Source organism: Mesorhizobium sp. WSM4817 (assembly GCF_055811135.1).
This window is the reverse complement of sequence record NZ_JBVVQQ010000002.1, coordinates 416,955-468,734: the sequence shown is the minus strand read 5'-3', so window position 1 is coordinate 468,734 and position 51,780 is coordinate 416,955. Positions and strand designations below refer to the sequence as shown.

At 62.5% G+C, this 51,780-nt stretch carries 49 protein-coding genes, 1 pseudogene and 1 riboswitch; of the genes and pseudogenes, 30 read left to right on the top strand and 20 right to left on the bottom strand.

All coding sequences use genetic code 11. From position 1 onward, the window contains the following. The first annotated feature begins 117 nt into the window (after window positions 1–117). The 3 genes from AC0L2K_RS04860 to AC0L2K_RS04850 all read left to right on the top strand — a co-directional run bounded on the left by AC0L2K_RS04860 (window position 118) and on the right by AC0L2K_RS04850 (window position 3,785). Window positions 118–810 carry a BBE domain-containing protein gene (locus tag AC0L2K_RS04860; RefSeq protein WP_473530759.1) on the top strand — a complete coding sequence of 231 codons (693 nt, stop codon included), beginning with the start codon at window positions 118–120 and terminating at the stop codon, window positions 808–810. 417 nt (window positions 811–1,227) lie between these two features. Further along, window positions 1,228–1,746: a class I SAM-dependent methyltransferase gene (locus AC0L2K_RS04855; protein WP_473530758.1), complete on the top strand. Its 519-nt coding sequence runs from the start codon at window positions 1,228–1,230 to the stop codon at window positions 1,744–1,746. Window positions 1,747–2,636: 890 nt separating this feature from the next. After that, window positions 2,637–3,785, top strand: coding sequence for an aminopeptidase (locus tag AC0L2K_RS04850; RefSeq protein WP_473530757.1), 1,149 nt, complete (start codon window positions 2,637–2,639; stop codon window positions 3,783–3,785). A gap of 165 nt (window positions 3,786–3,950) precedes the next feature. On the opposite strand, the gene AC0L2K_RS04845 is transcribed toward AC0L2K_RS04850, so the two are convergent. Together AC0L2K_RS04845 and AC0L2K_RS04840 are read right to left on the bottom strand one after the other, a co-directional pair. Next, on the bottom strand, window positions 3,951–4,184 hold the full coding sequence (locus tag AC0L2K_RS04845; protein WP_023801385.1) for a hypothetical protein: 234 nt from the start codon (window positions 4,182–4,184) through the stop codon (window positions 3,951–3,953). A 135-nt stretch (window positions 4,185–4,319) separates the two neighbouring features. Beyond that, window positions 4,320–5,156, bottom strand: coding sequence for a universal stress protein (locus AC0L2K_RS04840; RefSeq protein WP_473530756.1), 837 nt, complete (start codon window positions 5,154–5,156; stop codon window positions 4,320–4,322). Between the two features lie 328 nt (window positions 5,157–5,484). Between AC0L2K_RS04840 and AC0L2K_RS04835 the strand changes: the two genes are divergently transcribed. The 14 genes from AC0L2K_RS04835 (at window position 5,485) to AC0L2K_RS04770 (ending at window position 20,051) form a co-directional block, all read left to right on the top strand. Further along, on the top strand, window positions 5,485–7,047 hold the full coding sequence (locus AC0L2K_RS04835; protein ID WP_473530755.1) for a bifunctional aminoglycoside phosphotransferase/ATP-binding protein: 1,563 nt from the start codon (window positions 5,485–5,487) through the stop codon (window positions 7,045–7,047). A gap of 38 nt (window positions 7,048–7,085) precedes the next feature. Further along, on the top strand, window positions 7,086–7,532 hold the full coding sequence (gene trxC, locus AC0L2K_RS04830) for a thioredoxin TrxC (RefSeq protein WP_473530754.1): 447 nt from the start codon (window positions 7,086–7,088) through the stop codon (window positions 7,530–7,532). Window positions 7,533–7,727: 195 nt separating this feature from the next. After that, a complete protein-coding gene (locus AC0L2K_RS04825) occupies window positions 7,728–8,480 on the top strand; it encodes a FadR/GntR family transcriptional regulator (protein WP_128247489.1) in 753 nt (250 codons plus the stop codon). A 63-nt stretch (window positions 8,481–8,543) separates the two neighbouring features. Further along, window positions 8,544–9,449 carry a 5-dehydro-4-deoxyglucarate dehydratase gene (kdgD, locus tag AC0L2K_RS04820; RefSeq protein ID WP_473530753.1) on the top strand — a complete coding sequence of 302 codons (906 nt, stop codon included), beginning with the start codon at window positions 8,544–8,546 and terminating at the stop codon, window positions 9,447–9,449. Between the two features lie 104 nt (window positions 9,450–9,553). Then, complete coding sequence (locus AC0L2K_RS04815; RefSeq protein WP_128247490.1) at window positions 9,554–11,062, top strand: ABC transporter substrate-binding protein; 1,509 nt, start codon at window positions 9,554–9,556, stop codon at window positions 11,060–11,062. Window positions 11,063–11,144: 82 nt separating this feature from the next. After that, window positions 11,145–12,059, top strand: a complete 915-nt coding sequence (locus tag AC0L2K_RS04810; RefSeq protein ID WP_473530752.1) for an ABC transporter permease — start codon at window positions 11,145–11,147, stop codon at window positions 12,057–12,059. 3 nt (window positions 12,060–12,062) lie between these two features. Then, window positions 12,063–12,986 (top strand): ABC transporter permease, encoded by a 924-nt coding sequence (locus AC0L2K_RS04805; RefSeq protein WP_128168007.1) that lies wholly within the window; start codon window positions 12,063–12,065, stop codon window positions 12,984–12,986. Further along, on the top strand, window positions 12,983–14,623 hold the full coding sequence (locus tag AC0L2K_RS04800; RefSeq protein ID WP_473530751.1) for an ABC transporter ATP-binding protein: 1,641 nt from the start codon (window positions 12,983–12,985) through the stop codon (window positions 14,621–14,623). The genes AC0L2K_RS04805 and AC0L2K_RS04800 overlap by 4 nt, the downstream gene beginning before the upstream one ends. An 82-nt stretch (window positions 14,624–14,705) precedes the next feature. Then, a riboswitch (TPP riboswitch) is annotated at window positions 14,706–14,822 on the top strand. Window positions 14,823–14,922: 100 nt separating this feature from the next. Continuing rightward, a complete protein-coding gene (gene thiC / locus AC0L2K_RS04795) occupies window positions 14,923–16,752 on the top strand; it encodes a phosphomethylpyrimidine synthase ThiC (RefSeq protein ID WP_473530750.1) in 1,830 nt (609 codons plus the stop codon). Beyond that, on the top strand, window positions 16,749–17,750 hold the full coding sequence (thiO, locus tag AC0L2K_RS04790) for a glycine oxidase ThiO (RefSeq protein ID WP_473530749.1): 1,002 nt from the start codon (window positions 16,749–16,751) through the stop codon (window positions 17,748–17,750). Before thiC ends, thiO begins: the two co-directional genes overlap by 4 nt. After that, window positions 17,719–17,916, top strand: coding sequence for a sulfur carrier protein ThiS (gene thiS / locus AC0L2K_RS04785; RefSeq protein WP_128168003.1), 198 nt, complete (start codon window positions 17,719–17,721; stop codon window positions 17,914–17,916). The genes thiO and thiS overlap by 32 nt, the downstream gene beginning before the upstream one ends. A 4-nt stretch (window positions 17,917–17,920) precedes the next feature. After that, window positions 17,921–18,694 carry a thiazole synthase gene (locus AC0L2K_RS04780; protein ID WP_128172631.1) on the top strand — a complete coding sequence of 258 codons (774 nt, stop codon included), beginning with the start codon at window positions 17,921–17,923 and terminating at the stop codon, window positions 18,692–18,694. After that, entirely contained in the window at window positions 18,691–19,296 is a 606-nt protein-coding gene (locus tag AC0L2K_RS04775; protein WP_128247493.1) for a thiamine phosphate synthase, read from the top strand. The genes AC0L2K_RS04780 and AC0L2K_RS04775 overlap by 4 nt, the downstream gene beginning before the upstream one ends. Continuing rightward, window positions 19,287–20,051: a hydroxymethylpyrimidine/phosphomethylpyrimidine kinase gene (locus AC0L2K_RS04770; protein WP_128172630.1), complete on the top strand. Its 765-nt coding sequence runs from the start codon at window positions 19,287–19,289 to the stop codon at window positions 20,049–20,051. The genes AC0L2K_RS04775 and AC0L2K_RS04770 overlap by 10 nt, the downstream gene beginning before the upstream one ends. A gap of 116 nt (window positions 20,052–20,167) precedes the next feature. Here the strand turns inward: AC0L2K_RS04770 and AC0L2K_RS04765 are convergent, their stop codons facing one another. From AC0L2K_RS04765 to AC0L2K_RS04735, 7 genes are all read right to left on the bottom strand, one after another. Then, a complete protein-coding gene (locus AC0L2K_RS04765) occupies window positions 20,168–21,136 on the bottom strand; it encodes an ABC transporter ATP-binding protein (RefSeq protein WP_473530748.1) in 969 nt (322 codons plus the stop codon). A gap of 2 nt (window positions 21,137–21,138) precedes the next feature. Next, complete coding sequence (locus tag AC0L2K_RS04760) at window positions 21,139–22,146, bottom strand: ABC transporter ATP-binding protein (protein WP_473530747.1); 1,008 nt, start codon at window positions 22,144–22,146, stop codon at window positions 21,139–21,141. A gap of 2 nt (window positions 22,147–22,148) precedes the next feature. Beyond that, window positions 22,149–23,066: a dihydrodipicolinate synthase family protein gene (locus AC0L2K_RS04755; protein ID WP_473530746.1), complete on the bottom strand. Its 918-nt coding sequence runs from the start codon at window positions 23,064–23,066 to the stop codon at window positions 22,149–22,151. A gap of 19 nt (window positions 23,067–23,085) precedes the next feature. Next, complete coding sequence (locus AC0L2K_RS04750; RefSeq protein ID WP_128247498.1) at window positions 23,086–23,988, bottom strand: ABC transporter permease; 903 nt, start codon at window positions 23,986–23,988, stop codon at window positions 23,086–23,088. After that, on the bottom strand, window positions 23,988–24,947 hold the full coding sequence (locus tag AC0L2K_RS04745) for an ABC transporter permease (protein ID WP_027154064.1): 960 nt from the start codon (window positions 24,945–24,947) through the stop codon (window positions 23,988–23,990). The genes AC0L2K_RS04750 and AC0L2K_RS04745 overlap by 1 nt, the downstream gene beginning before the upstream one ends. Before the next feature lie 81 nt (window positions 24,948–25,028). Then, entirely contained in the window at window positions 25,029–26,615 is a 1,587-nt protein-coding gene (locus AC0L2K_RS04740; protein WP_473530745.1) for an ABC transporter substrate-binding protein, read from the bottom strand. A gap of 40 nt (window positions 26,616–26,655) precedes the next feature. Then, window positions 26,656–27,405 (bottom strand): FadR/GntR family transcriptional regulator, encoded by a 750-nt coding sequence (locus AC0L2K_RS04735; protein ID WP_023801363.1) that lies wholly within the window; start codon window positions 27,403–27,405, stop codon window positions 26,656–26,658. A 110-nt stretch (window positions 27,406–27,515) separates the two neighbouring features. Here AC0L2K_RS04735 and AC0L2K_RS04730 point away from each other — a divergent pair, with 110 nt between their 5' ends. The 4 genes from AC0L2K_RS04730 (at window position 27,516) to AC0L2K_RS04715 (ending at window position 31,290) form a co-directional block, all read left to right on the top strand. Continuing rightward, a complete protein-coding gene (locus tag AC0L2K_RS04730; protein WP_473530744.1) occupies window positions 27,516–28,487 on the top strand; it encodes a Gfo/Idh/MocA family protein in 972 nt (323 codons plus the stop codon). Continuing rightward, window positions 28,484–29,479: a Gfo/Idh/MocA family protein gene (locus AC0L2K_RS04725; RefSeq protein ID WP_023801361.1), complete on the top strand. Its 996-nt coding sequence runs from the start codon at window positions 28,484–28,486 to the stop codon at window positions 29,477–29,479. The genes AC0L2K_RS04730 and AC0L2K_RS04725 overlap by 4 nt, the downstream gene beginning before the upstream one ends. Then, window positions 29,469–30,422 carry a dihydrodipicolinate synthase family protein gene (locus AC0L2K_RS04720; protein WP_473530743.1) on the top strand — a complete coding sequence of 318 codons (954 nt, stop codon included), beginning with the start codon at window positions 29,469–29,471 and terminating at the stop codon, window positions 30,420–30,422. Before AC0L2K_RS04725 ends, AC0L2K_RS04720 begins: the two co-directional genes overlap by 11 nt. A 97-nt stretch (window positions 30,423–30,519) precedes the next feature. Then, window positions 30,520–31,290 (top strand): TIGR01458 family HAD-type hydrolase, encoded by a 771-nt coding sequence (locus tag AC0L2K_RS04715; RefSeq protein WP_473530742.1) that lies wholly within the window; start codon window positions 30,520–30,522, stop codon window positions 31,288–31,290. Window positions 31,291–31,329: 39 nt separating this feature from the next. On the opposite strand, the gene AC0L2K_RS04710 is transcribed toward AC0L2K_RS04715, so the two are convergent. Then, the gene (locus AC0L2K_RS04710) at window positions 31,330–32,862 is read right to left on the bottom strand and encodes an FAD-dependent oxidoreductase (RefSeq protein ID WP_473530741.1); all 1,533 of its coding nucleotides are present in this window, start codon (window positions 32,860–32,862) and stop codon (window positions 31,330–31,332) included. 280 nt (window positions 32,863–33,142) lie between these two features. On the opposite strand from AC0L2K_RS04710, the gene AC0L2K_RS04705 reads away from it, so the two are divergent. Then, window positions 33,143–34,108, top strand: coding sequence for an SDR family oxidoreductase (locus tag AC0L2K_RS04705; RefSeq protein ID WP_287345163.1), 966 nt, complete (start codon window positions 33,143–33,145; stop codon window positions 34,106–34,108). Window positions 34,109–34,196: 88 nt separating this feature from the next. Beyond that, window positions 34,197–35,909 carry an HAD family hydrolase gene (locus AC0L2K_RS04700; protein WP_236388341.1) on the top strand — a complete coding sequence of 571 codons (1,713 nt, stop codon included), beginning with the start codon at window positions 34,197–34,199 and terminating at the stop codon, window positions 35,907–35,909. A 162-nt stretch (window positions 35,910–36,071) separates the two neighbouring features. On the opposite strand, the gene AC0L2K_RS04695 is transcribed toward AC0L2K_RS04700, so the two are convergent. Further along, window positions 36,072–36,518 (bottom strand): TIGR02588 family protein, encoded by a 447-nt coding sequence (locus tag AC0L2K_RS04695; RefSeq protein WP_023801355.1) that lies wholly within the window; start codon window positions 36,516–36,518, stop codon window positions 36,072–36,074. After that, window positions 36,515–37,273, bottom strand: coding sequence for a TIGR02587 family membrane protein (locus tag AC0L2K_RS04690; protein ID WP_245277751.1), 759 nt, complete (start codon window positions 37,271–37,273; stop codon window positions 36,515–36,517). The genes AC0L2K_RS04695 and AC0L2K_RS04690 overlap by 4 nt, the downstream gene beginning before the upstream one ends. A gap of 284 nt (window positions 37,274–37,557) precedes the next feature. Here AC0L2K_RS04690 and AC0L2K_RS04685 point away from each other — a divergent pair, with 284 nt between their 5' ends. Continuing rightward, window positions 37,558–38,001: a PPC domain-containing DNA-binding protein gene (locus AC0L2K_RS04685; RefSeq protein ID WP_023801352.1), complete on the top strand. Its 444-nt coding sequence runs from the start codon at window positions 37,558–37,560 to the stop codon at window positions 37,999–38,001. A gap of 42 nt (window positions 38,002–38,043) precedes the next feature. Here AC0L2K_RS04685 and AC0L2K_RS04680 read toward each other — a convergent pair whose 3' ends face one another. The 3 genes from AC0L2K_RS04680 to AC0L2K_RS04670 all read right to left on the bottom strand — a co-directional run bounded on the left by AC0L2K_RS04680 (window position 38,044) and on the right by AC0L2K_RS04670 (window position 40,565). After that, on the bottom strand, window positions 38,044–39,318 hold the full coding sequence (locus AC0L2K_RS04680; protein ID WP_287174496.1) for a DUF763 domain-containing protein: 1,275 nt from the start codon (window positions 39,316–39,318) through the stop codon (window positions 38,044–38,046). Window positions 39,319–39,468: 150 nt separating this feature from the next. Continuing rightward, window positions 39,469–39,906: a GFA family protein gene (locus AC0L2K_RS04675; RefSeq protein WP_128167985.1), complete on the bottom strand. Its 438-nt coding sequence runs from the start codon at window positions 39,904–39,906 to the stop codon at window positions 39,469–39,471. Continuing rightward, window positions 39,903–40,565 carry an alpha-ketoglutarate-dependent dioxygenase AlkB gene (locus AC0L2K_RS04670; protein WP_287228747.1) on the bottom strand — a complete coding sequence of 221 codons (663 nt, stop codon included), beginning with the start codon at window positions 40,563–40,565 and terminating at the stop codon, window positions 39,903–39,905. The genes AC0L2K_RS04675 and AC0L2K_RS04670 overlap by 4 nt, the downstream gene beginning before the upstream one ends. Window positions 40,566–40,590: 25 nt before the next feature. Here AC0L2K_RS04670 and AC0L2K_RS04665 point away from each other — a divergent pair, with 25 nt between their 5' ends. After that, a complete protein-coding gene (locus AC0L2K_RS04665; RefSeq protein ID WP_473530740.1) occupies window positions 40,591–40,866 on the top strand; it encodes a KTSC domain-containing protein in 276 nt (91 codons plus the stop codon). Window positions 40,867–40,945: 79 nt separating this feature from the next. Here AC0L2K_RS04665 and AC0L2K_RS04660 read toward each other — a convergent pair whose 3' ends face one another. Beyond that, window positions 40,946–41,173, bottom strand: a complete 228-nt coding sequence (locus AC0L2K_RS04660; protein ID WP_287345173.1) for a hypothetical protein — start codon at window positions 41,171–41,173, stop codon at window positions 40,946–40,948. Window positions 41,174–41,349: 176 nt separating this feature from the next. Between AC0L2K_RS04660 and ku (AC0L2K_RS04655) the strand changes: the two genes are divergently transcribed. Both ku (AC0L2K_RS04655) and ligD read left to right on the top strand, forming a co-directional pair. Continuing rightward, window positions 41,350–42,219 (top strand): non-homologous end joining protein Ku, encoded by an 870-nt coding sequence (gene ku, locus AC0L2K_RS04655; protein ID WP_473530739.1) that lies wholly within the window; start codon window positions 41,350–41,352, stop codon window positions 42,217–42,219. Between the two features lie 3 nt (window positions 42,220–42,222). Then, window positions 42,223–44,772: a DNA ligase D gene (gene ligD / locus AC0L2K_RS04650; protein WP_473530738.1), complete on the top strand. Its 2,550-nt coding sequence runs from the start codon at window positions 42,223–42,225 to the stop codon at window positions 44,770–44,772. A gap of 32 nt (window positions 44,773–44,804) precedes the next feature. Here the strand turns inward: ligD and AC0L2K_RS04645 are convergent, their stop codons facing one another. Further along, window positions 44,805–45,845 (bottom strand): ATP-dependent DNA ligase, encoded by a 1,041-nt coding sequence (locus AC0L2K_RS04645; protein ID WP_473530737.1) that lies wholly within the window; start codon window positions 45,843–45,845, stop codon window positions 44,805–44,807. A gap of 41 nt (window positions 45,846–45,886) precedes the next feature. Beyond that, a complete protein-coding gene (gene ku, locus AC0L2K_RS04640) occupies window positions 45,887–46,690 on the bottom strand; it encodes a non-homologous end joining protein Ku (protein ID WP_287228735.1) in 804 nt (267 codons plus the stop codon). A gap of 227 nt (window positions 46,691–46,917) precedes the next feature. On the opposite strand from ku (AC0L2K_RS04640), the gene AC0L2K_RS04635 reads away from it, so the two are divergent. Then, window positions 46,918–47,622, top strand: a complete 705-nt coding sequence (locus tag AC0L2K_RS04635) for a phosphoribosyltransferase (protein ID WP_473530736.1) — start codon at window positions 46,918–46,920, stop codon at window positions 47,620–47,622. 209 nt (window positions 47,623–47,831) lie between these two features. On the opposite strand, the gene AC0L2K_RS04630 is transcribed toward AC0L2K_RS04635, so the two are convergent. Further along, entirely contained in the window at window positions 47,832–48,047 is a 216-nt protein-coding gene (locus tag AC0L2K_RS04630) for a hypothetical protein (RefSeq protein WP_287228730.1), read from the bottom strand. Between the two features lie 965 nt (window positions 48,048–49,012). Here AC0L2K_RS04630 and AC0L2K_RS04625 point away from each other — a divergent pair. Further along, complete coding sequence (locus tag AC0L2K_RS04625; protein WP_287228728.1) at window positions 49,013–50,335, top strand: NAD(P)/FAD-dependent oxidoreductase; 1,323 nt, start codon at window positions 49,013–49,015, stop codon at window positions 50,333–50,335. 626 nt (window positions 50,336–50,961) lie between these two features. After that, window positions 50,962–51,358 (top strand): annotated as a pseudogene (locus AC0L2K_RS04620) (thiamine pyrophosphate-dependent enzyme); the annotation flags it as partial. 13 nt (window positions 51,359–51,371) lie between these two features. On the opposite strand, the gene AC0L2K_RS04615 reads toward AC0L2K_RS04620, so the two are convergent. Next, the gene (locus AC0L2K_RS04615) at window positions 51,372–51,686 is read right to left on the bottom strand and encodes a hypothetical protein (RefSeq protein WP_091590276.1); all 315 of its coding nucleotides are present in this window, start codon (window positions 51,684–51,686) and stop codon (window positions 51,372–51,374) included. Window positions 51,687–51,780 lie beyond the last annotated feature (94 nt).

The window sequence follows — 51,780 nt, the reverse complement described above, 5'->3', positions numbered from 1 at the left end:
GATCCGGAGCTTTTTTGGGGCATTCGCGGTGGCGGTGGGAATTTCGGTGTCATAACCCGCTTCAGGTTCCGGCTGCACCAGCTTGGCCGGGTGGCTGTCGGCCATTGGACGTACCCGATGGCCGACGCGCAACGCGCAATCACCGGCCTCGGCGATTTGGCTCGACAACGCCCGCGAGAATTCTCCGTCGCTTTTACTCTCACGCGAGGAGGCTTGAGCGTGACTGCGGTGTGGGTGGGCGACAGCAGGCGGGCGGATCAGATGCTCTCGCCCTTCGGCGACCTTGCAGGTATGGGTGAAGGAGAAATGGGCGCCATGCCGTTTCTTCACCTGCAAAGTCGTAACGACGCTCATTTCGCCTGGTCACGCCGGTATTACGCGAAAGGTGGTTTCTGGTCGGATATCACCGGGGACGTAGTGGATGCCATGCTGCAGCAGATTGCCTCGGCACCAACCAAGGATTGCGAGTTCTACATAACGCAGCTTGGAGGCGCCGTTGCGGACGTGCCGGAAGGAGACACCGCTTATTCCGGAAGGCAGGCTGGTTATTACTGGATTGCGGAGCCCGTATGGGACGATCCGGCAGACGACGAGCGTTGCATCGAATGGGGCAGGTTCGCAGCAGGGCGCGTGGCCGATCGGTCCATAGCCGCCAACTATGTCAACGAGCAATCCGATACTGCCATTGCTTCGGGTGCCTATGGAGCCATCAAGTATGATCGGCTCAGACACTTGAAAACTCGGCTCGATCCCTCCAACCTGTTCCGCCTCAATCAGAATATCTTGCCGTTCGCGGCCACGCCGGAGTGATCTGGGCACCGCATAGGCCGGCGCGGCCTGCCGAGCACCGGCCGCGTGCTATAGGCTGACCCTAAACGGCTTAAGCCGGACCGTCGCAATCCTGCGGCCGTCAAGCGGAAGCGTACGAGCGGCGCTGCAATCGCAAACCATTCTGCATCGGAGTGTCTTGCGAAGACTCCCAGCGCGACAGCACCAGCAAGGTGCTACGGCGGGAGGTCCACATGGCGCAAGGGGTGCCTGCGCAGCTGCAGTAGCCACGTCCGCTTTTGGTGAATGGACTGGACGACAGAAATGACTGCCATTGGTAGCAAAGCGATAATTGATGTGCCGGGCGGAGGGGTCGCCACGGTTCAATTCACAGCCGCTGATCTTGACGCCGTCCGACCTTTGCGAAGCTGACATCGTCATTCGATCTGGGGGCAGTGAATGTCGTCATCGCATTATACGCATGGATCAAGTGAAGCCGAGCAGCAACGGCTGACGGCTTTAAACAAGCGTCTTAATCATCAACGATCTCTCGACCCTGCACAGCTGGTTGTTGGCGAGCGGGTCGTCGATTTCGGTGCTGGGCTAGGGCAGTTTTCGAGAATGATGGCGCGGGCCACCGGTGTTCCGGTCTTGGCTTTGGAGCGAAGCCCGGAGCAGATAGCGGAGGCGCTACGACAGGCTGACGCCGATGGGGATTTGGCATTTCTGGAGATGAGGCAGGGTGACGTGCTTGCTCCACTTCTTACCGACAACGAGCTTGGACAGTTCGACGTTGCTCATGCGCGGTTCGTTCTCGAGCACCTACCTGACCCGTTGCTGCTTGTTCGCAACATGGCCGGCGCAGTGCGACCGGGCGGACGGGTGATATTGTCAGATGACGACTATGATGGGCTGCGGCTCTGGCCCGAGCCACCGGGATTTGCCCTCACTATGGCATGCCTATCAGCGAACCTATGATCGACACGGCAATGATCCAATCATCGGACGTCGCCTTGTCCAATTGTTGCATCAGGCCGACCTGCGTCCACGACGTGCCACATTTGTCTTTTTTGGCGGATGCGCCGGCGAGCCTGACTTTGAGGCAGTTGTCCGGAACATTGCGAGCATCATCGATGAAGCGATGGACGATATCGTCGCTATCGGATTGCCTCCCCAATCCGTCAGCTCGACGCCCTGATTAGTTGGAGCAAGGAGCCGGACTCGGCCGTCTGGTTTGGAATGTCTTGGGCTGAAGCCGTTCGACCGGTCTAGTCGATGGGCTCTTGTGGTTCGTTTTGCCGTAACCCAGAAATAGATTTCTGAACAGCGCGTCAGCTTTCGGTTGCCTCTGCCATCGGGCGGAACGACTGTGAGGAGGCGCAGAGCTGCCATTCGCAACGCGGACAATGAATGTCACCGTTGGGTCAGGTCACGACGATGCGTGTAGCCCCCCTGAAGGTCGCTTTGACGGTCTGCCGTCGGCCCGCAAAACGTCCGAGTGGTGGCTTGGCGATGTCCGTAGTTGGCGCACCCGCGCCGTCAGCGTGGTCGCTTGAGACGGCGGCTTTCGGGAAGCTGCAAAGCTGACCTCAACGGCCGAGATTGGGCGCATTGCGGACCAACAGCGTTGGGCCGGATGCGACCGGAAGCTTCAGGAGAGAAAGACCCCCTAGGCGGATAGTTCGCATGCCGCCGTGTCCGGCTTATAGCGGACATTCGGCAATTTGGCAGCGAATGACCACATTGTGACAATCTTGCCGAAGACGAACGTCTAACCTAAACCTCATCCCAGGACATCAACCAAATTGGAGCCACTGTTTGGGACCGGGCGTAGTTGCGACGTTTGCCCTATCCGGACGTGTGAGCAAATGCCGTGGGCAACCGTGATGCGTGCATTTTTTCGTTCGGTTGCTGCGACGATCGTGATGTCCGGCCTGGCAGGTTGCACGAGCATTTCCTACTATGCACAATCCTTGAAGGGTCACGTGGAGATCATGGCGGCGCGCCAGGATGTCGAAGAGCTGATCGACGATCCTTCGATCCCTGGGACATTGCGCGCTCGAATGGAATCGGCGAGCGCCATCCGACAGTTTGCGATAGATGAACTAGCGCTGCCGGACAACGATAGCTACCGCAGCTATGTCAACGTTGGTCGGGACGCGGTGACATGGGCCATCTTCGCCGCGCCGGAATTCTCGCTGACGCCACGAACATGGTGCTTTCCGGTGTTCGGATGCGTTCCGTACCGAGGATACTTCTCCAAAAGGTCTGCGATTGAAACCGCTGTCGAACTTCAGAGACAGGGCCTGGACGTCTATGTGACGGGCATCACTGCATATTCCACGCTTGGCTGGTCAAGTGACCCGCTGCTAAGCACGATGCTCAGCCAAGATGAAACGTATCTTGCAGGGCTAGTTTTCCACGAGTTGGCCCACCAACGCGTCTATGTGAAGGACGATTCCGCATTCAACGAGGCGTTCGCTGTCGCCGTCGAAACAACCGGCGTGAGAAAATGGCTGCGCGCGGCTGGTGATACCGCCGAGTTGCGCCGTTACAAAGCCGACCGGAGGCGCAGAGCTCAATTTCTTGCGCTGGTGTCGCAGACCCGGGACGAGCTAAGCCATGTCTATGACGGCAGCGCTACCTCTGAGCAGAAGCGGGCCGCGAAGATGGCCGCGATCGAACGGCTGCGGATGCGCTACCGAGAGATGCGCGACAGTCGCTGGCGTGGATACCGGGGATACGATGTCTGGTTCAATGCTCCGATTAACAACGCGAAGCTCGCGGCGACTTCCGTCTACGGCGATCAGGTGGCGACGTTTCTCCGCTTGCTCGATTTGTGTTCGGGCGACTATCCACGGTTCTTCGCGTCGGTTCGACGGATCGGATCGTTAGACAAGGCTTACCGCGCTGAAGCGCTTAAAGCGGCAGATTCATGCGATCGAGCCGGTCAAATCCGTAGGCCAGAGGCGGCGAATCGGTCACCGATGTACTCGGCAGCCGGCGCAAGTGATTGAATTGACCATTTGGCGGCCGATTTCCCACATACTTTGACGTCGGGCGGGTCGGAAGCCAAAAGTCGGGCTACAGAAGGTAGAAGCCAAAAGCGGACTTGCCTGAGCCCCCCGGCGGATCCTGGACCACAATGGTTGCCGGCGGGCCGTGGCGCCTCAGCGTGCGCCCTACGAGGCCGAAAACCTCACGCTCACGCCGCGCTGCCGAAAATAAGCCTGCATCAGCTTGCGGCCCGAACGGTTGTTCTGCGCAAGCCTGGTCGGATCGAACACCGCCTGTTTTATCCCTTCTCGTGTCATCGCCGCCTTAAGCGTCGCGATATGCGCGTCGATGTCGGCATTGTCCGCCCGGAGGGAGGCATAGATACTTTCGGTCGCCTCGGCCACGGTCGGTTCGCTCACAGGTGTCGTCCTTTGGTTGGTTGAGCGGCGGCTTACCACAGATTCGCGGCTCCGCCGATACCGATGAGACGGCTAGATGGGCGGCTACAGTGTCCCTTGGGACTTAAAAGGGATGCCAATGACGGGCGCCGGCGGCTAACGCGCCATAAGGATCGGCATCGACGGGTCTTCAAGCATCGAGACGGTGACGCCACCGAAGATGCGCTCGCGCAACCGGGAATGACCGTAAGCGCCCATCACCATCAGGTCGGCGGCGATGTCGAGCGCGTGCCGGCGAAGCACGTCGACGACTGAATGGTCCAGGCTGGGCAGCCGGTCGACTGTGACATTCACGCCATGCCGCGCGAGATAGGCGGCGACGTCGGCTCCGGGTTCGGCCCCGTGGCGGTACTCGTCCTCCACCGGATCGACCATGACGAGGTGCACCTCATCGGCGCCTGGCAGCAGGCCGAGGGATTCGCGGACGGCACGCGATGCCTCCAGACGGGCGTCCCATGCAATCAGCACGCGTTTCGGCTTCAGGGTCGGCTGCGCCCCCGCGGGGATTAGCAGCAAGGGCTTTCCCGAAGAAAACAATGCGCCTTCGATCGCTTTGCTTTTCAGCGTTTCGTTGGCGAGCAGCTCCGGTCCAATGACCGTAATGTCGGCATAGCGGGCACGGCGGCCGATGGTGTCGTCGGCCCAGCCGGCTTCCGGATATTCGCTGGAGACATCGGCCGAAAGCACGCTGCCGGCGAGAAAAGCCGACAGGTCAGCAGTCCGCTTCTTCAACAGATCCTCGACGGCCCGACGCTCGTCGAGCCAGGCTTCTGAAACGACCGCGGCATACTCCCCGACTGGTGGCGGCGCAGCTACGGCAACGACCAGAACAGCAAAATAGGCGCCGATCTCGTTGCACAGGTCGGCGGCAGGCTTGAGATCACCGTCTCCCTCGCGCGGTCCCGTAACGGCAAGTATCGTCCTGAAAGCCATGGCGGCTGCTCCCGATTTTGCCCCAAAGCCCAATCGTCGTTGCAACAACAGCGAGACGGCTCGGCGCGCTGCTAGCGCTGAGTCAAGAACGCCGCCGGTCATCATTTGATCCGTATCAACATGCCCACGTGCCGACGCCAACAGGTTTCAGGCCGCTGGAGGACGCCAAGAATACGCCCCGAACACCGGAGCAGCAGCATCACGGAACGCATTCGTGACCTGGCTGGTTATATCCAGGCGCTGTGGCAGCAAGGGCCTGATGGCGTGGAATTTCAGCGACCACGCTCGCTGGCTTCCCCAGGTTGGGTACAAAACAAAGAGGCATCCGATGATCGTCGAGGATCAGCAATCCGTGGCCGCGATGTTGATGGACCCTGCCGCATATGGCGAGAGCGGACCGGTCGAGGCGATCGAGACCCATATCTCGCGGATATTCCTGGTTGGCCAGCGCGCCTACAAGATCAAGCGAGCGGTCAAGCTGCCCTATGTCGACTTCTCGACCCCGGCGCTGCGGCTCGCCGCTTGCGAGAAGGAGGTCGATCTCAACTCCAGGACTGCCCCCGGCCTCTATCTGGGGGTGCGGCGCGTCACCCGCGAGGCCGGCGGCGAGCTGGCCTTCGACGGAAGCGGCAAACTGGTCGATGCGGCGATCGAAATGGTCCGCTTCGATCAGTCGAAGCTGCTCGACGGAATGGCAGTCGGTGGCGAACTGACGCCTGCGCTGATGACGGATGTCGCGCGCATGATCGTGCGCTATCATCGCGGCGCGCCGGAGGTCCACAAGGGCAGCGGATCCTCGAACCTGGCAGGCGTGCTCGCCATCAACGAAGCCGGCTTTGCCACCAACCATGTTTTCGAGCAAGCCGAGATAAAGCCATTCACCGGGATGTTTCGCACCGCCCTCGCCCGTCATTGCGAGTTGCTCGACCGGCGGGAGGCGGCAGGCAAGATCCGGCGATGCCACGGCGACCTGCATCTGCGCAACATCTGTCTCTTCGACGGAGAGCCCCGCCTCTTCGATTGCATCGAATTCAACGACCAGATCGCCAGCATCGACGTGCTTTACGACCTGGCTTTCCTGCTGATGGACCTCTGGCATCGCGGCTTTCCGGAACTCGCCAACCTGGTGATGAACCGCTATCTCGACGAAGCAGACGACGAGGACGGCTTCATCCTCCTGCCTTTTTTCATGGCAGTGCGGGCTGCGGTGCGCGCGCATGTCACCGCAACCCAGATCGAGGAAGGCGGTGACATGCCCGGCGGCCTGCTTGCCGAGGCCAGATCCTATTTCGAGCTTGCCCGAACACTTCTCCAGGAAAAGCCGCCTCGGCTGATCGCCATCGGCGGCTTGAGCGGTTCCGGCAAGACGGCCGTTGCCGAGGCACTCGCCGCACATGTTGGCGCGCCGCCCGGCGCACGCATTGTCGAAAGCGACCGCATCCGCAAAGCCCTGCATGGGGTGCCAGCCGAGACGAAGCTGCCGGACAGGGCTTATCGACCTGATGTGTCGGACCGCGTCTACCGCGAAATGGCATGGCGCGCCGACTTGATCCTTGCCGAAGGCGGTTCGGTGGTCGCCGATGCCGTCTTTGACCGGCCGGCCGATCGCAACCGCATCGAGAAAGCTGCAAACGGCAGAGACGTTGCTTTCGCCGGATTCTGGCTGGAGGCGGATCCGCTCGTTCTTTGGCAGCGGGTGAGCGAGCGCAGTGGCGGTCCTTCTGACGCCACAGTCGATATCTTGTCGCGGCAATTGCAGCGAAAGGCTACCCCGTCCAACTGGCGCAATGTCGACGCCGATCGAAAGCTCGCCGATATCGCCGCAGAATTGGCCAAGGTTTCGGACGCGGTCGCTTTTGCGCAGAATCCTCCACTCAAGACCGCATCGTGACGGCGACGATCGACGCGCATAAAGACGGGTAAATGGGCATGGCGCAGGAAAATCTGGTGGTTTGCGGCAAATGCGGCGGGGTCAATCGCCTGCCGCCAGCACGCGATGCCGGGGACGCGAAATGCGGAAAGTGCGGCTCCAAGCTGTTCTCGGGTCACCCGGCAGACGTCGATGCACAGAGTTTCGATCGCCAGGTCACGCGAAGCAGCCTCCCCGTCGTCGTCGACATCTGGGCACCATGGTGTGGCCCGTGCAAGATGATGGCGCCGGCCTATGAAGCGGCAGCCAACGAACTGGAGCCGCATGTTCGCCTGATCAAGCTCAATTCCGACAATGAGCAGGCCGTTGCAGCCAGGCTTGGCATCCGCGGCATCCCGACCATGATCCTCTTCCATGGCGGGCAGGAGGTTGCGCGCACATCCGGCGCAATGACGGCGGGACAGATCGTCAGGTGGGTCCGCGATCACCTGCCGGCTGCAGCCTGAAAGCTGCCACTGCGTGGATTTCACTGATCGCGGTGCCCAGCACGACGGGCGATCTGATGGCCGACGCTGAACACAGAAGCCATACGATGACCTTAAGATATTCGACATCGGACGACGAATTTTCATATGATGACCTCGCTTTTGGCCCGCACTGGGAGTATGGATCCTCAGGATCCGGCAAAGTTGGGAGGACCCATGCAGCAGGCCGAACATCGAACGTCCCGGCGGTCGTTCGTCTCTCAAGTTGCCGATGCGCTGCGCGACCAGATCGAAGCCGGCTTTTATGCGCCTGGCGATAAATTGCCGACAGAACCAGCGCTGATCGACCGGTTCGGGTTCAGCCGCACCGTGGTCCGGGAGGCCATTGCCGCGCTTCGTGCCGATGGGCTGGTGGAATCGCGGCAGGGCGCCGGCGTCTTCGTTCTCGGCCCGAAACCCGTCGACGAGGGATTGAAGCTGTTCACCGACGAAACCAACAAGATCTCGGACATCATCGAAGAGCTCGAGCTGCGCATCGGCATCGAAGTCGAGGCCGCCGGCCTTGCCGCCGCCCGCAGTTCGCCGGCGCAAGAGGCCGAAATCGAGGCCCAGGTCGAAAGGTTCGCCGACCTCATGGCGCAAGGGCAACCCACGGACGATGCCGACTTCCAGTTCCACATGGCGATCGCCGCCGCAACCAACAACGCCAGGTTCAAGGCCTTCCTCGAACATGTCGGCCGGCGGATGATCCCGCGGGTGAAGTTCAAGACGATGATGGGCGGCGTCGACCCCTTGCCCAATCGCGACCATCCGATTCTGCAGGAGCACAGGGAAATCGCCGATGCGATCCTCGCCCGCGACCCGGAAAAGGCGCGTGAGGCGATGCGCCGCCATTTGGTGACCGGGATAAAGCGCTATCGCGCCCTGACCGTCCGGCGCCCGACAAATCAGGACAACACCGGCGGTTGACTCGTCTGGATACTCATCATATGAATCTAGGTGACATCATATTAATTTGTGGGATGAGTTCCTTTGTCGCCAGATGAAATCAAGTCGCGTGTCGCTTCAGGGCTGCTGTCGTTTCCGGTCACGCATTTCAACGAGGATTTCAGCCTCAATCTCGAAAGCTATCGCGCGCATGTCGAATGGCTGTCGGGGTTCGGTGCCGCTGCCCTGTTCGCGGCCGGCGGCACCGGTGAATTCTTCTCGCTGTCGCCGGAAGAGGTCGCCGACGTTACCCGCGCGGCCAAGGATGCCTCGGGAGACGTGCCGATCATCGCCGGCTGCGGTTACGGCACGGCGCTCGCCACGGAAATCGCCCGCCGCGCCGAGGCTGCGGGAGCCGACGGTCTCCTGCTTCTGCCTCACTATCTGATGGAGGCCCCGCAAGAGGGGATTTTTCGGCATGTCAAGGCCGTGTGCCAGTCCACCGGCCTCGGCGTCATCATCTACAACCGTGCGAACTCGGTCGCCAATGCCGACACGGTCGCCCGCCTTGCTGACGCGTGCCCAAACCTCATCGGGTTCAAGGACGGCACAGGCAAGATAGATCTTGTCCGCCACGTCACTGCAAAGCTCGGCGATCGGCTCTGCTACATCGGTGGCATGCCCACGCATGAGCTGTTTGCCGAGGGCTTCAACGGCGCCGGCGTGACGACTTATTCCTCCGCGGTCTTCAATTTCGTGCCGGAATTGGCACAGCGCTTCTACAGGGCGATGCGGACAGGTGATCGCGCTGCAATGGAAGAAATCCTGCACAGCTTCTTCTTTCCCTTCGCGGCTCTGCGCGATCGCGAGCAAGGTTATCCGGTGTCGATCATCAAGGCAGGCGTCGAACTCATCGGACGAACACCCGGCCCGCTTCGGCCGCCGCTGACGGATCTGAAGCCGCAGGAGAAAGACGCGCTGCGCGGACTGATCGAGAAGATCGCCGCCTAGCCGCCGCGAGATCGGCAAGTTGTCGGCAGCACGGGATGAGGAGGATCGTCTCGTGCGACAGCCAAAACGGAAGATCCCAAATGGAAGAACAAGGGAGGAGAGACATGAACAGAAGCATTCATACGATTGCAGCTGTCGCAATGATGACCGCTGCCGCGCCATCGGCCGTCGCACAGGAAGCGGCGCAGGAGATCCGTATCGTCCTGCCGGAGCAGCCGGCCAATCTGGAGCCCTGCGGCACCATCATCACCAATGTCGGCCAGATACTCAGCCAAAACGTAGTTGAATCGTTGACCGTCATCGATCCGAACAGCGGACAGCCCCAGCCGAAACTGGCGACCGAGTGGACCAGCGTGGATCCGACCACCTGGCGGATCAAGCTGCGCGAAGGCGTCAAATTCCAGGACGGAACCGAACTCAATGCGGATGCGGTCGTCTTCTCCATCAACAGGATGATCAGCGGCAAGCTTACCTGCAGCAACATTGCGAAATTCGGCGATGCCAAACTGACGCTGACGCCGCTCGACAAGCTGACCGTCGAAATAAAGTCGGACAGGCCCGAGCCCATCATGCCGACGCTGTTGAGCGTGGTCATGATCGTCTCGCCGAAGACGCCGGTCGACCAGGCGGTGAACGATCCGGTCGGCACCGGCCCGTTCACGCTGTCGACCTTTTCCCCGCAGACCGTGGTGCTGGACGCGTTCGACGGCTATTGGGGCAACAAGCCGCAGATCACCAAGGCAACCTATGTCTGGCGACCCGAATCCTCGATTCGAGCCGCCATGGTGGAGACCGGGGAAGCCGACCTGACACCGTCGATTGCCATCCAGGACGCCAGCAATCCGGAGACGGATTTCGCCTACCTGAACTCCGAAACCACCGCCATCCGCATCGATGCCGCCGAGCCGCCGCTCGACGACCTGCGCGTGCGCAAGGCGCTCAACCTGGCGATCGACTGGGAAGGCCTTGCCCAGCTGTTCGGCGACGACGTCAAGCGTGCGTCGCAGATGGTCGTCTCCGGGATCAACGGCCATGACGATGCGCTCGAGCCTTGGTCGTATGATCCGGAAGAGGCGAAAAAGCTTATCGAAGAGGCGCGCGCGGCGGGCGTCGCGGTCGACACCGAGATCAAGCTCATCGGGCGAAACGGCATCTATCCGAACGGCGCCGAAGCGATGGAGGCGATGATGACGATGTGGCAGGATGCCGGCCTCAACGTGAAGCTGACCATGCTCGATGTCGCCGACTGGCTGCGCTATCTGCAAAAGCCGTTCCCGGCGGAGCGCGGCCCCAATCTTCTGCAGATGATGCATGACAACAACAAGGGCGATGCGGCCTTCACGGTGCCGATCTTCTATCGATCGAGCGGCAGCTACTCGACCTTGGCCGATCCGGCATTCGACAAGCAGATAGACGAGGCACTGGCGGCGACCGGCGAAGCCCGCACCAACAGCTTCAAGGCGATCTTCGGCAAGGCCCGCAACGAAGTGGTGGCGGACATCCCGATGTTCCACATGATCGGCTATACCCGGGTTGGCACCAGGCTGGAATGGAAGCCCGATATCACCACCAACAGCGAAATACCGCTGGCCAATATCGCCATCAAAGACTGAGCGATACGGGGGTGCCAGGCGGTCGTCGCCCTGCGCCCCCTGACCCGCTGCCTCCGTCGATATCCGCCGAAGGGCATCCGAAATGATAATCTATCTTGGACGCCGGGCGTCGCACAGCATCCTGTCGGTCATCGGTCTTTTGACCTTGGTTTTTTTCCTGACACGGCTCACCGGCGATCCTTCCGCCTTGTACCTGCCTCTGGACTCGACTGCAGAAGCTCGGGCCGCGTTCGCGCGGTTGAACGGCCTCGATCAGCCGATCCATTGGCAGTTTCTGGGATATCTGCGCGATCTGCTGCAGCTGGATTTCGGTGAATCGCTGCGCCAGAACCGCTCGGCGATGCAGGTCGCGCTCGAGGCGTTCCCGGAAACGCTGAAGCTGGCCGTCGTCGCGATCACGCTGTCGACCGCCTTGGCAATCCTTGTCGGCTCGCTGGCGGCCGCGTGGCCAGGCAGCATCTTCGACCGTATCGCCAGCCTCGTCTCGCTGGCCGGCGCAAGCGCGCCGGATTTCTGGGTCGCCATCGTCGGCATCCTTGTCTTCGCCGTGGGGCTCGGGCTTTTGCCGACATCGGGCACCGGCACCTGGGTCCACTGGATCATGCCGACCTTCGTGCTGATGCTTCGCCCTTTCGGTCTCCTGGTGCAGGTCGTGCGCGGAACCATGCTGTCGGCGCTTGCCTCTCCATACATCAAGACCGCAAGGGCCAAGGGCCTGCCGCGGCAGAAGATCATCTTCGGCCATGCGCTTCGCAACTCGCTGCTGCCCGTCGTCACGGTCGCCGGCGACCTGGCGACCAGCCTCGTCAACGGCGCCGTCGTCGTGGAGTCGATATTCGGCTGGCCCGGCATCGGCAAGTTGATGATCGATTCGATCATCCAGCGCGATTTTGCCGTCGTCCAGTCGACCATCCTGGTGACGGCAACCGCCATCTTCATCCTGAACATCGCGATCGACCTCCTCTACGCGGCTCTCGATCCGCGCATCCGGTACTGAGCCATGACGATCATCACCCCCGACATCAAGCCGGCGGCCGTTCCAGGCAGCGGCCGCGTGCTTTTCGCCTATTTGAAGCGCGACAGGCTTGCGCTCGCCGCCGCCATTTTCCTGGTGATCGTCGTGCTCGCTGCGGTCCTCGGCCCGTGGCTGGTGGGCGATGCCGCTTCGCGGCTGGGCCTGCGCCAGCGCAATCTTGCCCCGTTCTCGCTGGCCAGTGGCTGGATCTACGTCCTTGGCGCCGACACCCTCGGCCGGCCCATCCTGGCCAGGCTGATTGTCGGCGCGCAGAACACATTCGGCATTGCCGCGGCGGCGGTGTTCGCGTCGATGCTGGTCGGTGGAACGCTGGGCCTGATAGCGGGCTATTCGGAGCGCTGGTACAGCCATCTCATCCTGCGCCTCGCCGATGTCGTCATGAGCTTTCCCTCGCTGCTGCTGGCGCTCATCGTGCTCTACACGCTGGGTCCGAGCATCACCAACCTGGTGATCGTTCTCGCCGTGACGCGCATGCCGATCTACCTCAGAACGGCGCGCGCGGAAGTGCTGGAGTTGCGCGAGCGCATGTTCGTCAGCGCGGCGCGAGCCATGGGCGCGAAGCCGGCCCGGATCATCATCCGGCACATCGCCCCCCTGGTCCTGCCGACATTGGTGACGATTTCAGCCATTGATTTCGCGACCGTCATTTTGTCGGAATCGGCGCTGAGTTTCCTTGGCCTCGGCATTCAGCCACCCGACTTCACCTGGGGCGCAATGGTCGCAAACGGCCGCGGCTATCTCGCCACCGCCTGGTGGATCGCATTCTGGCCGGGCCTTGCAATCATGCTGACGACGCTGTCGCTCAACATCCTCTCGAACTGGGCGCGCACCGTCGCCGATCCGCAGCAACGCTGGCGCCTTCAGACATTGCGAAAAGCTGCCCGATGAGCAACGCGACCATTCTCAAGGTGGAGTGTCTGACCGTCGATTTTCTTTCGGACGATGAACCGATACGCGCCGTCGACGATGTCTCTTTCCACGTCAGCCGTGGCGAGACGCTGGTGATCCTCGGCGAAAGCGGTTCGGGTAAGAGCGTCAGCACCAGCACGGTGATGGATCTCATCGACTGTCCGCCAGGCGACATCGTGGCCGGCTCCTGCCTCTTCGATGGCGTCGAACTGTCAGGCCTCGGTGCCGAGGCGCGCCGAAGCATCAACGGCCGCAGGATTGCGATGATCTTTCAGGATCCGCTCGCCTATTTGAACCCGGTCTACACGGTGGGGCGCCAGATCGAGGAGGTCTATGAGAGCCACGGCGCAGAGAGCGGCAAGGGCGCACGCGCCAAGACGATAGAACTGCTTCGGCGCGTCGGCATTCCAGAGCCGCAAAACCGCGTCGACTTCTATCCGCATCAGTTCTCGGGCGGACAGCGCCAGCGCGTGATGATTGCCATGGCGATCGCGTTGAAACCGGACATCCTGATCGCCGATGAGCCGACGACTGCCCTGGACGTCAGCGTGCAAGCGCAGATCCTCGATCTGCTGCGCGATCTCCAGCGCGAAACCGGCATGGCGTTGATCATGATCACCCACGACCTCGAAGTCGCCGCGTCCATGGCGGACCGGATCATCGTCATGAACGGCGGCAAGGTCGTCGAGACAGGCATCGCCAAGGAGGTCTTCAGCAATCCGCAGCACCCCTATACGCGCCGCCTCATCGCCGCCCTGCCCCACGGCAACGCAGCGGAGGCGCCGAACAGGCGTTCGACGGCGATCGCCGGCGAGACGCTGCTCAAGGTGGAACATCTCACCAAGCACTATGAGCTTGCTTCCGGAGCTTTTAGCAGCAAGCGGACGTTCAAGGCGGTGGACGACATAAGCTTCGAGGTCAGGAGAGGAGAAACGCTCGGCATCGTCGGCGAGTCCGGCTCCGGCAAATCGAGCGTCGCGCGCATGCTGTTGGGGCTGAACGCGCCAAGCGCCGGCAGCGCGGTCTTTGCCGGTGAGAACATCTTCGACATGAATGGAAAGCGCCTCATGGCGTTTCGGCGCAAGGTCCAGATGGTCTTCCAGGACCCATACGGATCGATGAATCCGCGCATGCGCGTTTATTCGATCATTTCCGAGCCCTGGGTGATCCACCGCGATATCCTGCCGAAGGACAGGTGGAAGGCTCGCGTGGCAGAGCTCCTGGAACTGGTGGGGCTGCTGCCGGAGCACGCCGAGCGCTACCCGCATCAGTTTTCCGGCGGCCAGCGGCAGCGCATCGCCATTGCGCGCGCGCTTGCCAGCGAGCCGGAACTGATCGTCTGCGACGAGGCGGTTTCGGCGCTCGACGTCTCTATCCAGGCGCAGGTGATCGACCTTCTGGCCGACCTCAGGACGAGGCTCGGCCTCTCCTATATCTTCATCACCCACGACCTGCCGATCGTGCGCCATTTCGCCGACCGGATCATGGTCATGAAAGACGGAAGGATTGTCGAGGAAGGCCAAACCGCGGCGCTGTTCGGGGCGCCTCGCCACGACTATACGCAAAGCCTGCTGCAGGCCGTGCCGCAGCCCAAATGGCTAACGCAGGCTCAATAGTTCGTCCGCGCGCGCCCAGCAAGCGTTGCCGATTGATGGGCCGAATGCGCTTGACAAAATGGCGATCGCCCGCTCAATTTGACCCATTCACCAGGGGGGTCCCGGCAAGGGGCTGAGATACTGCTGGCTTTCGCGGCGCAGTGACCCGTTGAACCTGATCCAGTTCATACTGGCGTAGGGACGGTGCAAGCGCTTTGCGGAGTCCATGCCCGAAAACCTGTAAGCAGGCAGGCAGAAGCGTCTTTTCATCCTTCCGGCACAGAACTGGGTCTCCAATGCATGAGCAAAGGAGCCTCAAAATGAATGCCATTTCCCCCGCCGTGTCGACGGGACCGCTGCCCGCCTCAAGGAAAATCCACAAACCCGGCCTGATTCACCCGCAGATCAGGGTGCCGATGCGGGAAATCGCCGTCCATCCGACGGCAGGCGAACCGCCTGTCACCGTTTACGATCCGTCCGGCCCCTATACGGACCCGACTGTCGAAACCAGCATCGAAAAGGGCCTCGCCAGGTTTCGCAATGAATGGGTGACGGTGCGCGGCGACGTCGAATTCCACGATGCCCGCAGTGTCAGGCCGGAGGACAACGGCTTTGCGTCAGGTGAGCGCCTGACGCCGGAATTTCCCGTGCGCCACCGGCCGCTAAAGGCAAAAACGGGCCAAGCGGTGACGCAGCTTGCCTATGCGCGCGCCGGGATCATCACCCCCGAAATGGAGTTCGTCGCCATTCGCGAGAATCTCGGCCGCGAGAGCTTACGCGGCGGGATGCAGCGCGACGGCAACTCTTTCGGCGCGGCAATCCCGGACTTCGTCACGCCGGAATTCGTGCGCGACGAGATAGCGCGCGGACGGGCTATCATTCCCGCCAACATCAACCACCCGGAGAGCGAGCCGATGATCATCGGCCGCAATTTCCTGGTCAAGATCAATGCCAATATCGGCAATTCAGCCGTCACCTCGTCGATGGCCGAAGAGGTCGAAAAAATGGTCTGGGCGATCCGCTGGGGAGCCGACACCGTCATGGACCTGTCGACCGGTCGCAACATCCACAACATCCGCGAATGGATCGTCCGCAATTCGCCTGTGCCGATCGGAACCGTGCCGCTCTACCAGGCGCTTGAGAAGGTCGGAGGGATCGCCGAGGACCTGACCTGGGAAATCTACCGCGATACGCTGATCGAACAGGCCGAACAGGGCGTCGACTATTTCACCATCCATGCCGGTGTGCGGCTGCACTACATCCCGCTGACGGTCGACCGGGTCACCGGCATCGTGTCGCGCGGCGGTTCCATCATGGCGAAATGGTGCCTGCATCATCACCACGAAAGCTTCCTCTACGAGCATTTCGAGGAAATCTGCGGCATCTGCCGCGCTTACGACGTGTCGTTCTCGCTCGGCGACGGCCTTCGTCCCGGCTCGATCGCCGACGCCAACGACGCGGCGCAGTTCGCCGAACTGGAAACGCTCGGCGAGTTGACAAAGATCGCCTGGGCCAAGGATTGCCAGGTCATGATCGAGGGGCCAGGCCACGTTCCGATGCACAAGATCAAGGAGAACATGGACAGGCAGCTCGAAGTCTGCGGCGAGGCGCCCTTCTACACGCTTGGGCCGCTGACCACCGACATCGCACCCGGCTACGACCACATCACCTCAGGCATCGGCGCTGCGATGATCGGCTGGTACGGCACGGCGATGCTCTGCTATGTCACGCCCAAGGAGCATCTCGGTCTCCCCGACCGCAACGACGTCAAGACGGGCGTCATCACCTACAAGATAGCCGCGCACGCCGCCGACCTCGCCAAGGGTCATCCGACAGCGAAGCTCCGCGACGATGCGCTGTCGAGGGCGCGGTTCGAGTTTCGTTGGGAAGACCAGTTCAACCTGTCGCTCGACCCCGAAACCGCGCGCTCCTTCCACGACGAGACCTTGCCGAAGGAGGCGCACAAGCTGGCGCATTTCTGCTCGATGTGCGGGCCGAAATTCTGCTCGATGCGCATCTCCCACGACATTCGGGCCGAGGCACAGAAAGAGGGCATGGCGGCGATGGCGGCGAAGTACCGCGAGGGCGGCAATCTTTACATGCCGGTGGACGGCGAACCGCCCATGCCGAAGATGCCGGAGCCGTCATGAGGCTGCTGGTCAAAGGGGCTGGCGTCGCCGGCCTCACCGCCGCCTTCGAACTCGCCGCCCGCGGTGCTGCGGTAACCATTGCCGAGACCCGGCATGGCCTTGGCGGCAACGCATCATGGATGGCCGGCGGCATGCTGGCGCCCTGGTGCGAGCGCGAAAGCGCCGAGCAGCCGGTGCTGGATCTCGGACGCGATGCCGCCGACTGGTGGGATGCGGTCCTGCCGGGTCATGTCACGCGGGCCGGAACGCTCGTTCTGGCAACGCCGCGGGATGCGGGCGAACTCGACCGGTTTGCAAGCCGCACGTCGGGTCATCGGCGGATCGACGAAGACGAAATCGCGCTCCTGGAACCCGATCTCGCCGGCCGCTTCCGTCGCGGGCTGTTCTTCCCGGGCGAAGCCCATCTCGACCCACGCCGTGCAATGGCGGCGCTGCATGAAAAACTCGCCGGAAGCGGCGTCGAGTTCCGCTTCGGAATGGACGCCCTGCACATGACGGGATTCGACCGCGAGATCGACTGCATAGGAATGGCGTCCAGCGATGAAAGGCTTCGCGGCGTTCGCGGCGAGATGCTGATCCTGCGTACACCGGACATCTCGCTGTCGCGCCCGGTCAGGCTGCTGCACCCGCGTTTGCCGCTCTATCTGGCGCCGCGCGCCGACCACCATTTCATGGCGGGTGCAACGATGGTCGAGAGTCTGTCCACGGAGCCGGTCACGGTGCGGGCGATAATGGAACTCCTGAACGCCGCCTATTCGGTTCATCCCGCCTTCGGCGAGGCCGCGATCGTTGAGACGGGCGTCGGCATTCGCCCGGCGTTTTCCGACAACCTGCCGCGCGTCGAAGCGCATGGCAGGACCGTCGCGATCAACGGGCTCTACCGCCATGGTTTCCTTCTGGCCCCCGCCATGGCGCGTCGGGCGGCCGACCTTGTTTTCGATGCTGACAAACCGGTGGAACTTGCTGATGAAACTGACGGTCAACGGCGAAGCGCATGAGATCACCGCCGCCACCCTGGCGGAGCTTCTCGCGGCGCTCGACTACGAAGGCAACTGGCTTGCAACGGCAGTGAACAGCGAGGTTGTGCACGCGACTGAGCGGGCGCTGTTCCAGCTGAAGGACGGCGACCGGATCGAAATCCTCTCACCCATGCAAGGAGGTTAGCAACGTGATCGAGCTTTACGGAACCAAGCTTCCGTCGCGCCTGCTTCTCGGCACCGCACAGTACCCCTCGCCCGCCATTCTTGCCGATGCGGTCAAGGCATCCTGCGCGTCCGCGGTGACCGTCTCATTGCGCCGCGAAATGGCCGGCGGCAAGGGTGGCGAGAAATTCTGGTCACTTATCCAATCGCTGCGGCTGCATGTCCTACCCAACACCGCCGGTTGTCACTCCGTCAAGGAAGCCGTCACGACCGCAAATATGGCGCGCGAGGTCTTCGGCACGAACTGGATCAAGCTCGAGGTGATCGGCAATCATGACACGCTGCAGCCTGACGTCTTCGGCTTGGTCGAGGCCGCGCGAATCTTGTGCGACGACGGCTTTGCTGTATTTCCTTACACGACGGACGATCTCGTCGTCGCCGAGCGATTGCTGGAAGCCGGATGCAGGGTGCTCATGCCCTGGTGCGCGCCGATCGGTTCTGCGCTTGGACCGGTAAATATCACCGCGCTCCGCTCGATGCGCGGCCATTTCCCGGATGTCCCGCTGATCGTGGATGCGGGCCTCGGCCGCCCATCTCACGCGGCTCTCGTGATGGAACTCGGCTTCGACGCGGTGCTCCTCAACACGGCAGTGGCCAAGGCCGCCGATCCGATCGGCATGGCGCGCGCGTTCGGCAAGGCGGTCGATGCCGGCCGTGAGGCGTATCGCTCGGGCCTGCTCGAGCCGCGCGACCTCGCCGTCCCATCGACCCCGACAATTGGCCGGGCAGTCTTTCAATGAAACTCGATCCTTTTTATCTGATCGTCGACAGCGCCGCCTGGATTGAAAGGCTGGCGCCGCTCGGCGTCAGGCTGGTGCAGCTTCGCGTCAAGAACCTCGACGAGGCTGCGTTGCGCGCCGAGATCCGCAAGGCGAAGGCCTTGTGCGCCCGTTACAAATGCCAGCTCATCATCAATGACTTCTGGCGGCTGGCGATCGAGGAGGACTGCGATTTCATTCATCTCGGACAGGAAGATCTGCAAGCGGCGGACCTTACCCGGATAAGGGCTGCGGGTCTCCGTCTCGGCCTCAGCACGCACGACCATCTCGAACTCGAAACAGCCCTTGCCGCCAGACCGAACTATATCGCGCTCGGCCCAGTCTATCCGACCATCCTGAAACAGATGAAATGGGCGCCGCAGGGGCTCGAACGGCTTGGCGAATGGAAGCGCCGGATCGCGCCGACACCTCTGGTCGCGATTGGCGGCCTCAATCCCGACCGGATCGAGGGCGTCTTCGGTGCCGGTGCGGACAGCGCCGCGGTAGTGACCGACATCACATTGGATGCCAATCCGGAAGCGCGAACGCGCCAGTGGATCGAAAAGACGAGCCGATGGCGTTGAGGCGCGAACCGCATGTGCTTGTCGTCGGCGGCTCGGACTCCAGCGGCGGCGCCGGCATAGTCCGCGACATTGAGACGATCTCCGCCCTCGACTTGCGCACCTGCCTTGCCATTACCACCGTGACGGTGCAGACGCATGAAGCCGTCACGCAAATCCACAATTTGCAACCCGGTCTGGTGGCCGATCAGATGCGTGCCGCGCTGCAAGCCAATGCGGTCGGGGCGATCAAAATCGGCATGCTCGCGACGGAGCAAACCATCGTCGCCGTCGCGGATGTGCTGCGCCAAAACCCACAGATACCGGCAGTCATCGACCCGGTGCTGGTCTCTTCTTCGGGTTGGCCGCTTCTGGACACAGGCGCTATCGGCGTCCTGAAGCATGAACTCATCCCGCTTTGCCGTCTCGTCACACCCAACCTCATCGAACTGGCTGTCCTTGCCGGCTCAGACCTGGCCATCGACGAGGACGGCGCATTGCAACAAGGTCAGAAATTGCTCACCGCCGGATTGCAGGCCCTGCTGATCAAGGGCGGCCACGCCGCGGGGTGTCGATCGACGGACATCCTGCTGCGCGCCGATCAAGAGCCCATCCGCTTCGATGCGCCGCGTCTTGGCGGATCGATGCGCGGGACGGGTTGCGCGCTGGCCAGCGCCATCGCCGCGCACCTGGCAAACGGAAGCCTGCTTGAAGACGGCGTGCGCAAAAGCAAGCTGTTGGTTTTCGAGAAGCTTCGGAAATCGATCTCTCGGGATTGAGGCGGTTGAGCTTGGCGGGGGCTTTTCTGGGCAGCAAGCTGGCGGCCGGTTCTTGGCCTTCCTTCGGAGAGTCTCTCAGACAGCACGCGAAGTAAATCGCCTTGTCGGGTCTTGTCTCAAGCGATGTCGTCGCGAATGCAGGCCTTCAAATGGCCATCGGACGTTGTTGCCCGTAATGGCGGGACGATGCCGGCGCAAGCGTCGAGGGCAACCGGGCAGCGGGTTCGGAAAACACACCCGGTCGGCGGATTTGCCGGGCTTGGAATGTCGCCCTTCAGCACCTGCCGGCCTTGCCTGGCCAGCGGGTCGAGCGACGGAATGGCCGAGAGCAGCGCGCGCGTATAGGGATGCTGCGGCCGGGCATAGAGCGCGGCAGCAGGCGCGACTTCCATGATGCGGCCGAGGTAGAGAACGATCACCGTGTCGCAGATATATTCGACGACGGCCAGGTCATGCGAAATGAACAGCATGGTCAGGCCGAGCCGGACCTGCAGGTCGCGCAAAAGATTGATAATCTGCGCCTGAATGGAGACATCGAGGGCAGAGACCGGCTCGTCGGCGACGATGAATTCGGGTTCGAGCGTAAGCGCCCGGGCGATACCGATGCGCTGGCGCTGCCCGCCCGAAAATTCGTGGGCGTAGCGATCATAGGCGTCGACTGGCAACTCGACAGCGGCAAGCGCCTTCTCAGCCTTCGCCCGCCGCTCGCGCCTGCTGCCGATGCCCTGAATATCCAGGCCTTCAGTCAGGATCTGACCGATGGTCATGCGCGGCGACAGGCTGGCGAACGGATCCTGGAAAATATACTGCATCTTGCGGCGCTGGCGGGCCAGCCGCCCGGCGCTCAGCTTGGTGATATCGACGCTGGCAAACCTTATTTCGCCGGACGTCGGCTCGATGAGACGCAGCACCGAGCGGCCGATCGTGGTCTTGCCCGACCCGGATTCGCCGACGAGGCCGACCACTTGGCCGCGCGCGATGTCGAAGGAAATATCGTCCAGCGCCCTAACGACAGGACCGCGCGAGAACGCCGTCGGCGCAAAATGCTTGGTCAGGTTCCTGACTGAAAGGAAGGGAGCGTCCACTGTCAGAGATCCTCCCAGCGCAAACAGCGGCTTTGCTGGGTCGACGTCGCCGCGAACAATGGCGGTACAGCAGTGCGGCAGGCATCGACAGCCAGGGCGCAACGCGGCGCGAAAGAGCAGCCCTTGGGCAGCAAGGCAAGCGATGGAACATTGCCGGCGATGGTCGGCAGCGGCGTTCCTGCTGCCTTGAGCGTGGTGGCTTGGCCAAGCCGCGGCACCGAACGCATCAGCCCGGCGGTGTAGGGATGACGCGGACGGTTGAACACCTCGCTCACCGGACCCGATTCCACGATGCGCCCGGCATACATCACCGCGACCCGGTCGGCGATCTCGGCAACGACGCCGAGATTGTGCGTGACGAATAGAATGCCCATGCCGCGTTGCGCCTGCAGCGCGGCCAGCAGGTCGAGAATCTGGGCCTGGATAGTGACGTCGAGGGCGGTGGTCGGCTCGTCGGCGATCAACAAAGTCGGATCGCACGACAAGGCCATGGCGATGGTGGCGCGCTGGCGCATCCCTCCCGACAGCTCATGCGGGTATTGCCGCGCCCGCCGATCAGGGTCGGGAATTCCGACCTGAGCCAGCAGCCGCACGGCATCAGTGGCCGCATCACGGTGCGATCTGCCGAGATGGATGCGGATCGGCTCGGCGATCTGTTCGCCGATGCTGTAGACCGGATTGAGGCTGGTCATCGGCTCCTGGAACACCATGCCGATGTCGTTGCCGCGCACCTTGCGCAGCGACTCGGGATCGAGGCCGGTCAGTTCGGTGACCGTGCCGTCCCTGCGCCGCAGCGCGATCGAGCCCACGGCAATGCGTCCGACCTTCTTCGGCAGCAGGCCGATGATCGACAGGCTGGTGACCGACTTACCCGATCCCGACTCGCCGACCAGCGCAACCGTCTCGCCCGAACCTATCACCAGGTCGACGTCCTGCACGGCGGCGATGTCGCGTCCGGCGATACGGAACACCGCTCGCAGACCGGAAATCGAGAGGATCGGAGCGTCCACGGTCAGCGCAGCAAGCCGACGTCGCGAAGGATGATGTCGACCTTTGCGGCTTCCTCGTCGTTCAGGCTGCGTTGCGGCCGCGCCATGGTGTTGGAGGCGATGATGCCGAGGCTCCTCATCGCGGTCTTGAAGGCACCGACCCCGGCCGAGCCGGCGCTCGTCCTGCCGAGCGAGATCCAGACGATCTCGAACAGCTTCAACAGCCGCTCCTGCTCCAGGCGGGCCTCGGCGTGCTGACCCGCCTGCATCAGGTTCCACAGCCTGACGTAGCCGTGCGGGTCGACATTGGCGAGGCCCGGCACGACCCCATGCGCGCCCATCGCAAGCACGCTGTCGACCAGGATCTCGGACCCGGTCATGCCGAAAAAATTCGGGTCGTTGGCCATGTCCTTGAGCACATAACGCAGATTGCCGTCGTCACCGCTGGAATCCTTGATGCCGGCGATAACGCCCTCGCTGGCAAGGCCGACGGTGGTCTGGCGCTCCAGCTTGACATGGACGCAGACCGGGATGTCGTAGGCGATGATCGGGATGTCGACTGCGTCCTTGATGTAGCGGAAGTGATCGCCGATCTCGGGCTGGCTGGTGCGGGCATAGAACGGCGCGGTGACCACGACGGCGTCAGCGCCGGCCGATCTGGCTGTCAGGGCGTGGTTGATGACGCGATCGGTTGTCGGGTCGATGACCCCGGCGAAGATCGGAACGCGGCCATTGTTGACCTTGACCGCGTGCTCGATGATGGCCCGGCGGCCGGCCTCGTCATGGAAGACCACCTCGCTGGTCGAGCCGAGCACGAACAGGCCGTGAACGCCGCCGTCGAGCAGGTTTTCGATGGTCCGCGTGAACGACGCAAAATCGACACTGAGATCGGAATGGAGTGGGGTGACGACGGGTGGCACGACACCGGTGAACAGGGGCATTTTTTCAAAAACCTTCAGGTCAGTTGAGATCGGAACGAGGGTCGAATGCATCGCGCAGGCCATCGCCGATGAAGTTGATGGCCAGCACGGTGAGCACGAGTACGGCGCCGGGAAACATCCATTGCCAGGGGTATTGCTCGAGCACCACGGTGGAGCGGGCGAGATTGAGCATGTTGCCCCAACTGGCTTCGGGCGGTGCGATGCCGAGGCCGAGGAAGGAAAGGCCGGCTTCGAGCAGAATGGCATTGGCGATCTGCAGCGTGGCGTAGACGACAAGAATGTCGATGCAGTTCGGCAGGCCGTGGCGGAACAGGAGATGCGGCAGCCCTGCCCCCATGCCACGGGCGGCGACGACGAAGTCGCGCTCGCGCAGCTCGAGCAGCCGGGCGCGCACCATGCGCGACAGCACCGGCCAGGAGAGCAGTGAGATCACCAGGATGGTCGGCGCGATGCCGGTGCCGGCGATCGAAGCGAGCACGAGCAGGAAGATCACCGGCGGCAGCGTCATTGCGAGGTCGACGAAGCGCATCACCGTGCCGTCGACAAGGCGCCCGCCGAAGCTGGCGACAGCGCCGACCAGGAAGCCGATGACGATCGAGATGGCGACCGAGCAGACGGCGACCAGCAGCGAGATCCGTCCGCCCTGCAGCAGCCGGGCCATGACGTCGCGGCCGACGCCGTCGCTGCCGAGCCAATGAATGGCGGACGGCCCCTTGTTGATCGCCCTGAGATCGATGGCGTTGGGGCTGAACGGCCACCACAGGGAATAGGTCGAGACCGCCAGCAGAATGGGGACGACGATAAGCAGACCGGCGCGCGCCGCACGATTTTCAAAGAACCGGCCGAGCGCGCGGCGAAGCGGTCCCTTGGTTTGCGGCCCGGCTGTCGGGTCGATTGTCGGAGCTGGTGCGGTGATCGTCATCACGACACCTGGATGCGCGGGTCGACGACGGCATAGACGATATCGGTCAGGAGATTGACCAGAATGACGCAGATGCCGATTACCAGAGTGGCGCCCATGATCACCGGGTAGTCCCTTGTGCCGACGGCGTTAACCAGCAGCAGGCCCATGCCCGGCCAGTTGAACACGCTTTCGAGGAAGATGGCGCCGCCGATCGCTATGCCGACCGTCGACCCGATCAGGGTGATGACCGGTAAAAGCGCATTGCGGGTTGCATGCTTGATGATCACCCAGAATTCGCGCACGCCCTTGGCACGTGCGGTCCGCACATAGTCCTGGTTGAGTACTTCCAGCAGCGACGCGCGCATGTAGCGCATGATCAGCGCGGCGTGTCCGATGGACAGCAGGCAGGCGGGCAGGACCAGGTGCGCGAGCACGTCCGCTACGGAAAAAGGGGCGCCGGCGGTCTGCATGCCGCCTGATGGCGCCCAGCGCAGCAGCACCGAGAAAAAGTACAATCCCAGAAGTGCCGTCAGAAACGCCGGGCTGGAGATGCCGACGAAGGAAACCACCGACAGCGCGATGTCGGGCAGCGTGTTACGGCGGACGGCGCTGAAGATGCCGGCGGAAATGCCGAGCACGATGGCGATGGCCAGGCCGGTGCCCATCAACAGCGCGGTCGGGCCGATGCGCTCCATGACCAGCGGCAGCACGCCAACGCCGCTGCGCTGGATCGAATAGCCGAAGTCGCCGCCGAGCGCAGCGCGAAGCCAGGCGAGGTATTGCACGGGAAGCGGCTGGTCGAGCCCAAGCCGGTCGCGCAGGACTTCGAGGTCGGAAGCCGACATCGGGCTGGACGGATTGATATAGGCATCGATCGGATCGCCGGGCGCCAGCCGCAGCAGGATGAAGATGAGGACGCTCAGGGCGACCAGCATCAACAGTCCTGTAGCGCTGCGGCGGGCAATGAAACTCAGCATTGGCTGTCCGTGGCGATGGTGAGCGGAGCCGGCATCGTGCCGGCCCGTATCATTGGTGGGTCGGAATGGCCCGCCAGCGTTCTACTGGATGTCCCAGCGTTCCGGGTGAGCCGCATAAGGACCGCCGCCCGGCGCCGGCGTCCAGACAAAGTCACGCAGCTTGTTGGAGGCTACGCCATAGCGGTTGGCCACCCATAATGTCGCCCAGGGCAGATCCTTGTTCATCACCTTGCAGACTTGCTGCCAGGATTGGTCGATCTTGGCCGGATCGGTCTGGGCGAACGCAGCGTCCAATGCGGCGCTGAGATCATCGAACTCGATGCGCATGGTGTTGAAGCCTGCCGGCGGAATCTGGGACTTGTTGAGACCCGGGCTGATGCCGGCCGGATTGGGACCGTTCTGCAGGCCGGCATAGACCATCGCAAACGCGTTCCAGTCCGGCGTGCCTTCCTCGTAGACGATGCCGTTATAAGTAGGCGTATCGACGACGCGCGGCACCACATTGATCCCGACCTCGGCCAGCATCGACTGGATGGCAGCCATCACGTTGGCGGCTTGCGGCGAGCCGTAATAGGTCAGCAAGGTGATCGGCTTGTCGCCGTTGATCTTGTCCCAGCCCGCCTCGGCAAGCAGAGCCTTGGCCTTGGCCGGATCATAGGCATAGGCTTCGAGACCTTCAGGAAGCAGGTGCGGCGCGACGTAGCCGCAATTGGCCGGTTTGGCCGCGCCGCCATAGAGGCTCTCGATGATGGCATTGCGATCGATCGCGTACATGATCGCCTGGCGCACGCGAACATCCTTAAACAACTCGACCTTCTGGTTGAGGCCGATGTAGTTGACCACATAGGAGGCGCCCTCGATCACCTTGAAATTGCTGTCGCTCTTGAAGGTTACCGCGTCGTCGGGCTCGACATAGGTGAACTGGATTTCGCCGGCGCGCAGCGCCGCAACGGCCGCCGCCGGGCTCTCGAAATACCTGTTGATGAGCACGTCGACCTTCGGCTTGCCGCCGCGATAGTCGTCATCCGCGGCCAGTTCGACATATTGATCGCTGACATAGCGCTTGAACTTGAAGGGGCCGGTGCCGACCGGCGTCGTGGACCACCATGTGCTCGTGGCCAGCGTTTCCGGCGGCATCGCGGCCAGGGCATGCTCCGGCAGGATCATCACCTGCGAGAGAATCGACAGGAAGGAGCCGTTGGGCTTCGACAATTTGACGACCACGGTGCGATCGTCCGGCGCGTCGACCGACGCGATGTCGCCGAGGCGCGCGGCAAACAGGCTGCCGGACGCCTTGTTCCTGGCGAGCTCAAGCGTGAACTTGACGTCCTTGGACGTGAACGGCTTGCCGTCGTGCCAGCTCTCCTGGGCAAGGTTGAACGTGTAGGTCAGCTTGTCGTCGCTGACCTTGTGGTCCTTGGCCAGATCGCCTTCGAGTTCGGTCAGTTCGGCGTTGTAGATGACCAGCGGTTCAAAATAGGTGCTGAGCCAGGTAAAGCCGCCGGTCGCAGCCAGCGGATTGAAGTTCTTGGGAAAGCCGCCGGGGCCGACATCGAAGCCTCCGGTGATGGTCTTGGCGCCCTGTGCCTGGACGCTGGTGGCAAGGCTAATGCCGCCGAGCAGCAGCCCGGTAATGGCCAGATGACGAGCTATAGTTCTGACGCGCATGGTTTCCTCCCTTGGCATTGTCAGGTAGTTCGGCGTTGGGTCAGGTAATCCGGTTTTTGGCGATCACTTGCTGAATACCCCTGTAGTGGTCGTCGAGGCGCTCGCGCGCCCGGTCGACGTCCTTGGCGGCGACCGCCTCGACGATCTCGTGATGGTCGCGCCAGGTCGCCAGCGGCGTCGGATTGTCGAGGCTGGTGAAATTCGAGGCCTTGTTGAACGCCACCCAGAAGATGTCGATCAGCGCGCTCAACATGTGATTGTTCTGGCAGCGGAACAGCAACTGGTGGAATTGCTGGTCCTCTTCGGCAAAGCTCTCCTGGCGCTCGGCGCGCCGCCGCATGCTTTCGGTCAGCTGGCGCAGCGCGGCGATGTCTTCGGCGCTGATCATCTCGATGGTTTTTGCGATCAGGCCGGTTTCAAGGACACGGCGGATCTCGCGCAGTTCCTCGACGTCGCGTAGCGAATCCTGCAGGCCGTATGCCAGATTATCCAGCAACGGCTTGAACGAGAATTCCTTGACGAACACGCCAATGCCGCGACGCGTCTCCAGAATGCCGATCGACTCCAGTGCCTTGATCGCTTCGCGCACCGAGTTGCGGCCGACGCCGAGTCGCTGCGCCAGGAAGGTCTCCGGAGGCAAGGGGTCGCCCGCCTTGAGCTGGTTGCTCTGGATATATTTCCTCAGGCTCTCCTGCACGCTGACGTGAAGCAGCGGCGGTCGGGCCAGCGGTTCGATCGATTTTTGGTCCGGGTTCAACTTGGGTTCCGAGCTCAACTTGGGTTCCGGCATTTTTCTCCCAGCGCCGCTGCAATTGCGGCCGATGGCGCGTCGCGTAGCGGTCGATGCTTGTAGCATAGCGACTTGTAGGATATCCTGCAAGCAAGAGGATTACACGCTGAATGAAGATCGTCCTGGCCGGCTCAAGCCATTGGCACGCCGAAATGCATCTCGACGCTGCATGTTTTTGCGGCGCCGAGATTGCCGGCATTTGGGATGAGGACGCGCAGCATGCGCGCGCCTTCGCGACGCGCCATCATTTGCCGTTCATCGCCGATTTTGCGAAAATCCTCTCCGGCCCGCCGGACGCGATCCTGCTGATGGGACACCCTTCGACGGTGCCGGCGCGGGCCCGTGCCGTGATCGAAGCCGGCATACCGCTGATCCTGGAAAAGCCGGCGGCCAGCAGCACCGCAGCGTTGGCCGCGCTCAGCGAGTTGGCGAGGCAGCACCAGGCCTTTGTCAGCGTTCCCCTGCCCAACCGCTTTGGGCCGGCCGCCACTGCCTTTGAACGGCTGCGCAGCCAAGGCCGCGCCGGTGCGATTGCGCATTGCCAGTTCCGGCTGGTCAATGGCCCGCCGCAGCGCTATGCGGCCGACGGCGTCGCCTGGGTGGCGGATCCGGCGATCGGCGGCGGCGGCGCGCTGAGGAACCTCGGCATACACGGCGTCAATGCCGCGCTCGGCCTGGCAACCGGCGCGCTCAGGCTAAAAACCGTTTCGATCGAGAACCGCATTCACCGCGCCCCGGTCGAGGACCATGCGCTGCTTGTGCTGCAAGACGCTGCCGGAGCGTTGTTCGTCGTCGAGGCCGGATACACTTTTGCTTCGATGCGCCCCGGCGGCGATTTCGAATGGCGTATCGTCAGTGAGAATGCGACCCTCATCGACTATGGCGAGCGCGCCTTCTGTGCGACGCTCGACGATGGCGCTATCATCGAATTGCCGATCGAATTGCCGGCGACGCGCTACCGCCTGTGCACGAGCGACACGCTCGACCGGCTGGCTCGAAAAGCGCCGCCGGCGACTTCGATCGATGACTATGTTGCGGCGATGTCGCTGATCGACGCCGCGTATGAAAAGGCAGGACGATGATTGGAATAGGTATTATCGGAGCGGGCGATTTCGGCGCCGCCCATGCAAGGGCAATCAAGCAGTTACAGGGCCTGCATCTCGTCGCATCGTGCCGCGGGAACAACGATGCCCTGGCCGCCTTCACCAGCGAACATGGTGGTCGCGGCTACACCGACTGGCGCAAGCTGCTGGACGACAAGGAAGTCGAGGCAGTCCTCATCGCCAGTCCTCACCATCTCCATGCCGAAATGGCGATCGGCGCGGCGAACGCCGGCAAGCATATCATGCTCGAAAAACCGATGGCGCCGACGGCGGCGGCCTGCGATGCGATCAACGCCGCCGTGGCCGCCGCTGGCGTCAAGCTGATGGTCGCCCATCTCATGCATTTCGCGCTGCCTTGCATGGCGGCCAGGCAAATGCTTGAGCAAGGAACGCTCGGCCGGCCGCTCGTCGGCTCGAGCTGGATCATCAAGCTGTGGATGGAGCACAATCGCCGCGACTGGCATCTGCGCAAGGCCACCGGCGGCGGCATGCTGTTGACGGCCGGCATCCATGCGCTCGACCGCCTCGTCTGGCTCATGGATGACGACGTCGTGTCGGTGAGCGCCATGCTTGGCGCCATGTCCCATGACCAGGAAGCCGACGACACCGCCCTGCTCGGACTGCGCTTCGCCGGCGGCGGGCTCGGCCAGGTGCAGAGCGTCGGCTATCGCAATGGCGCGGCCGGCTACGTCATGGACCTGGTCTGCGAGCAGGCAACGCTGCGCATCGACATGGACCGCGGCACGATGCTTGGCCGCGACACGGCCTGGACCGACCTGCCCGGCTCGTTCGAGCCGAACTGGATGCATGCCGCGCTGGTGCGCGAATGGAGCGCGATGCGCGATGCCATTGCCGACGACAAGCCGGTGCCGGTCGACGGCGCTTATGGCCGCAAGATCATCGCCATTATCGAGGCCGCCTTTGCGTCGAACGAAACGCGCCGCGAGCACGAGATCGCCGATGCGCCCTGAGCTCGACGATCACCCGAGCCACTTGCCCGCAGACGCGCCGCGCGGCGTCTGGGGCGCGGTGATGCTGGCCATCGACGATCGCGGGGCAATCGACTGGGAAGCGACGGAGGAAACGATCGCCCGGCTCTGCGCATCAGGCGTCGACGGCATCTATTCCAACGGCACGGCCTGCGAATTCCACTGCCAGACCGAGCCCGAGTTCGACCGGCTTTGCGCCCTGGTGGCCGCGATTGCCGGCCGCGCGCGCCTGCCCTTCCAGATCGGCATCAGCCAGTCCAATCCGCGCGTCGCACGCGAGCGGCTGATGCGGGTGTCGGCGCTTCGTCCGGCCGCGGTGCAATTCACCTTGCCCGACTGGTGGCCGCCCAGCGACGGCGAGGTCATGCGCTTCGTCGGCGGCCTGTGCGAGACCGCGCCCGACATGCCGCTGGTGCTCTACAATCCACCGCATGCCAAGCGCCGCCTGACGCTCGAAGGCATCGCCAGGCTGCGTGCAGCGGTGCCGTCGCTGGTCGGCGCCAAATTGCCGGGCGGCGACGCCGGTTGGTACGCCGACATGCGCCGCGAACTGCCGGGATTTTCGGTCTTCGTGCCCGGCCATACGCTGGCGACGGGATTTGCCCAGGGAGCGCATGGCAGCTACTCCAACGTCGCCTGTCTTAGCCCCAAGGGCGCGGTAATGTGGTGGCAGACGATCGGCACCGACGTGGCGGCCGCTGCCGAGGTCGAGACGCGCATCCAGGCCTTTCTCGCCACCCACGTACTGCCCTTTCGCGCTCGCTATGACGTCAGCGATGCGGCGCTCGACAAAGCGATGGCGGCGGCCGGCGGCTGGGCGCCGCTTGGCCCGCGACTGCTCTGGCCTTACAGCTCGGTCCCCGACGAGGCGATCGCGACGCTGGCCGAGGCCGCACGCATGACCTTTCCCGAATGGTGGCAGTGACCTCGGCTATCGCATGTGCCTGCCCCCTGATCCAAGGGGAACAACCATGGCCTGTTCCGGATTTGACGCCTGACAGACTCGTGGTCATGCTGGACCGATGACAAGAGGTGTATTGCTGGACCTCGCAGGCGTCATCTATGATGGCGACACCGCCATACCAGGCGGGATCGACGCCGTCACGCGTTTGCGCCAGGCCGGCTTGGCCATACGCTTCATAAGCAATACCACGCGCTCGTCGAAACAGAGCGTTCTCGAACGTCTGCAGGCGATGGGACTCACCGTTACCGGGGCAGATGTTTTCACCCCGGCGCACGCTGCACGCGATTGGCTGCTTCGCAATGGCCGAGCGCCATATTTGCTGATTCACCCCGGCCTTGCGCCGGACTTTTGCGAACTGCCAGATCGCGACAAGCGCGCCGTCATCGTCGGCGATGCCGGAGACGCCTTCACCTATGCGGCGTTGAATGACGCGTTCCGCGAGCTGAGCGCCGGGGCCGAATTGCTGGCCCTTGCCACCAACCGGACGTTTCGGGATGCCGACGGCGAGCTCAGCCTCGATGCCGGGCCATTCGTCGCGGCATTGGAATTTGCCTCGCTGAAACGCGCAACCGTTCTCGGCAAGCCGTCGTCGGAATTCTTTCTGTCGGCGCTGGCAAGCATGGACTGTCCGCCGGACCAGGCGATCATGGTCGGCGACGACGCCGAGGCCGACATAGCTGGCGCGCTAAGCGCCGGACTGTCGGGCGCATTGCTGGTGAGGACCGGCAAATACCGGCACGGCGACGAGAAACGGTTTGATCCGCGCCCGACCGCAACCATCGCCGATCTCGCGGCGGCGACCGACTGGATCCTTGCGCGCCGGGACTGAACTGGCCGCACAGCGTGCGCTTCGCTCGAGATATCCGGGCTAGGTCGTCTGGCGCTCCATTTCCACCTCGGCCCCCAGACTTTCGATGTCGCGGAAGATCGAAGCGACAGCCAGCGTGCGCCCTTCGCGCTTGAAGCGGAGCAGGCAATCCCTGGCAACGATGTCGCCATCGATCGCGATCTCGTCCCATTGCACGGCATGGCCGACATAGTTGATGGGAACATCGTAGTGCTGGCTCCAGAAGAACGGCACGGCGAGGAACTTCTGGCGATGGCCGAGCATGTTGAGGGCCGCGCTTTGCCCCTGCCGCTCGGCAACCACCCAATGCTCGACCCGAATGTTCGCGCCACTGTGAGGATCCGGCCACCGCGCAATGTCGCCGGCCGCGAAGATGCCTGGTGCGCTCGTCTCCAAAAAGGCGTTTACGACGACACCGCGGTCAAGGGTGAGCCCCGCCGTTTCGGCAAGCCCTGTCCGCGGTCGCACGCCGATGCCGGCGACGACGAGATCCGCCGCCAAAATATCGCCACCGTTGAGTTTCACCTCGCTGGCGTCGATGCTGCTCGCAGTGTCCTCGAGATGGAATACGACACCATTCTCCTCATGCAGGGCGCGGATGAAGTCGGCCATTTGCGGACCCATGATCCGTTCCATGGGCCGTTTTTCCGGCGCCACGACATGAACTTCGATCGAGCGCGACCGCAGCGCCGCGGCAACCTCCAGGCCAATGAAACTGGCGCCAAGCACGACGGCGCGGCGCGCAGTCGTGGCTCGCTCGATGATCGCCTTGCAGTCTGCGAACGAGCGCAGCGTGTGAACATGTGGCTGGTCGGCGCCTTGTATGGTCAGGCGAACCGGTTCGGCTCCGGTCGCCAGGAGTAGCCTGTCGTAGGCAGTCCGGGCCCCGTCCGCGAGCACAACCTCGCCAGAACGCGTATCGATGCTGGCGACATCCGCATTGAGGCGCAGGTCGATGCCGTTCTTCGAATAGAAGCTTTCTCGGCGCAGCGGAATCCAATCCTCCGGTGCTTTGCCGGCGAGGTAGTCCTTGGAAAGATTGGGCCGATCAACCGGCGGCGCTTCGTCGTTGCTGAGCATGACAATGCTGCCTTGATAATGTTCGCGCCGCAGTGTTTCTGCCGCCGCGAAACCTGCGGCGCCGCCACCGACAATGACGATTTTTTCGGGAGCCTGGCTGGAGCCGCCAGGGCGCGGCTTGGACACCGTCCGCTTGCGTTTGTCGCCCACGACTATCCGATCATCGCGTTGTTCCACCGACCAGCACGCGAGTGGACTGAAAGCAGGGGCGCGCAAGGCCTCGCCTGTACGCAAATCAAAACACGCGTGATGCCAGGGACACCGGACGGTGTCTTCCGCCACAAGACCGTCGACGAGCGGCCCGCCATAATGTGTGCATGTCGCGCCGATGGCGAAGATCTCGGCCCCGCGGCGCACCAGCAGCACCGGCTCATCGCCGCAATGGCCGAGGAGCTTTCCGCCGTCGGCAAGGTCGGATAACGTGATACCCTCGACCAGATCCGGCCCGGTTGGTTTGGCATGATCTACAGCCATTTTCCTCTCCCTTGGCGCGATCCAGAAGATCGCCTGTACGGCCGAGAAGCGGGAAATCGTCAGGTCACCAGCCTCGGAATACCTTCTGCTTGGCCAGCGCGCCTTCAGGTTTTCGGACACCGCTTGTGCCCAAACGTCCGGCCGCGTCATTCGTTGCCAGTTGCGCAGTACACGCCGTCGATTTCCTGGCGTTTGGATTCGTTGCCGAAGGAATGACGCCGTCGCGTAAACTTTTTCGCCGGACATGCGTTGTTCGTTCTCCAAGCCAAGGAGACAGCAGATGAAATCGGAAATCGCCGGCGAGGCCGCCAAGCAACGCCACATCCAGCGCGGCATCGACGCCAAGGACAAAACGAAGGGCAACGGCAAGCAACAAGGCGCCATGCAGGCCGGAGCACGCAAATATCCCGAGCCGCCCTTTCCCGAGCAGCACCAGCCGAAGCCAGGGCATGAATGGGCGATAGAGCCGGCGCCGCTTTACGACGCGCCATTCTATATCGGATCAAAAAAGCTGGACGGCAAAGTGGCCGTGATCACCGGCGGCGATTCCGGCATCGGCCGAGCCGTGGCCGTGCTCTATGCGCGCGAAGGCGCCGATGTGGCAATCGTCTATCTGTGCGAGGACAAGGATGCTGAAGAAACGAAGAGGGCCGTCGAAGCCGAGGGCCGGCGCTGCACGCTGGTCAAGGCCGACGTCAGCGAACGCGACCACTGCCACAAGGCTGTGACTAAGGTGGTGAAGGAATTTGGCCGGATCGACGTGCTGGTCAACAACGCCGCTTTCCAGGTCCATTCCAGCGACTTCAGTGAGCTGACCGAGGAGCATTTCGACACGACGCTGAAGACCAACCTCTACGGCTATTTCCACATGGCGCAGGAGGCCGTTCCGCATATGAAGCCTGGTTCGGCGATCATCAACAGCGGCTCCATAACCGGCATCGAGGGCTCGAAGCAGCTGGTCGACTATTCGATGACCAAGGGCGGCATTCATGCCTTCACGCGCGCGCTGTCCGGCAACCTCATCGAAAAGGGAATTCGGGTCAACTGCGTGGCGCCAGGCCCGGTGTGGACCCCGCTCAACCCGTCGGACAAGCAAGCCGGCGACGTCTCGAAATTTGGCGCAGACACGCCGATGAAACGGCCGGCGCAACCAGAGGAAATCGCGCCGGCCTATGTGTTCCTCGCCTCGCCGCATTGTTCAAGCTACATCACCGGCGAGATATTGCCGATCATCGGCGGCTACTGAGAACGTGTCGCCCGCACTGCCTCGATCATCGTGGACCTCTCGCCTGTGGCGGAGGTAGCGGCGATCTCAGATATGAAATGGTCGACAGATGTATTTCATTGCCTTGGCGACGGACTATGACGGCACGCTGGCGCACGATGGGATCGTAGTCGAAAAGACGCTTGCAGCCCTCGAACGGTTCAAGAAAAGTGGCCGCAAGCTCATCCTCGTCACTGGCCGCGAACTGCCCGACCTCAAGCGGGTTTTTCCCGAACTCGGCGTGTTCGACAAGGTCGTCGCCGAAAATGGGGCGTTGATCTACACGCCTGCCAGCGAGGAAGAACGTGCGATCTCACCGGCGCCGGCGCCGAAATTTGTCGCCAGTTTGAAGAAACGCGGCGTCAAGCCGCTTTCAGTCGGACGGTCGATCGTCGCGACCTGGGAACCACACCAGGCAACAGTTCTTGAGGTCATCAAGGAACTCGGGCTGGAGCTGGAAATCATCTTCAACAAGGGCGCGGTGATGGTGCTGCCCACCGGCATCAACAAGGCAGCCGGGCTGGCAGCCGCACTTGAGGACCTCAAGCTGTCGCCACACAATGTGGTCGGTATTGGCGATGCTGAAAACGATCATGCGTTCCTGCGGGCCTGCGGCTGCAGCGTCGCTGTCGAGAACGCCCTTGCGGCGGTCAAGGATACAGCGGATCTTGTAACGCGCGGCGCACGTGGAAAGGGCGTCGAGGAACTGATCGAAAAGCTGGTAAAGCGTGATCGGGAATTTGTCCGAAAAGGCCGTGACGGCATCCTTCTCGGTTCGGTCGGCGGCGACGAAGTCTATCTGACGCCGACCGACACGGTTCTGATCGCCGGAAGCTCCGGCATCGGCAAATCCACCTTGGCCACCGCGCTGACGGAACGCTTCGTCGAGAACGGATTTCAATTCTGCGTTTTCGATCCGGAAGGCGACTATGATGGCCTCGAAGGCGCCGTCCGGGTAGGCGATGCCTCAAGCGAACCGACAAAGGCACAAGTGCTCGACCTGATCGAAAAGCCCGACACCAATGTGGTCGTCAACGGGCTGGCGTTGCGGGTCAACGAGCGACCAGGCTTCTTTGCCGACCTGCTCCCCGGTCTTGGCAATTTCCGCTACCGTACGGCGAGGCCGCATTGGCTGGTCATCGACGAGGCGCATCATCTTCTGCCCAAGAGGCGCGACGACACGCGCGCCATCCTGTCGTTGGAATTGCCGGGCACTGTCCTGATCACCGTTCATCCGGAAGCGATCTCGACCGACGCCCTGCGTCTGGTCACTGCCGTCATTGCGCTCGGTCCCAAGGCCAAGAATGTCATCAAGGCCTTTTGTCAGGAGACGGACACCAAGCCGCCAAAGGATATTCCCTCGCCAAAAGGCGAGCGTGTGCTGTTCTGGCGGCCGCAAGCCCGCAAGAAAATTGCCATGGTCAAAGCGATCGAGCCGCGCCAGTCGCTCAAGCGTCACAGCCGCAAATATGCAGAAGGTCAACTCGACGAGGCCGGCAGCTTCTATTTCAGAGGTCCCGACAACGCGATGAACCTCCGGGCCCACAACCTGATGATCTTCGCTCAGATTGCCGAGGGCATCGACGACAGAACCTGGGAGCATCACCTGCGCGCCGGCGACTATTCCGAATGGTTTCGCCGACAGATCAGGGACAAGGATCTGGCGCGCGAGACCGCCGAGGCGGAAAAGGACGAAATGCTCTCGGCGCAGGAAAGCCGCAAGCACGTTCTGGATGCGGTGCGTCGCCGTTATACGGCTCCTGCCACCGCCCCGGAGGAATAGAGAGGAATAGGGTGCGAAAGGATCGCCCACGCACATCATTCTCGGAGGCACCGGCCGTGTTGGTTCTCTGCAGCCATGTCGCTTTTACAGCAGGGCGAAGCAGTGGCCGGTTGACCGCGTCATCCACGCCGAGTTCCCTTTCATCCATGGCGTTTTGACTGGTCAGGGTTCACTATATCCAATGGCAAAGAGGCGCAGGTCATAGGCCTCGGGATCGCGACGAAAGATCAACGCGCCCTTCCGTTGGGAATTCTGTGGGACATAGTCGAGCGTAGCGCTGCTATCCTCGACGACCTCATCGCCGTTGCGGAGCTCACCTTTGATCTCGACAGCAGCAACTGATTTCCCCGCCCTGTTTGCAGCGGCGAACTCGACCACGTAGCCCCCCTCGGTGACCGCGACCGCGAGTGGCACCACAACGATCCGGGCGGTCCCATCGCGCGTGCTCACGCCATCGACGACAAGATAACCGAGCACGGCAAGCAGGACTACGGAGCTTATGCCCGCCACGACCCACTCCGTGACCGAAGTCCCGGGTTTGCGTGTCTTTGCTTTGTTGTCGGACTGCTGCTTCTGTTGCTTGTCGCCTTTTGCGGGGTTCCTTGTCACAGAATGAGCCTCGCAACCGCCGCCCCGAGCGCGCCAGGAAACGACAGAACCACGACTGCACTGAGTGTCTCCGAAAAGCCGGCGCCATCGGTCCTGCCGAAGGTCCACAAGATGTAGAGGTTCACAAGCATCACCAGGACATAGCCGACGATCGCATAGCGAAAGAAGATGCTGACGAATCCAGCGCCTGGCTCGGGACTGTGCGAGCCGCGGAATTCGAACTCATAGACGAAGGCGTGCATGAGAGCGAGGGTGACCACCACCAGGGCGATTTCCTGCCAGGGCTCCATCTTGTAGGCGATGAGGACGACCTCTTCCGTCGGTGCGATGTTCACCGATAGAAATAGCGCTCCGACCACCATCAGGAACAGCTCTCCGGTGTAGCCGGGCTCGGGAATGTCCTCCTCCTCCAACAAACTCGGGCCGAGCTGAGCGCGTGCCAAGGATGCCCCGAGACTGCCTGGGACAATTTGCACCGCAATTTTGCCAATCACCTCCCGCAGCGGCATTTCGGCGGTCACGATGCCGAAAATAAACAACACCGCCGTAGCCGCCACAGCGGCCACAAGTATGGCCACAAAAGCATCGGCGATGCGGTCGCGCAGCGCCACCGTGTGGCGAAAGCCTCCGTACTTGTGCAGCAGCACCAGCATTGGCAAAGTGACAGCGAGGAACAGGGCGAGCCGCAGTGGGTGAAGGTGAAAGCCCAGCGCCCAGGCCTCCATGGTCATCAGCACCGGGGCGGCGAAGATCAACGCTCCGGCAAAGGCACGGCCAAGACCAATCCAGAACTCACGCGGCGTTAGCGCATGCCTGACGATGATCTCGGTTGGCGCCACGTCCGCTCCTCAGAGATAGCCTGCGGGGAACAATGTTTCCTGGACAATCTTGTTCCGCACCGCTGCATCTTCGCCACAGCCGAACGGCGCTGCGATGTTCAAAGCCACGCCAAACCTGTTGGGAACTCGCGAGCCAGCTTTCCGTTCAACCTCTCGATCGAATGACAACCCAAAGCCGACACAGCGTCTGGAGTGAAATCATGAAATCGCAGCTCGTCGCCGAAAGCGCCGGACAAAGGACGTTCGTTGTGGTGCTTGATCCCGGCGAGGAAGCGTTCGCGGCGCTCACATCTTTCGCTGTCGATAACGATATTGGCGGCGCCTCGCTGACCGCGCTCGGCGCCTTCGAAAAGGCGACTGTCGGCTGGTTCGACATCGAGGAAAAAACTTATCGGAAAATCCCGGTGCTGGAACAGTGCGAGGTGCTCAGCGCGATCGGCGACGTTGCGATCGGCGACGACGGCAAGCCCAGCCTTCACGTCCATGCGGTGCTCGGATTGCGCGACGGCAGCACGAAGGGCGGACATCTGCTCGATGGCATTGTTCGGCCTACACTCGAAGTCACTTTGGTGGAAACGCCTGGTCATCTGCGCCGCAGAAAACGTCCGGAACTCGGCATCGCCTTGATTGATCTGGATGCCTGAACACGGATCAGGCCAGGTCCGCTGAACTGCGTTCCGGTCCGATTATCCCTTTTGTTTGATTTGTTTAGCATCCGCGGGCGCCTCGGGTGCGGTCTCCCAGCCGAACACGCTGCGGCCGCCGAGCAGATGCGACCGATCGAACTCTCCGGCAACGATTTCCTTCAGACTGGGGCCGGTGACATAGCGTTCGACCTGCCGCGACTGCTCGTCCAGCCGCTTCAAGGCGCCGAGTTCTTCGTCGCGACCGAGCCTGGCCTTGTGGACGGCCGACTTCAGCACGCCGATCGTCTCGTCATAGACCTTCAGCGGCACGGGGAATGGATGCCTGTCCTTGCCGCCATGTGCCAGCGAGAAGCGCCCGGGATCGGAAAAACGGCATGGCGCGCCATGCAAAACCTCGGCCACCAGCGCCAGCGCCCGCACCGTGCGCGCACCGACGCCGGGCACCAGGAGAAGCTCGGAGAAATCGGCGGGGCCACGCTCGGCAGCCGCCGCCATGTTGCCATGAAGACGACGCATGACGACATCGCTTTCGCGAACGTCGTGGTGCGCCGGCATGACCAGGTGCGGCAGCATTGGCTGGTCGGGCTCCGGTGCGGCAGCCACGTCACGTTCGAGCGCGGCGAACTCCCTCAGAATGCGATCCGGTCCGAGATCCTGCAGGAGATTCAACTGGCCCTTGCGCGAGGCGTCGGCGCGGCGGTCGGTCAGGTTGACGATCTCGCCCTGGTTGGCGCCTTCGATGGCGGCATGCGGCTGCTCGACGAAACTCTTCAGGCCTTCGGACAGCCAGTGATAGCGGCGCGCCACCTTGCTGTCGCCGTTCATGCCCTGCTGCACCACGACCCAGTCGCCGTCATCGGTGACGATAAAGCCATGCAGATAAAGGTCGAAGCCGTCCTGGACGGCGGCGCTGTCAACCTTGGCGACAAGCCGGCTGGCCGTCGCCAGGCCTGTTCCGTCGAAGCCGACGCGCTCGCCGATGGCGGCAAGCTCATGCGGGGTCTTGCGCGAATGCGCGCCGCGGCCGCCGCACACGTGAATACCGAGTTCGCCGGAGAGCGGAGCCAAACCACGTTTGAGGGCGCCGATGACGCTGGTCGTGATGCCGGAGGAATGCCAGTCCATTCCCATGACGGCGCCAAACGACTGGAACCAGAAGGGATGCGCCAGCCGGCGCAGCAGCTCTTCGCGACCGTAATGGTGAATGATCGCCTCGCACATGACGGCTCCAAGGCGCGTCATCCGGTCGCCGAGCCATTTCGGCACGCGTCCGCCATGAAGTGGAAGGTCTGCGCTTCCCGATCGTTGTGCCAAATTTTTCTGCCTGTTCCGACCTATGCCTTGCGCTCAACAGATAGTATAGAAAGCGGCGTGAAGAAGCGATGATGCCGGTCCGTTTGGATTACAAACTGATCGCAATTCAATTCAGCTGGGCCATTCGGGTCCCATCGGCGGCGTTGCCGGTTACCGGTCGGCCGGATTTCCGACCGCCGGATCGCGCCGCCTTGAATATCTTCCCACACGCGGCAGATCGTCGCCAAATTCCACCCACGGCAGCTTCATGTCCCAATAGGCATGAGCCTGCGGCGCAAAGCGCTCGGGGTGGTCGAAGAAGCCGATCGTCAGATAAAGTTCCTCGGGAAGCCCCTGGTCGAAGTAGGCTATGGATGTCCCGCAATCGGCGCAGAAGGTGCGGAGCACGCCTCGGGTCCTTGAGAATTTTTTTGGCGCGCCGGTGAGCAATCTGAATTGGGCCGGCCGATAGCCGACCCAGACGGTCAGCGGGCTGCCTATCGCCTTGCGACAATCGTCATCGTGATCGGAGCAAATCCAGAACGGGTCACCATGCATCTCAGCACTTATCGAACCGCAAAAACAGGAGCCGGTCTCGATTCTGGTCATCGAACTATCGCTTCTGATCGAGGCGACCGTTGCGGGTGCAGCGTCCGCAGGGTGATGGAGTAGCGGTGCGCGGCAACCGGCGGGATGCTGTGCTCCCATTCGGTGCGCGCCGGGCCCGTCATCAGGTAAGCCGATCTTGGCTCGAGGGTGACGGTCTCGCGAGCCCATCTCGTGCCGTTCTTCCGGCGGAGCCGAAAGCTGCACGGCGCAAGAAGAGATACGCCGGCCACGGCATCGAAATGCGGCTTGTCGCGATGCCAGCCGATACCCGCGCCGGGTCGGTACTCATTGATCAAGACCTGCACAAAAGCCTCGGCGGGCAGCCGCGCAAATGCCGCCACCTTGTCCCTGAGCGGCATCAGGAAAGCAGGGATCGCCGGCGCCTCGACCACCTTGCGTTGGTCAAAATCGTAGCGCAGGCCAAAACCGGCGACGCGCCGGTTTGCGAGATGGCCATGGAAGTCGAAAGGCTGGAAGGCGAGACTTTCGAGCTGCCGCACCAGTTCGGCCTCTTCCTCCGCCGTGATCAGCTCCGGCCGGTAGCAAAATCCTTCCGGCAGGTCGTCACGTGCGTGAAAGTCGGGCGCGAGAAAGTCAGGCGCGCGAAACAGGTCGCCTTGGCCAGCGGATTGCGGCTGCCTGGTTTTGAGCGATGGCATCAACCCTAATTGGTGAAGCCGGCCCGTGGCGGCAAGGCCTTGGGGCCCGCCGGATTATTGCCTCCACAATGCGCGAGATGGAACCCGGATTGCCGGGGCGGGTTATTGCCCAGGCGCGTCGAGTCAATTACGACCCGGCGACGAGGACCCTCTCCCAAGCGGAAATCGCTACGATTTCAACGACGTGCCGCCGCAAACTTATGCGGCATTCCGCAAGGCCTGGTCAAAAGGCCGGTTTTTCAACGCCTTCATTCGCGACCGGTATAGCTACCATCTGGTCGAGCAGAGCCCGTCGGGATGAAACCCGGTGCCTTGTCGGCAGAAATTCATCCGGAAAGGGAACGCATGCCCTCGCAGAATCCAGTCGGCCGGCCGATCCCTCACTGCTCCGGCGGCGTTCCGGGTTGATCGCCGCCTGTGGTCGTCTTCGGCGTCGGGTCCTTGTCGACTTCGGGATTTTGATCGACGGTGTTGGTGTTACTCTGGGTCGGCTCAGTGCTGCTGGTGCTGCCCTGCGTCGGCTCGGCCTCGTTGCTGCAACCTGCCAGAGCCAGAGCCGCCACCAGCGCCGACAAAAACGACAGGCTCGTCAGTGATAATCCAGTCATGGCCAACCGCTCCCTTGCTGCTCGACAACGGCGGGTGGTGAATTTGGTTGCAGCGGAATGGCTTGTCTGCTGGCCCAGGCCCTTCTGATCATCGCCGCGCAGGCGCCAAAGGAACAAATCTCGGCGCCGCCACGTTGCATTTCCTGTGCAATGCTTGTGACAGTGAGGCTATCGTCTTGGCGCCGAGAGCAAATTGGAAGGGTTTTCTGAAAATCGGAGAACTCAGCTGCCCGGTGGCGCTCTATACGGCTGCCTCAACCTCCGAGCGGATCGCCTTCCACACGATAAACCGCGCCACCGGTCATAGGGTGCATCGCGCCTTCGTCGACAGCGATAGCGGCAAGCCGGTCGAGAAGGACGACCAGGTCAAAGGCTATGAGATCGGCTCGGGTGAGTACGTCGTGCTCGAACCCGATGAGGTCGCAGCCGCTGTTCCCGAGAGCGACAAGACGCTGTCGGTCTCGGCCTTCATCGGCTGTTCCGATGTCGACGACGTGTATTTCGACAAGCCTTATTACCTGGCCCCGTCGGACAAACACGCGGAGGAAGCGTTTGGGCTGATCCGCGAAGGCATGCGCAGGAAGAAAGTCGCCGCCATCGCCCAGACCGTCCTGTTTCGGCGCGTCCGGACCCTGCTCGTCCGCGCCTATGACGAAGGCCTGGTCGCAACGACGCTGAATTTCGATTACGAGGTGCGCTCGGCGGAGGAGGCTTTCGACAACATCCCCGACTTGAAGATCGAGGGCGAGATGCTCGAACTGGCCGAACACATCATCAAGACCAAGAAAGGCAAATTCGATCCGACCAAATTCGACGACCGTTATGAGGCGGCGCTGGCCGAGCTTGTGAAGGCAAAGCTCGAGGGCAAGAAGATCGCCGTTCCGAAGCCGGCCAAGCGGGAGAGGGTCGTCGACCTTATGGATGCGCTGCGCCAGAGTGCCGGCGTTGGCGGCAAGCAGCCCTCGACAAGAAAGCCCGCGGCAAAGTCAAAGCCAGCGCGCCATGCCAAGGAGAAGCAGACAGCGCCGCGTCGGAAGGCCGGCTGACCGATGGCGCTCGAGACCTACCGCAAGAAGCGCAATTTTTCCGTTACCCCGGAGCCGCAGGGCCGCAGGGCGCCGAGGACCGGCGACAGCTTCGTCATACAGAAGCACGATGCCACCCGGCTCCATTATGATTTTCGTCTCGAAATGGACGGCGTCCTGAAGAGCTGGGCCGTCACAAAAGGGCCGAGCCTGATCCCCGGCGAGAAGCGTCTTGCCGTCCACGTCGAGGACCATCCTCTGGAATATGGCGACTTCGAAGGCACAATCCCGAAGGGCGAGTATGGCGGCGGCACCGTCCTCCTTTGGGACAGAGGCACTTGGACGCCGATCGGCGACGCGCATCGCGGCTATGCGAAAGGCCATCTCGACTTCGAGCTTCACGGCGAGAAGCTTGGCGGCCGCTGGCATCTTGTGCGGATGGCCGGAAAGCCCCGGGAGAAGCGCGAGAACTGGCTGCTAATCAAAGGCGACGATGACGCCGCGCGCACCGAACGTGATCCCGACATTCTGGACGAGCGGCCGGAATCCGTCGCGACCGGCCGCAAGATAGAGGACGTCGCCGGCGAAGAGCCCGGCTGGTCGTCTAAGACAGGGCGCATTCGCAGGCGCCGCGGCGGCAGCACCAGGCCAGCTCCAGCGGAAGAGGCCCCCGCCACTATCAGCGTTCCCGAACCGTCAAAGATCAAGGGCGCCAAGAAGGCGGCGCTTCCCGATTTCGTCGAACCGACGCTGGCGACCCTGGTCTCGTCAGCGCCGTCGGGCGAGCGCTGGCTGCACGAGATCAAATTCGACGGCTACCGGCTGCAGGCCAGGATCGAAGCCGGCCGCGTCAAACTGTTGACGCGGAGCGGTCTCGACTGGACGAAGAAATTCGGCAAGGCGGTCGTTTCGGCGCTGGCCGATATCCCTGTCGGGACGGCGCTGATCGACGGTGAACTCGTGGTCGAGACGTCAGCCGGCGCATCGGATTTTTCCGCGCTGCAAGCCGATCTCAGCGAGGGCCGCAGTGATCGCTTTCACTTCTACGTCTTCGACCTGCTTCATCTCGACGGCTACGATCTGCGCGACGTTGCGTTAATCAAGCGCAAGGAATTGCTGGAAAAAATCATCGGCAGTAACAGCGGCATCATCAGCTACAGCGGCCATTTTGAGGAGGATGGCGCCCTGGTGCTGCGACATGCCTGTCGGCTGAGCCTGGAAGGCATTGTCTCCAAGCTTCGCGATGCGCCCTACCGCGCCGGCCGCAGCAAGAACTGGGTGAAGTCGAAATGCTCGGCGCGGCAGGAATTTGTCGTGGCCGGCTATGTCCCCTCGACAACCTCGCGCAAGGCGATCGGTTCGCTTGTCCTGGGTGTCTATGACCACGGCAAGCTGCATCATGTCGGGCGCGTCGGCACCGGCTACACGGCAGCGGTCGCCGAGAGCCTGTTCAAGAAGCTCGAGCGGTTACGCATTCCGTCAAGCCCGTTCGAAAAACGGCTGAGCGCCGACGAGGCTCGGCAAGTCCGCTATGTCAGGCCGGACCTCGTCGCCGAAGTCGAGTTCCGGGCGTGGACCGCCGACGGCCATCTGCGCCACGCCTCGTTCCGCGGGTTGCGCGAAGACAAGCCGGCGAAAGAAATCACGCGCGAGACGCCGAAGACGAGCAAGGAGGTGGCCAAACCTCAGCGCCGGACCGTCAAGCTCACCCATCCCGACCGTCTTTACTGGCCGGACGAGGGCGTGACCAAGGAAGGCCTCGCCGACTATTATTCCGAGGTCTGGCGTTATGTGTCGCCCTACATCGTCGGCCGCGCGCTGGCGCTGGTGCGCTGTCCCAACGGGATTTCGGGCGAGCAATTCTTCCAGAAGCATGCCTGGAAGGGGCTGAACCCCAACATCGTACTGGTCCACGACCCCAAGGATCCGCCCGACGAGCGGCTGATCAGCATCAATGATCTCGACGGGCTGATCGGTCTCGTCCAGTCGGCGTCGCTGGAGATCCACCCCTGGGGCTCGACGGTGAGCGATTGGGAGCGTCCGGACACGATCATCATGGATCTCGACCCCGGCGAAGGCGTGAGCTGGGAGGCGGTGATCGAAGCCGCCGTCGAGACCCGCGACCGGCTGAAGGATGCGGGGCTTGTCCCCTTCATCAAGACCTCCGGCGGCAAGGGTCTGCACGTCGTGGCGCCATTGAAGCCGAAAGCCGAATGGCCAGCTGTAAAAGCCTTCACCAAGGCGATTGCCGACTCCATGGCCGCCGACAGTCCCAACCGCTACGTCTCGACCATCACCAAATCGAAACGGCGCGGGAAAATCCTGGTCGATTATCTGCGCAACCAGCGTGGTGCGACCGCGGTCGCACCCTATTCGACAAGAGCACGACCGGGTGCGGCGGTGTCGATGCCGCTTGCCTGGGAAGAGCTCGGCCCCGGCATCGGACCGGCCTATTTTACCGTCGAGAACACACCGACCCGGCTTGCCTCGCTGTCGTCGGACCCCTGGCAGGATTTCCGCGCGGCCGCAGCGCCAATCGAAGACCGTGCAAACCGGCGCAAGAGAGCGGCTTGAGGACGGCACTGCGAGTGCATGCATCGGAATAATCAGGCGATCTGCTCGAGCGTGCATTGCTCGGGGGCCTTGTCTGGTCGCCAGCGCAGGAACTTGGTGCCGTGCCGGAAACGGTCGCCGGTGACGTGATCGAAGCGCACTTCGACCACCAGTTCGGGCCGCACCGGCTCCCATTCGCCGCTGCGCTCGGTGCTCCAGCGGCTCGGCCCGCCCGGCGCCTTTCCGGTAAAGCCCGGTGGCGCGCGCATGGCTTCGAGCTTGCGGGTAAGCTCGGCCCTGTCCTCCTTGGCAATGGTCGAGGTGAAACCGACGTGGTCGAGCTTGCCGGCCTCGTTGTACAGACCCAGCAGCAATGATCCGACCTGACGACTGCTGCTGAGATAGCGAAAGCCGCCGACCACACAATCGGCCGACCGCAGCCGCTTCACCTTCACCATCGCGCGCACCCCCGGTTGGTACGGACCGTCCAGCCGCTTGGCAACGACGCCGTCTGTCGCCCCATGTCCGGCATCCCCTAGCCAGGAGCGGGCTTCCTTCACATCGCGCGTGCAGTGCGAAAGCACGATGTTCCTGCGGTTTGCCGAAGCGACGAAAGCCTCAAGGATCGCTCGCCGTTTTTTCAGGGTCCGCGCCAACCAGACGGTTCCGTGCTGATCGCAGAGCATGTCGAACAGGACGATGCTAGCCGGGGTTTCCGCGGACAGCTTGCGGATCCTGCTCTCGGCGGGATGAAGCCGCATCTGGAGCGCGTCGAACGAAAACTTGCCGTCGACCGAGATGACGATTTCCCCGTCGACGACAAAACGGCGCGACGGCAGTTCCTTCAATGTCGCGAGGAGTTCGGGAAAATAGCGTCCTAGCGGCTTGCCTGACTTTGCGCGCAACTCCACCGCATCATCCTGCCGAAATGCCAGGCAGCGAAAACCATCCCATTTGCGTTCGTATTGCCATCCATCTCCTTCGGGAATCGCATCGGCCGCCTTTGCCTCCATTGGAGGCGTATCGAGCGGCAGGAGGAAATCGCTGGATCGGCGGGTGCTGTCGAAAGCAGGATCGCGGGGTATGACCTTCATTGTGCTGCCTTTGTCTCCCAGCCCAGCCTGCTCCCAGGCGCTTATTTCCGCTTTCCGGGCTCCGAGCCGATGCTCTTGCGCAGCGCATCCATGATGTTGATCACGTTGCTGGCCGGTTGCTCGGCCTTGCCCTTCGCCTTGGCCGGACCCTTCTTGCCCTTCTTCTTCGAGGCAATGATCTCCAGCAGCCGCGCCTGGACCGGATCTCCGGTCATGGCGGGATCCCACTGCCTAGTTCGCTCATCGATCAGGGTCGAGACCATATCCATCAGTTTCGGATCGGGTTTGACGTCGTCGATCTTGCCAAAATAATCCTCGGGATCGCGAACCTCATCGCCATAGCGCAGTGTCCACAGCACGATGCCCTTGCCTCGTGGTTCAAGCATGACGGCGCGCTCGCGGCGGTACATGACCAGTCGCGATATTCCGACCGTCCCCGTCGATTTCATTGCGTCGCGAATGACCGAGAATGCCTCCTCCCCCACCGGGTCGTCAGGGGTGAGATAGTGCGGCTTGTCGTACCAGATCCAGCCGATGCTGTCGGCATCGACAAACATGTCGATATCAATGGTACGCGTGCTCTCGAGCGCAACCGCTTCGATCTCGTCGTCCTCGAGCAGGACGTATTCGTCCTCGCCGCGCTGGTAGCCCTTCACCTCGTCGTCTTCAGCAACGGGCTTGCCGCTGACGGCATCGACATATTGGCTGACCACCCGATGCCCGCTCTTGCGATTGAGCGTATGGAACCGGACCTTCTCGCTCTCGGTGGTAGCGGGCGTCATCGCCACCGGGCAGGTCACCAGTGAAAGCTTCAGATAGCCTTTCCAGAAAGGACGTGGCGCCATCGAGCACCCCCGGCAGGAGTAAAACAGTCGAACGCAGCAGGGCGATCGATTGTTCCAGCAGCGATTTGATCGCGAACCGGGGGCCAATCGCATGGTTCGGCAATTTTTACCAAGGTGAGACGAAACAATTGCCTCCGATCGTCGTTTCGCCAGCAAGCTGAATTGGGGCGAGGAGGAGGCCTGAACAGCACCGACGCCAAGGTCTCGGCCTTGGAGAGGTGAAGACCATGTGCTTTGACGCCTTGAGATTCAAAGATCGAACGGATGCGGGGCGCCAGCTTGCCGCCACTTTGGCCAGGTTCGCGGCAACCGATCCACTGGTGCTGGCGCTGCCGCGCGGCGGCGTGCCGGTTGGCTTCGAAGTGGCGAAGGCACTCCGTGCCCGGCTCGACGTGCTGCTTGTGCGCAAGATCGGCGCGCCGGGCCATTCCGAATATGGCATCGGCGCGGTCGTCGACGGGGAAAATCCGCAGCTCGTCCTGAACGAGGAGGCGATGGCTTTGGTCCGGCCGTCAGACGAATACGTCGAAGCAGAGATGCGGCGGCAACTGCTCGAAATCGAACGTCGCAGAAACCTCTATCTCGGAAGCCGGCCTGCGGCTTCGGTCCTGGGCCGGACCGTCATCGTCGTCGATGACGGCATTGCGACTGGAGGCACGGTCAGAGTGGCGCTCAAGGCGCTAAGGAAGGATCGCGCCGCGCATGTCGTGTTGGCCGTCCCGGTCGCACCTCGGGACACGCTGGACCTGATCAAAGCCGATGCGGACGAAGTGGTCTGTCTCGCCACGCCTGAGCCGTTTGTTGCGGTGAGCCGGTATTATGAGGATTTCGAGCAGACCACCGACGCGGAGGTGATCCGGCTGCTGCGTGAGGCAGAGCAGTTTGAGAGCAAATCGTCGACGCGATCTGCCGAAGGAGCACGCCATGGCTAGCAAGGACCGACAACCGATGGCGATCGTCGAGCGCGGCGATATTTCTGCGCGAACTCAAAATGACCAAATCGCGCCATCCGATAGAACCGCTCTTCAGTGGCGAATAGGCCTGGCCTGAGCCAAACGGCCCCTCCCCTTGCGCTCGCAGCCGACCTGAAGCGCGGCCCCGGTCAGGGCCGCGCGACCGCGCGCCAGCGGCGGTTGAGCCGTCAATCGCGCAAACGATTGGCAGCGTGATCCTGGCGCTGCTCACTCGCGATCTGCCTGGAATCCAGGCCGCGTTGCTTCGTGTGCTGGGCCTTGTCGCGGTTGGACAGGACTTTGTTTTCCTCGAGCTTGTCCTTTGGGGTGGTGGTCATGGCGCCTGCACCGGAACCCTTTCCCCGCGCACCCGCTCCGATGTGCTTCTTGCTACCTTTTGCCATGGGCTTGCTCCAATTCTTAGTCGTCGGGACGGTTCTTGTGATGAACGCTCTCCTGATTTTCTCCGCGAAGGATGTTGCGATCGTCAGGGTCAACGAGGTCGGGTGTCTTGGACCTGATTTCGACCCCTTGCGCCGCGCTTCACGTTCCGCTGCTGATCGCTTCAGGTCAGCCTCTGCGTCGAAATCCTTGCCGGCGCCCTTCGTGTTCTCCCGCTTTTCAATGATGCGCAATTGCTGCTCATGGGTTCTGCGTCCAGCCATTGGTTTCCTCCAAGGTGCCTTGCGTTCGATTTTTTGAGGCCCAGATCGCTGGCGGAACCGTCCACTTCCGGTGATTGCAGTTGGCCACGATCCTTGCCGAAGCGGACCAATCGTGCGCCACCACGATCTGAGCCTGTCCTTATGGCGATAATGGCAGGGCGGCGGGATCGTTCCGAGATGGCGGCCGAATAAACCGTCTATTCGCTCATCGGCTGCGGGCTGCTCATCCGCATCTGCCATGATCCGTCAGACTTTCTCCTCGCGGTTTTCCGATGGAACATCAGGGCATCTCCGTCGTTCGGCGACTGATCGCCTATGTCCACGTCTGACGCCCCGCCGCAGCGAGCGCGTAAAGCTGCAAGAGGATGGACCGCACGATCAAGGACGCCACGGTCAAACGCTTCTACTACGAGAGCCACGATCAGCTCAGGTAACACCTCGCCGACTTCGTTGCCGCCTACAACTTCGCTCGCAGGCTCAAGACCCTCAAGCGCGATCCAACGGACTCGCGAGCAGGTTACGCCGCCCTGCGCCGAACTGGAACTTGGTCGGGCTTGAGCAGCTCGTATCGATCAAGGGATCAAAAACCCGCACATCTGGCGAAGTCCTGGATGATTTCGGCACATTCTTTCGAGCGCACGATGCGATGAAGGGCTGATCGGAACTTTGCTTCCGCATTCTTGGCAGCCGAGGTTGGTTGGAACATGTCGCCCCGAGTCGAACGCATTCACAGCGATGAGCGTCTCCCGGCCGAGGTCGACGTCGTCATCGTCGGCGGCGGCATCCTCGGCTCTACGGCCGCCTATTTCCTGGCGAAGCGTGGCCTCTCTGTGGCTCTGCTCGAGAAGGGCCACGTCGCCTGTGAACAATCGAGCCGCAACTGGGGTTGGTGCCGCCAGCAGAACCGCGATCGGCGCGAACTGCCGCTCTCGGTGATCTCCATGCGACTGTGGGACGAGCTGACGCGCGATATCAATCGGGACCTTGGATTTCGACGCTGCGGTCTCGTCTATGCCACTCACGACGAGGCTGTGCTCGCCGGCTGGGAAAGGTGGCGCGAGGTCGCCAGGGAGTACGAGGTCGACACCCGCATGCTGAGCCGGGCGGAGGTGGCCGAGCGCGTCCCCGAAGCGCGCGACAAATGGGTCGGCGGGACCTATTCGGACCGGGATGGTAAGGCCGAACCTGCGCTCGCCGCGCCGGCTATCGCCGATGGGGCCAGAGCTCTGGGCGCCACCATCCACCAGGAATGCGCCGCGCGGGCGCTCGACTTGGCCAATGGCAAGATTGCGGGCGTGCACACGGAGAAGGGCTACATCAGAACCAGCGCGGTGCTGTGCGCCGCTGGCGCCTGGTCCTCGCGCTTCCTTAGGCCGCTCGGGATCAGTTTCCCCCAAGCGAGCATCCGGCAGACCGCGCTGCGTTCCACCCCGACAATCAACATAGGCGAGGCGGTCTCCACACCCTACTGCACGATCACGCGCCGACTGGACGGCAGCTATACGCTTGCGATCAGCGGCAAGGCGAACCTCGAAATCACGCCCCAGGCTATCCGGTATAGCCGGGAATTCATGCCGCAATTCTTCCGTCGCCTGAAGAACGTCAGGCTCGGCATCGGCCAATCGTTCCTTTCGGGGCCGGATTCAATGCCGGCGCTGCTGACCAGCGACGATCGGATCTTCGAACAGAATCGGGTGCTGGATCCTCCACCCTTAAAATGGCTGGTAAGCCAAGTGGTGGAGAGTGTCCGGAAGACCTTCCCCCAACTCGGCGATATAGAGATCGATAGTGCCTGGGGCGGCTTCGTCGATTGCACGCCGGACGCAGTGCCTGTGGTGTCGCACGTGGACGGGGTGAAAGGCCTCGTCCTCGCGGCGGGCTGCTCGGGCCACGGCTTCGGTTTGGGCCCGGGGCTTGGCTACCTGGCCGCAGAGCTTGTCGTAAACGACACGCCTTGCGTCGATCCTACACCGTTCCGCCTGTCGCGTCTGGTCGACGGCTCGAAGCTGGACATCGCCGCTATCTGAAGATCAGCCGGAAGTCAGGCCTGACGCGCACCAAGCGAAGTCAAAGTGTCAGCAGACGGGTGAGCGGAATCCCCACGTTCCCTCGCAGTCAAGTCTCCGGGTGCATGAGCGCAACGTGGTAGGAGTTGCACCAGAATCCGCTCGGGAGAGCGCCGCGCTCATCGCGCTCGTCTTTGGCGCAGTTGGATCCGTCGCAGGAGTTCATTCTAGCGTTTTCTGCTTGTGCCGGTAAGGCGAATTGCTCGGCCCATACGCCGCGCCAGCGGCCGGGATGTTTGCCGCAACCTACACACGTGGCAGCGCAAACTTCAACGCCGTGGCCTGCACTACGGCATCCTGCGGGAGACCGGTTTCTACGGCGCTGGGGTGTCGTCGACAACGTCTTAACCAACCTGTGGGTGCTCGCCCCCTGCGCGGGGCACGCACGGCTTTATCTCACCCAGCTCTTCCACAGGCGGAGCGGCCCCGCACCTCGTCCACGCCGGAGGCGTCAATCTCGGCGCCGCTTCTTACAAGCGCCCTCGCCCTGCTTCTCCCGGTTGTCCTTGGTCTGGGGCGGTCATTGGCCCGGGACAACACACTGGAGGCAACCATGCCCAACACCGCGAGATCCTTGTCGACACATTTCGACGGCCGTGCGTTACAGGATTCCGCTCAAGCTTCTGGTGATCAAGAACAACATGCTCAACCAGATCGCCTGGGAGCAAATGATGTTCCTTGGCAACCTGCAATTTGCCTGCGAACTCCAGCCGATCGATTTCGCCCTGGCCGCGGAGGTCATGGGGGGAATCGGCTACCAGCGTCACCCGGCCTGAGGACGCCGATGGGGTTCTTGATGCCGCGTTTGCCGCGGAAGGCCCGGTGATCATAGAGGCGGTCGTCGACGCATATGAACCTATGCTGCCGCCGCGCATGCCGAACGAATATCGCAAGAACATGCGCACAGCCCTGCGGGAAACGCCGGGCCGCAAGGAGATCGAAGCAAACCTCGCTAGGGAGCCGCTGAAGACGATGATGGGCTGAGCTCCCTGGCCGGTCAGTCCTTGGTGTAGGCGCCTGGCTGGCGGCCGCTCTTCGGAGCCTTGGCGTCCTTGGAACGCTCGGCGATCGACGGACCGGCGCCGGATGTCTTTTCGGTCGCTGCGCTGGGCGTAGACCGCCTGGGCGGGTCCTGCCCCTCGGATTGATGGGTTTTGTCCTCCACCTCGTCCCTTGACCGGGTCAGGCCCATGCCGCCGGCAGGCTTCTTGTTGCCGGCTGCCTCCTGCGAGAATTGATCCGACGCGTCGGCATCTTTCTTTGCCGGGTACTTTGTCGCGCCATGTTCGTAACGGGTCTCGTTTTTGTTCATAGCATTTCTCCGGTTTCACGGATTGTGGCTAAACGCTCCTGTTGCGGTACCGCCGCCAGCGCTCCCGGCGGCGGCATATGCGATGCGTGCAGCG

What these genes read in the sequence shown, in the direction of transcription:
- thiS (WP_128168003.1), top strand. Translation starts at nt 17,719, where the DNA reads ATGAAACTGACGGTCAACGGCGAAGCGCATGAGATCACCGCCGCCACC.
- AC0L2K_RS04730 (WP_473530744.1), top strand. Translation starts at nt 27,516, where the DNA reads ATGAAGATCGTCCTGGCCGGCTCAAGCCATTGGCACGCCGAAATGCAT.
- AC0L2K_RS04750 (WP_128247498.1), bottom strand. Translation starts at nt 23,988, where the DNA reads ATGACGATCACCGCACCAGCTCCGACAATCGACCCGACAGCCGGGCCG.
- trxC (WP_473530754.1), top strand. Translation starts at nt 7,086, where the DNA reads ATGGCGCAGGAAAATCTGGTGGTTTGCGGCAAATGCGGCGGGGTCAAT.
- AC0L2K_RS04770 (WP_128172630.1), top strand. Translation starts at nt 19,287, where the DNA reads ATGGCGTTGAGGCGCGAACCGCATGTGCTTGTCGTCGGCGGCTCGGAC.
- thiC (WP_473530750.1), top strand. Translation starts at nt 14,923, where the DNA reads ATGAATGCCATTTCCCCCGCCGTGTCGACGGGACCGCTGCCCGCCTCA.
- AC0L2K_RS04670 (WP_287228747.1), bottom strand. Translation starts at nt 40,565, where the DNA reads ATGCCATCGCTCAAAACCAGGCAGCCGCAATCCGCTGGCCAAGGCGAC.
- AC0L2K_RS04735 (WP_023801363.1), bottom strand. Translation starts at nt 27,405, where the DNA reads ATGCCGGAACCCAAGTTGAGCTCGGAACCCAAGTTGAACCCGGACCAA.
- AC0L2K_RS04685 (WP_023801352.1), top strand. Translation starts at nt 37,558, where the DNA reads ATGAAATCGCAGCTCGTCGCCGAAAGCGCCGGACAAAGGACGTTCGTT.
- AC0L2K_RS04825 (WP_128247489.1), top strand. Translation starts at nt 7,728, where the DNA reads ATGCAGCAGGCCGAACATCGAACGTCCCGGCGGTCGTTCGTCTCTCAA.
- AC0L2K_RS04805 (WP_128168007.1), top strand. Translation starts at nt 12,063, where the DNA reads ATGACGATCATCACCCCCGACATCAAGCCGGCGGCCGTTCCAGGCAGC.
- thiO (WP_473530749.1), top strand. Translation starts at nt 16,749, where the DNA reads ATGAGGCTGCTGGTCAAAGGGGCTGGCGTCGCCGGCCTCACCGCCGCC.
- AC0L2K_RS04725 (WP_023801361.1), top strand. Translation starts at nt 28,484, where the DNA reads ATGATTGGAATAGGTATTATCGGAGCGGGCGATTTCGGCGCCGCCCAT.
- AC0L2K_RS04710 (WP_473530741.1), bottom strand. Translation starts at nt 32,862, where the DNA reads ATGGCTGTAGATCATGCCAAACCAACCGGGCCGGATCTGGTCGAGGGT.
- AC0L2K_RS04660 (WP_287345173.1), bottom strand. Translation starts at nt 41,173, where the DNA reads ATGACTGGATTATCACTGACGAGCCTGTCGTTTTTGTCGGCGCTGGTG.
- AC0L2K_RS04645 (WP_473530737.1), bottom strand. Translation starts at nt 45,845, where the DNA reads ATGAAGGTCATACCCCGCGATCCTGCTTTCGACAGCACCCGCCGATCC.
- AC0L2K_RS04755 (WP_473530746.1), bottom strand. Translation starts at nt 23,066, where the DNA reads ATGCCCCTGTTCACCGGTGTCGTGCCACCCGTCGTCACCCCACTCCAT.
- AC0L2K_RS04675 (WP_128167985.1), bottom strand. Translation starts at nt 39,906, where the DNA reads ATGACCAGAATCGAGACCGGCTCCTGTTTTTGCGGTTCGATAAGTGCT.
- AC0L2K_RS04810 (WP_473530752.1), top strand. Translation starts at nt 11,145, where the DNA reads ATGATAATCTATCTTGGACGCCGGGCGTCGCACAGCATCCTGTCGGTC.
- AC0L2K_RS04615 (WP_091590276.1), bottom strand. Translation starts at nt 51,686, where the DNA reads ATGAACAAAAACGAGACCCGTTACGAACATGGCGCGACAAAGTACCCG.
- AC0L2K_RS04720 (WP_473530743.1), top strand. Translation starts at nt 29,469, where the DNA reads ATGCGCCCTGAGCTCGACGATCACCCGAGCCACTTGCCCGCAGACGCG.
- ku (WP_287228735.1), bottom strand. Translation starts at nt 46,690, where the DNA reads ATGGCGCCACGTCCTTTCTGGAAAGGCTATCTGAAGCTTTCACTGGTG.
- AC0L2K_RS04635 (WP_473530736.1), top strand. Translation starts at nt 46,918, where the DNA reads ATGTGCTTTGACGCCTTGAGATTCAAAGATCGAACGGATGCGGGGCGC.
- AC0L2K_RS04625 (WP_287228728.1), top strand. Translation starts at nt 49,013, where the DNA reads ATGTCGCCCCGAGTCGAACGCATTCACAGCGATGAGCGTCTCCCGGCC.
- AC0L2K_RS04840 (WP_473530756.1), bottom strand. Translation starts at nt 5,156, where the DNA reads ATGGCTTTCAGGACGATACTTGCCGTTACGGGACCGCGCGAGGGAGAC.
- AC0L2K_RS04835 (WP_473530755.1), top strand. Translation starts at nt 5,485, where the DNA reads ATGATCGTCGAGGATCAGCAATCCGTGGCCGCGATGTTGATGGACCCT.
- AC0L2K_RS04815 (WP_128247490.1), top strand. Translation starts at nt 9,554, where the DNA reads ATGAACAGAAGCATTCATACGATTGCAGCTGTCGCAATGATGACCGCT.
- AC0L2K_RS04860 (WP_473530759.1), top strand. Translation starts at nt 118, where the DNA reads ATGGCCGACGCGCAACGCGCAATCACCGGCCTCGGCGATTTGGCTCGA.
- ligD (WP_473530738.1), top strand. Translation starts at nt 42,223, where the DNA reads ATGGCGCTCGAGACCTACCGCAAGAAGCGCAATTTTTCCGTTACCCCG.
- AC0L2K_RS04775 (WP_128247493.1), top strand. Translation starts at nt 18,691, where the DNA reads ATGAAACTCGATCCTTTTTATCTGATCGTCGACAGCGCCGCCTGGATT.
- AC0L2K_RS04630 (WP_287228730.1), bottom strand. Translation starts at nt 48,047, where the DNA reads ATGGCAAAAGGTAGCAAGAAGCACATCGGAGCGGGTGCGCGGGGAAAG.
- AC0L2K_RS04745 (WP_027154064.1), bottom strand. Translation starts at nt 24,947, where the DNA reads ATGCTGAGTTTCATTGCCCGCCGCAGCGCTACAGGACTGTTGATGCTG.
- AC0L2K_RS04700 (WP_236388341.1), top strand. Translation starts at nt 34,197, where the DNA reads ATGTATTTCATTGCCTTGGCGACGGACTATGACGGCACGCTGGCGCAC.
- AC0L2K_RS04800 (WP_473530751.1), top strand. Translation starts at nt 12,983, where the DNA reads ATGAGCAACGCGACCATTCTCAAGGTGGAGTGTCTGACCGTCGATTTT.
- AC0L2K_RS04850 (WP_473530757.1), top strand. Translation starts at nt 2,637, where the DNA reads ATGCCGTGGGCAACCGTGATGCGTGCATTTTTTCGTTCGGTTGCTGCG.
- AC0L2K_RS04855 (WP_473530758.1), top strand. Translation starts at nt 1,228, where the DNA reads ATGTCGTCATCGCATTATACGCATGGATCAAGTGAAGCCGAGCAGCAA.
- AC0L2K_RS04705 (WP_287345163.1), top strand. Translation starts at nt 33,143, where the DNA reads ATGAAATCGGAAATCGCCGGCGAGGCCGCCAAGCAACGCCACATCCAG.
- AC0L2K_RS04740 (WP_473530745.1), bottom strand. Translation starts at nt 26,615, where the DNA reads ATGCGCGTCAGAACTATAGCTCGTCATCTGGCCATTACCGGGCTGCTG.
- AC0L2K_RS04715 (WP_473530742.1), top strand. Translation starts at nt 30,520, where the DNA reads ATGACAAGAGGTGTATTGCTGGACCTCGCAGGCGTCATCTATGATGGC.